This window comes from Candidatus Protochlamydia naegleriophila (assembly GCF_001499655.1).
In the GTDB taxonomy this organism is placed as follows: Bacteria; Chlamydiota; Chlamydiia; order Chlamydiales; family Parachlamydiaceae; genus Protochlamydia; species Protochlamydia naegleriophila.
Genome location: NZ_LN879502.1, coordinates 749,728 through 807,398, shown reverse-complemented (window position 1 = coordinate 807,398; position 57,671 = coordinate 749,728). Strand labels below are relative to the sequence as shown.

Here is a 57,671-nt window from a genome sequence, read left to right as displayed (position 1 = left end):
AGCCAATGCGTAGCTGGGTTACTACCCGCCCCTTTAAAAGGGATCGATTGAATGCTTGGCAATTCCAAAAGCTCTGCTCGGCGAGGATCATCGACAGAAAGAATAGAGCCCCCAGCCTGTTCCGTATGGGAGAGCAGAAATCTAAACTCAACATCATTAACTCCAGCATTAGCTAACATTTGCCGAATGGCAGGAATTGTACTACCTTGGAATCCGATGTCTACAAAGAGAGCTTTATCACCTGGATTGATGCCCAATTGCTGCATGTATCTTTGAAAGAGAGCTGTATTTGCCTGACTACTAGCGGCATTTGCTATGACGGCTCTAGAAATATAAGCTAAGGAAATTTTGCCATCTCCAACCAAATTGGGATACTTTTCTTGATAATCAGGTCTTTGCATCAATTCCATGGCAATTTTATATGGAGGAATTCCATCGCGGGCACAAAAAACGAGCTTTTGATTGGCATCATTGGCAGCCTTCAATACATCCTCCGTCCACACCAAAGCAACAGGTCCATAAACCTTGCCACTGCGTGCAGAATGACCAATGATATCGTAAACGAGCTTATCCTTTTCCATAACCCCAATCGGCTGATCAAACCGGCGGCGAATCTCTTGATTGTCAATATAATCTGTAATTTCTTTTCGTAAAGCCGTTCTTTCTTGCGAATTAAAACGGTTTAAATCTTCTGTCAACCCTTCTTTTTGCATTTGACCATACTTGTAGCTACGATAGGGTAAGACTAATAAACTAAAAGCTGCTGTAGCAACGGTGCATATCCCAAAGGCCACGATAATCACAGCTTTATTAGCTACATTAGCAATTGAAGCTACTGTACGAATCCACCGGCTTGATTCGGGCGTTACCTTAATCATCTCATTGCTATAATGCACCCCTAGCTTATTCCAAGCTGAATAAACTGGAGAAAAAGTAAATCTATGATCCATATGCCTTCCTAAAAAAATATAATAACTTTGACTTAATTGTTTTATTAGTTAACTACAATAAGTAAATATATTAAAAAATCATTGTTATTTTTTTCAAATAAAAAAATTTCTAAACATTATGTTTAAAACTTCTTAATTAAAAATAAATAATTAACTAAAAACAAAACAGTAAAACCAACTTTTAAAATATCTTTATACTCAATCAGAAAAAAACGGCTGGGAGTCAAAAAAAGAGGTGGGATAGGTAGAAGGGTATGAGAAATGGTGAAAGTGTATTTTGACTTGAGCATAATTATTTTAAAAAAATGAATACTTGAGTATAGCTATTTTTAAATTTATTAGGAAGATAAACCTACCTACAAAAGTAGGATGAGTCATTTAGGGGCCATTTTCTTGCATTGTTATGGCTCAGATCCATTTCTCGAGAACGACGATTTGAAGTAAAAAAAAGATGGCGTTTCAAAAAAATAAAAACCCCAAGAAGTATTGAGAAGGCTTTTTTCAAAAAAACAACAAAAACCTATTGTTTAAAATTCCCCATTTTCCTAAGATAGACACTTCTTAAATGTTCCGGATTAGCTCAGCGGTAGAGCAGTGGACTGTTAATCCATTGGTCGCTAGTTCGAATCTAGCATCCGGAGATAAAAGGGCAATTACAACTATGTTGTAATTGCCTTTTTTTTATGGACGGGAATGGATAAATAAATTCCGAACTTATGTCCACTTTCATACTGTCCATGAAGTCCATATCGCCCATGCATTGAAATGAAATATTTGCATGAAAGCCGATCATCTTAGGCAAAAGACCCAAGGAGCGTTAAAGCTTCCAACAAGCGAGCGGTGTTTTCGACCTTTCTGAAGATTTAAATTTTCTTACTACACAATTTTGACTGAAACAGCCGAAAAAGCTATCAATAACGGAAAAGAAATCTTGGCGTTAGAACTATAGAACTCAAGTAAATTATAAGATTGTAAAAAGGCTGTACATTCACCTTGCGTGTCCTTAATTTCGAATGTCTGGTATTCATTAGGAAGCTCAGTTTTTCCGTAAACAATCAAGCCTCAAGATTTTGGCCGGTATGGATCTCTTTGATTTGCTTAATCCAGATTCAAAACTTGAAACAGCAAATGATCTAAAGAAATAAATTGCAGTTTCAACGCGTAATTGTTATTTGAAATTTACGTACATTTTAACAATTGGGGAATAATGAAAGCTATCAGATCGGTTTTACTCACTTTTCTTGTTGCAACATTAATGGCTCAGACAACCGAGGCATGTACCCGCGCCCTTTTTGTCGGGTCTGACGGAGTGGTTATCACAGGCCGCTCGATGGATTGGATGGAAGATCTGCAATCCGACCTTTGGGCCTTCCCTCAGGGTATGACACGTAACGGCGCCGCGGGGCCGCAATCTATTACTTGGACCTCCAAATACGGCAGCCTCATCGTCTCAGGCTATAATGCGGGATCAGCTGACGGGATGAATGAAAAAGGGCTCGTTGCCAACATGTTATATCTTGCTGAATCGGATTACGGCAAACCCAGCGAAAACAAGCCACTTATGTCCATATCGCTTTGGGCACAGTATGTGTTAGACAATTTTGCAACTGTTTCTGAGGCCGTCGACACTTTGCAGCAAGAACCTTTCCAAATTATAGCGCCTATATTACCTAATGGGTTTCCAGCTCAGATGCATCTATCCATTTCGGATGCCGATGGTGATTCAGCGATCTTCGAATACATCAACGGCAATCTTGTCATCCATCACGGCAAACAATATATAGTACAGACAAATTCCCCGACTTATAATCAGCAGCTTGCCTTAAATACATATTGGCAAAGCATTGGCGGGTTGATCTTCCTTCCAGGAACTAACCGATCTGCCGATCGGTTTGCGCGCGCTTCTTTTTTGATAGAGGCCATTCCTAAGAAATCTGCTCCAGCATATATTAAAGCTGTTCCAAATGGAACCTTTACCAATCAGGCCATTGCCAGCGTGCTGAGCGTCATTAGAAGCGTCAGCGTACCTTTAGGTATCACAACTCCTGGAGAGCCAAATATTGCTTCGACAATATGGAGGACTATATCAAACCAAAAAGACAAAGTTTATTTCTATGATTCTTCTACAAGTCCAAACACTTTTTGGGTTCCTCTTTCCGATCTTAACTTGAAAAAAGGGGCTTTAGTAAAGAAGCTCTCCTTAACCGGAGGAAAAATCTATTCAGGCAATGCGGTTGGCAACTTCGAAGAAGCAGAACCTTTTGCTTTTCTTCCAGCAATCCCGCTGAAGTGAAGTAAAAGGTTTTATAACTTCAGAAGGAAATCTCAACCCCATTTATAAAAAAATTTCACAATAGTGATTGAGGTCGGTTTTCTATAACTACATGGCTTTAAGATGTTTTTGGATTTAAAAAGTTATGAAACAAACCTATTTGTAACAAAACAATAATCAGGGTTAGGTCTGATTATTGTTTTGTTGCCTCGAAAACTCGTCCTTTAGGTTCATTACCTTCACGTAGCACACCTTTGGAATGTAGAAGTTCCACAGCCTTAGCTGAATCTTTCACTTTAGAAGCACTACGTGCTAACATTTCTTCTTCAAATTCAGTTAGTACAATTTCTCTTACTCCGATTTCTCTCCATTCAAGCGAGGTAGTACATGCTATTGAAATGTTACGAGCCAGTGCCAGTGCATCCAACAAAGCCTGATTTGCACCTTGTCCTTTAAATGGACTCATGGGGTGAGCTGCATCTCCAATCAACGTAACTGCCCCTGCTTTTTCCAATAATTCCGACTCGAGTAATTCTCGGTCGTACACGGGATAACCCGACATTTGTGCCGGCAAGGTTGCTGATAAAATTTGAGGAATGGGCTTATGCCACTGTGTTCTACGACATGCTTCTTCTTTAAGTGCCTGAGATCCTCGTGCACTCAAAGCCTTAGCTTCTTCTTCGGGCATGGGGAAACTAAGTTGCCACATTACCGAATCCAACGAGTAAGGCATCACGTAGATTCGCTCATGGCCATTAACAGTTTGAAACACAGTGGCTGAGTCCAGTAAATGACTCTCAATACACTTAAGAGTGTCTAAAGAACAAATACCCAAAATTACCACATAACCTAGGTAACGCAAGGGAGTAATATCCTCACCAATCAACAAGCTGCGCACAACACTACGAACACCATCGGCACCCACTACCAAATCAGCCTTGGCTTTCTTCATCTCTCCGTTAACTTGAAAACTTAGCTCAATACCTTTATTTTCACATTGTTTAAAATCAACTAAGCGGTGCCCCCACTGCACGCTATTATGCCCGCCCAATTGTTTAAGCAATGCTAAGCGCAAAGCCTGTCTCGGGATATGCACATTTTTACGCCTTGGAGACTTTTTAATGTTTGAATGTGTCCTCATTCCCCATTCACTAATTTTTTTTCCATCTGTAGTATGCACCACATGACGTGTGGAATTGACCGCGTCTTTTAAAAAGAAAAGACCTAACTCCTTAATTGAGTTACTTGCTTGTTGCAAGGTAAGTCCGTAGCCCTGAGCTCGTGCATCAAAGCTGCTATCGCGCTCATAAAGGGTAAATGGAATGCCACGATGCAAACAAGCTACAGCCAGCGCAACGCCTCCTATACCAGCACCAATAATTGCTACATGTGGGTAATTTTCTGAATCTGCTATGGGATGACTCGAAGAAGGAATCAAGCCAGATCCACTGCAATTATCGCATAAATATTGAGTAAGCTTAGGGCGAACCGAAGCCTTTCCTTCACTCTGAGTTTTTTCAAATTCTTTAATTGCTATTTGGTAGCGGACTCTCGCTTTTTTGCCAAGCCTCATGTTTTTTTTGCCACGCCCATAACATTTCGAACAAATAGTCCAGTATGCCTCTTTATTTTCCACTTTTTTCAATCTCTTTCAGCCATAACAGCTTATATTTAACTTAATCTCAAATTTAAACCCATAGCCACGCATAGCAAAACAAGGGTATGCTATTTCGGATTGCCAGTTCCTGGAAGCGTTTTGTAAAGGCTTCACGACCAGCATGAGCTTTTTTTAGCTATGCACCACTCTGTGCTTCAGCAACATTTCAAAGAGCCATTAAGCTGTTGCGACTCTTCATCACCTTTCAAATATTCCTTGCTTTAGCAACGTCCTGTCTTGAATGCATTTGTCGCCATCGCAAAGAAGCACGTAGATTTCAATTGTCATCCATTTAACTTATTGTATCTTGAAATATATTTTAAACCATTAATTTTTAGAGAGTTGAAAATTCTTGAGAGAGACCGAGCCAATTAATCCTTTAAGAGCTAAAAAAAGCTGCCTCGCAAAAAATGCGAATTCAAAGAATAAAGAAAAAAGCCATTCCAGCGTACGACGAATTTAAAGAATTCGAAGGAAAAAAATACACGGGCATGAACCCATTCCTGGCACTATGAGCAAGGAGAGTGGAAAGAAAAAAAAGCAAGCCCCAGATCTATGGACATTTAATTATAACGTTAACAAGCGAAGAGCAGCCAAAGTTAAGCAGTCATGAGCGGTCAAAAAAAAGAACTCCACGTGTTGATTGAAACCTCTGGCTGGTCCTATGAACACTGGAAAGAAAATTTCTATCCTCAGACATTAAAAACAAAAGATTGGCTCTATTACTATTCACAAGTATTGCAGACTGTAGAAATTAATTCGACATTCTACCGTACACCCCGCACCTCTACAATCGAAAGCTGGAATGCCCAAGTCCCGCAAGACTTCTCATTTTACATACATTCGGCTTCATGGTCCTCATCAAAGCTACAAAGAATCATACGGCCCAGCTAAATAGAAGGCTTGGAAAAAGAAAATTGAACAGTGGACTCATAAGACTTGTGTTTATTGCTACTTTGATAACGATGAAAGGGGTATGCCATTCAAGATGCGAAATCACCATTAGCTCTTTTACAACCTTAGGTTATATAAGCAAAAACACTCAATTTAAAAATTAAACTTGACTTTTGCAAATCAGAAACTATGTTAGAGGTTTCTTTTTACAACTCAAATAGCCACCCATCTATCCGAAAAAAGAGGACGTTGAATAATGAAGATGGCACGAAAACAAGTCTTTTCCATGCTGTTCTTTACAGGCCTGCTCCTCCTGACCGTCTTGATCATGCAGCCGCTCGAGATTCTTCACTTTCGCGAATACATCGCCGTCTTATTTCCTAAAGGAATCATTGCCGTTGAGCAACGCAACCTCTTGCTCGTTATCCAAGCCCTCATGCTGCTCATCATCATACCCGTCTACATTTTAACCTTTATATTTTCTTGGAAATACAGCGCTCATAATCCCAAAGGCGAATACGATCCCGATCTCGTCGATAATACCGTTGCCGAATATATTTGGTGGGGTGTCCCTCTTGTCATGACTCTGATCGTTAGCGTTCTGACCTGGATCAAAACCGAGCAGCTAGATCCCTATAAACCTATCGCATCCGAGAATAAGCCCCTGACAATTCAAGTCGTTGCCCTTCAATGGAAATGGCTATTCATTTACCCGGAAGAGGGAATTGCAACTGTCAATTTTATACAAATTCCCAAAGACACGCCCATCCACTTTAAAATTACAGCTGACGCCCCCATGAATTCCTTTTGGATACCAGAACTAGGCGGGCAAATTTATGCCATGCCTAAAATGCAGACCGAGCTCTTTTTAATGGCAGAAGAAACAGGAGATTTTAGAGGCTCTTCTGCAAATCTCAGCGGTGAAGGATTCGCCGGCATGAGTTTCGTCACTCGCGCCTCGACCGAAGAGGAGTATCAAAAATGGGTAGAACAGGCCAAGCAATCGTCTAAGAACCTTGACTTTGGCTCATACGGTCAGCTATCAGCTCCGAGTAAAAACAATCCGGTAGAAATATTTCGCTTAAAGGATGAAAGCCTATTTCATCAGGTCATCGCAAAATATATGCACCCTTAAGAGTAAGTCATGTTTGGTAAATTAACTCTAGAAGCTTTTAAGCACGAGCCCAGTCAGAATGTTGCTGTAATCATGATGTTGATAGCAGGACTCACACTCATAGGGCTCATCTCTTATCTAAAACGCTGGAAGTGGCTCTGGAACGAATGGTTGACGACCGTCGATCCTAAAAAGATTGGCATCATGTACATTGCCGTTGTACTCATCATGTTTTTTAAAGGCTTTACCGATGCCATCATGATCAGACTGCAGCAAGCTCTAGCCGTAGGAGACTCTCAAGGATTCATTTCTGCAAGCCACTTTCAAGAAGTCTTTTCTGCTCATGGAACAACCATGATTTTCTTCGTCGCCATGGGGGCCGTCTTCGGACTCTTAAACCTCATCATCCCTTTGCAAATAGGAGCAAGAGACGTCGCCTATCCTTTTTTGAACGCCCTCAGCTTCTGGCTATTTACAGCAGGCGCACTCTTAACTCTTATCTCCCTAGCAATAGGCAAATTTTCAACCGCCGGCTGGCTAGCTTACCCTCCCCTTTCGGGAATCGAGTACAGTCCGGATGAAGGAGTCGATTACTGGATTTGGATGCTGCAAATTTCAGGTGTTGGAAGCACGCTCTCCGGAGTCAATTTTTTTGTCACGATTTTAAAAATGCGCTGCCCAGGCATGACCTTCATGAAAATGCCAATCTTCGTTTGGAGCAGTCTTTGTGCAATGGTGCTGGTTATTTTTGCCTTTCCCATTCTAACTGCCACGTTGTACATGCTTTCATTAGACCGCTATCTCGGCATGCATTTTTTCACGGCCGGAGGCGGCGGCAATCCCATGATGTACATCAATCTTATTTGGGCATGGGGCCATCCTGAAGTCTATATCCTCATTCTCCCCATTTTTGGCGTTTTTTCAGAAATTGTTCCAACATTCTCTGAAAAACGGTTGTTCGGATATGTTTCCATGGTTTGGGCTCTCATTCTGATTGCCTTTTACTCCTTTATCGTTTGGGTCCACCACTTTTTCACCATGGGGGCAAGCCCGCACGTCAATGCTTTTTTCGGAATCATGACCATGGTCATTGCCATTCCAACAGGAGTCAAAATCTTCAATTGGCTGTTTACAAAGTTCAGAGGAAGGGTCCACTTCACCTCCCCCATGCTTTGGTTTTTTGCCTTCGTCCTCAACTTTACCGTTGCTGGAATGACCGGCGTTTTACTTGCCTCCCCGCCTGTCGATTTTCAGGTTCACAATAGCTTGTTCTTAATTGCTCATTTCCACGGGATGGTCATTGGCGGGGTCCTCTTCGGCTTCTTTGCCGGCTTTACATACTGGTTCCCCAAATTCACTGGATTCTTATTGGATGAAAAGTTGAATAAATGGGCCTTCTGGTGTTGGCTCAGTGGCTTTTTACTCGCTTTCATGCCACTTTACATGCTTGGCTTCATGGGAGCTACGAGGCGTTTAGATCATTATGAGGTATCAACTGGCTGGCATCCTCTTTTCGTCATTGTGGCAATTGGCGTTTTCATTATTTTATGCGGCGCAAGCATTCAGTTCGTTGGGCTTTTTTGGAGCATCAAAAAACGAAAAGAAAACTGGGACCATACAGGCGGAGATCCATGGAATGGCCGAACACTCGAATGGTCGATTCCATCCCCTCCTCCCATCTATAATTTTGCCGTCATTCCAACTGTCGATCAACTAGACCCCTTATGGGCCATTAAACGCGGCCATGCCCCTAAGCCTGAAATGAGCTACGAAGACATTTATTTACCTAAAAACACCCCCATGGGGTTCTACATAGGCGTTTTGAGTTTTATCTTTGGTTTTGCCATGACATGGCATATCTGGTGGCTTGCAGCTTTAGGATTCCTTGGGATCGTTATCTGCTTAATTATTCGCCTCTCTAAAGAAGATGAACATGAGCTGATCACTGCAGAAGAAGTCAAAGCAACCGAAACCACGCATGTAAGGAGATATGGAGCAATATGAATTCTTCGATGATCCACCACCAAGACACGCTCGAGCCTCACGCCGATACACGTCTTCCAGATCCTCATCAAGATACATTCTCCAAAACGACTCTGGGCTTTTGGATGTACCTAATGACCGACTGCCTCTTATTTGCGACCCTTTTTTGCACCTATGCCGTTCTCCACAAAAGCACCTTCGGAGGCCCTTCATCAAAAGAACTCTTCGACCTCCCGAGCGCTTTTACCGAGACAATGATCCTTCTATTGAGCAGCGTCACCTGCGGCTTTGCCATGTTAGCGTCGCTGCGCAATGAAAAAAAACAGGTGCTAATCTGGCTTGCCGTTTCATTTTTACTCGGAGCCTCATTCATCGCCTTAGAACTGAACGAGTTTAAGCATATGGTCAGCGAAGGGCATGATTGGACAAGAAGCGCCTTTCTTTCAGCGTTTTTCACTCTTGTTGGCACACATGGACTGCACGTTGTCATAGGATTGCTATGGATGCTTGTCATGATGGCACAGGTATTCTCGATGGGAATAACAGCCACCACCTTTCGCAGGCTCGCAATTTTTAGCTTATTTTGGCACTTCTTGGATCTCATCTGGATTTCCATTTTCACCTTTGTCTATTTAATGGGAGTGATTTAAATGAGTGATCTCAGCTTAAAAGAAACTCAAAAAGAATGGCATGGAACGCTGAAATCATACCTCATAGGTTTTGCAGCTTCTCTTTTTTTGACCTCGCTCTCCTTTGGGCTCGTGGTAGCCAAGCTTCTTTCAGGATCAACTCTAGTCTATGCTCTCATTAGCCTGGCAGTTGTGCAAACAATCGTCCAGCTCATCTTTTTCCTGCATATAGGACAAGAAGCAAAGCCCCGTTGGGAGACCCTTACTTTTTGCTTTACAGTATTAATTCTTCTCATCATCGTCATCGGATCGTTATGGATCATGAATGATTTAGATGATCGCATGATGGGAAACATGACCCACGAAATGATACATGATTAATTACTATCTATTGACTAAACCGGGAATTATCCTCGGAAACCTCTTCACTGTCGCAGCGGGCTTTTTGCTGGCATCAAAAGGGCAGCTCCATGCCGGGCTATTTTTAGCGACTCTCGCAGGACTGGCCTTTATTATCGCTTCCGCCTGCGTATTTAATAATTACATAGACCGCACGGTAGATCAAAAAATGGAGCGAACTAAAAATCGCCCCTTAGCTGCCGGGCTGGTCTCTGGCAAGCGTGCCATTATCTTCGCCATTATCCTCGCTATCATAGGCAATGTCATCCTGCTGGCTTTTACAAACACACTTGCTTTAGCTGTCGCGGACGCTGGATTTTTTATTTACGTCGTTCTCTATAGCCTATGGAAGTGCCGCACAATCTATGGAACAGCCATAGGCAGCATTGCTGGTGCAGTTCCTCCAGTCGTGGGCTACTGCTCTGTGAGCAATCAATTAGACTTAGGAGCGCTGCTTTTATTTATGATGATGGTGCTTTGGCAAATGCCCCATTTTTTTGCAATTGCCATTTACCGCTTCGATGATTACGCTTCAGCAGGCATCCCGGTCTTACCTGTAAAAAAGGGAATCATAAGAACAAAGATCAGTATGCTGGCTTATATTTGCGCCTTCCTTTTAGCGGCTGCCTGTTTGACGCTATTTGGCTATACGGGATATATTTATCTGACCTTAGCCAGTGTAATTGGGTTTGCATGGCTTGGACTTGGAATCTTTGGATTCAAAAGCAGCAACGACCCGTTTTGGGGGCGTCAAATGTTCCGTCTCTCTCTCGTCATGATCGCTGTAATTTGCCTCGCAATTCCTTTCGATACTATTTGAGAAATCAAAAAAAACACTACGCCGGATATTTTATGAAAAGATCTAGTCGCTCGCTTATCTATATGAGCCTCTTGGTATGCCTATGGTTGCCAAGCATCGTTTTTGGAGAATGGCTAGGTCCAGTAGATCTCTTTACAGGCGAAATTGTCGAAAATCCAGTTGTTGGAATAGATGCAGCAGGCAACGGCGTCATCCTGGCATCGGTCTCGGATGGATCCGATTTTTATGCTAAAACGGCTCAGTTGATCCAAGGAGCCCCCGCGAATATAACAGCTTTTCCGAGTTTTGGCACAAATCAACTCCAAAATGCCATTTCAGTCAATGCAAATGGCTCAGCTACTGCTGTCTGGATAGAATTAAGCAATGCAACTTCCAACTCATTCTTGCGGAGTTCAATCTTAAACCACAATGCATGGAGCACTCCCACTTTTCTTTCAAATCCCATTCTTAACGATGTTCAAAGCTTCTATCCTCCAAACGTCTATCTGGACAGCTCTAACTCAGCCCTGGCTCTTTGGGCCACCCAAGACACAAACTATGCCATCCAAGAAAACCGCTATAACTCCTTTTGGCAAGGAGCTTCGACGCTTTTTAATTCGTCAGAACTGACAACTCGCCCGGCGCTAGCCGGCTCGCCTTCGGGGCAAGCGATTGCCATTTGGTATAACGACTCTCCCTCGACTATCAGAACAGCCTATTTCAACGGCACTGCATGGAATGTCACAGAGACCATTTACACAGATGTTACGCCAAACGGACTCCCCATCACTGCAGCTTCCTTGAATGCCTCTAATCAAGGGATTATCATATGGATTAACGACAGCAATAACGGCCTAAGTTCTGCCTCATTTATTAATGGGGCATTTGGTATCCAGCAACTTGTTTATGCCCCTTTAGCCACAGAAAGCATCGAAGCTGCAAGAGTCATCATAGACAGCGCAGGCAATGCCATTGCCTTATGGATAGTCGAAGATCTTTTAACAGCAACCTTCACCATTCGAGCAAGCCGCCATTCAAACGGTCTTTGGGGAACGCCTACTATTTTAGAGTCCATTATGATGGAATCAACTTGCCTTGGCTGCCCAAATATTGGCGTAGATGGACTTGGTAATGCCTATGCTGTATGGGAGTTAAATGACGCAGAAGGAAAAGGAGCGGTATTTTACAATTACTACGACTCGGCAACTAACAATTGGCTGCCAGCCTCCCTTCGTCTCTCACCAAGCGGTTTTTCGGCACTATCTCCAAGACTTTCTATGAATGCTTTGGGAGGAGCTATACTCACCTGGACGCTTGAAAATTTCACTAATCAAATAGCTCAAGCCGTCTACATTCCCAACCGCCTTCCACCGCCACCTCCTCCTCCTCCCCCACCTCCTGGATCTCCTTTGCCAGCACGCCATTTTCATGGCAAGCAAATCAAAAACCACTTTCTTAGCCAAACAGAGTTCGTCAATATCCTTAAGTGGTCTTCCAGCAAAGATGCTTCCATTATTGCATACAATCTTTCACGCAATGGTGCTCTAATCGCCTCCATTCCCGCAAACTGCTCTTTAACTTATCGCGATCGCGATCGCAAAAAAAATAAGAGAGATTTCTATCAATTAACGGCTGTAAATGCGGAAGGAGAGCAAAGTGTTCCTCTCAATCTCACCTTGCCTTAAGTCATCATGGTAACCTGATTAAGCCAGTAAGATTTAGTTATCGCAAACACGTTTTGACTGAAAGAAACCCACCATGACTCACTATCCGAGCCTCTCGCAATCTGCGTGGCTCATGGATTCTAAATAAAAACTAAGAAGATTAAAGAGTGGATTAGATGGGGGTCCAATTCTCTCTACATGGAATAAAAGTTAAAACTGTTTATCCATACAGAGAGAAAAAAGAATGGCTCAAATGCTCTTTGCAGCAGCCCTAAACTTAGGTAATGCTCGATCAATCGCTCGTACACGCTTCACTTTATTCTTTGCCCTTTCCCGCAGCGAGACTCATGGATGAAGGAATCAAAAAAAAGAGCTCGTACGAGCAATTAAGCATTCCTTTTAGGAATACTTTTTTTGCCATGAAGAACTCTTAAAAATACTGTCTGATCGCCAGTCCAAATTTATGATTAGTCACATGACTTTCGACATCGAAATAGCGGTATTCAACGCTAAAATCAGTATTCTGGCAAATCGGATAAGTCAAACCAACAATAGCTTGCCAAGCAAATCCATTTTTCTTGTGATGAACGCTGCCCAAAAATGAATACTCAGACGTCCATTTCCCCCTTGCGCAAGCATAACCACCTCCGCCGCCGAGATAGACTTTGAAATCGCAAAAAAGAGGACATTCAAACAAGATATTTGCCATCCCTTGCCACGTATTGAGATGTCCCTTGCCGTGATGTCCACCTTTTACATGATCTAACTCTTGCCTTTGATAGACAAGTTCTGCCTCTAGCCTAAATGGATTCGTACACGTATATCCAAACGCTCCTCCAACATAGAAGCCTGGCTTGAATTTCGCACCCGATAAAGATGAGTTGACGAAAGACGTTCCCCCAACAATTCCTGCATAGAACTGCTGCTGATCCCTACAGCAATTATTGGCGTGCCCCTTGCTCCCAACCAACGTACAGACCAAAAGAAGAAAAAAAGCGGTGATATTTTTCATTGTATACCTAATCTTAAAATTCATAAGAAATTCAAAACAAGCTCTTTAGACTTATATCTTAAAATTTGAAATCAAAAAGCTTGCAGGCACAAACCATTAAATATAAATTTAATCAGCTATCCAAGATGGCTGGTTAAGAAAAGCACTTTAACGCCTAACCGAGTTTTGTGGTAACAGATTTTTCAAAATGTAATGACCAATCTGCCCAAAAGCTTCCATTTTCTTCAATCAAAGCACGTTTCAAAAGATGCCCCATTCAACCTATCTTTTTACTCCTTAAGATACTTTCGGATGGTTTCGAACGAAGTCTGCCGATTGATTGACATGAAAATTTAAAAAATATAATTGGCAAAGGAGCGTTTCTTTGCTATACACAACAGTCATAGTGCGTCTCGACAACGTGAAAGTGTATGCCCCTCAATATTGCCGATGTTGCAACCCCACAATAATCATGATACTGCTAGCTCTTAAAATGCTGATAGGGAATCGAACCTCATGTATAGGGGTTATTTTTGGCGTTTTTCTAGCGACCTTGCTCATTTCTCAGCAGTCGGCCATTTTTTTAGGGCTCGTGACACGATCGTATCGGATGTTAACAGACATTCCTGCCCCCACCATTTGGGTCGTGGATCCTGCAACAGAAAGTGATGATCGCTTTAGAGCAATGCCCGAAAGTCATCTTGATCTTGTGCGAAGCACACCAGGGGTTGAATGGGCCGTTCCAATTGGCAGTTCTGATATTTCTTTAATCACGCCAGGCGGGGTCTTCGAAGTTTGCAAACTCTATGGCATTGATGATGCAACTTTGATTGGAGCTCCAGCTGAAATGATTGAAGGGCAAGTCAAAGACTTGCGACGCCAAGGAGGCGTCATCGTCGATGTTTATTCTGCCAACAGCCTCTTGGCCACCAAGAATGCCGATGGCACTAAAACACCTTTGAAACTTGGCGATGAAATCGAAATTAATAACAGGCGAGCCGTTGTTGTCGGCATTTGTCAAATTACGCAAGGATTTTATCCCCTACCCATTCTTTTTTCCACCTATTCAGAATTTAAACTCTTCAATCCTTTTCTCAGTAATCCCGTGGCTTTTATTGCAACTAAAACTGTGCCCGATACCAATGCTGAACAGGTTGCAAAAAAAATTAATACCTATACTGGGCTCAATGCCCTGACAACTGAACAGTTTAAACAAAAAATTGTCAACTCATTCTTAAGAACCGGAATCTTAATCAACTTCGGCCTTTCTGTCGCACTCGGAATTATTATCGGCTTTTCAATCGCCGGCCAAATCTTTTATAGCATGACGCTTGAAAACTTAATGTACTATGCTTTAATTAAAGCGGTAGGCGGAACAAAGGGTATGATATTCAACATGATCATTACCCAAGCTTTGCTCGCAGGGGTGATTGGTTTTTCATTAGGAATAGGAGCTACTCTTCTATGGGGCAAAGCCATCAAAGGGACGACTCTCGCCTTTCTTTTTCCCTGGCAGCTCCTCCTCTTTACAGGTGCAATTGTCCTGCTCATTTGCTTATTTACGGCGACGCTGAGTATTCGCAAAGTTTCGCGAGCAGACCCTAAAGTTTTAATGGGTAATTAAATGAATGACATTGCAGTGAAGTGCGTAGGGATCAAAAAGAGTTATGGTGAAAAAGACAATCGCGTCGAAGCTTTAAAAGGAGTCGATTTAGAAATTCATCAAGGGCAGCTCACCCTTTTGGTCGGGCCGTCAGGTTCTGGTAAAACAACCCTGCTGTCAATTATTTCAACCATTTTATCGTCCGATGAAGGCGAACTGTATCTATTTGATCACGAAATTCACAAAATGACTGAGCTCGAAAAAGCCCGCTTTCGCCGCGATAGCCTTGGAATCGTCTTTCAATCCCTGTTTTTAATTCCAACGCTGACTGTGTTGGAAAACGTTTCTCTACCTTTGCTTGTTGCTGGTTACTCTCAACACCAAGCAAACTTGAAAGCTTTGAACTTCTTAGAACAACTTAAAATGGCTCATCGTTCACAAGTTTCGCCAGCCTTTTTATCGAAAGGTCAGCAGCAGCGAGTGGCCATTGCCAGAGCCATGGTTAATGATTCGAAAATTATTGTCTGCGATGAGCCAACTAGCGCTTTGGATCAGGCTGCAGGATTTGAAGCCATGACTCTTTTACATGATTTGGCCTCTAAACACTCTAAAGCCGTTTTAGTTGTCACACACGACCACCGCATTTTCCCATTTGCCAATCGCATTGTAGAAATGAGCGATGGTCAAATCATAAAAGGTGATAAACATGAATAGAACCTACTTTTTTATCATTGCCTGCATCGCCATCGCATCGGCTCTATTAATTTCTTATTCTATTTGGCAAGAATCTCAAGTCCTCCCTCCGCCCGACCCCGTGGTTTCACATCCTACAGCGCCTTTTAAGTCGTATATTTCGGCAGTTGGAATAGTCGAAGCAAGCAGTGAAAATATCTTCATCGGAACCCCCCTAAACCGCATCGTCGCTAAGATCTTTGTCTCAGTAGGCGCCAAGGTTCAAAAAGGGGAACCTCTGATCGAATTTGAAAATCGAGATCTCGAAGCCGCTCTTCAATCCCAGCAAATGGCTTATGAAATTGCCCTGGCCCAGTTAAACAAATTAGAAGCACTGCCGCGCAAAGAGGATATTTCATCAGCTGAGGCTGAGCTTAAAAATGCAGAGGTTGCTTTGAGCCAATCCCAAAGTCAGTATGAAATGACGCAAGGGCTAAAAGATAAGCGCGCCTTAAGCCAAGAAGAAATCAACCGTCGCTACTTCAATTATCAACAAGCCGAAGCCAAGTTACTTCAAGCAAAAGCCATGCTAGATAAAGTGAAGGCCGGTACATGGAAACCGGATCTCAAAATTGCACACTTAGAAGCCTTACAAGCCAAAGCCAATGTCGATCGTGTCAAGGCCGATATTGACCAGACAGTCATTCGCTCTCCAATTGATGGTAAAATTTTGCAAATTAAAATTCACGAGGGAGAAATTCCTTCAGCAAACGGCGCTAGAACGCCAATGATGGTTCTTGGCAATACGGACGAAAAACACCTGGAAGTCAGCATCAACCAGTTCAATGCCCCCTACTTTCGCCAAAATGCACCGGCTGTTGCCTTTCTCCAAGGAAATCCACATATCAAGTTCGATCTTGAATTCATTAAACTTGAGCCCTATTTGGCCAATAAGCAAAACCTTACTAATAACCTCACAGAAAAAGTCGACACCCGTGTTCTTCTGGTCACCTATCGCTTCAAAGAAGACGACAAAAAAATCTTTGTTGGGCAGGTCATGGATGTCTACATAGAAGCCGATTATGCACCATGAGAGGCTAAGCATGTATCCCTCTACAATTTGGAAAACTTTTTTTCTAAGTGCTCTGCTCACAGGATGCTCTGTTAGGCCTCCATATGTTGCACCGCAAATGGATATTCCATGTGAATGGCATAGCCAACCAATAGAAGGAATGAGCCCCGACTCCATCGAATGCTTTTTATGGTGGGAATCTCTCAATGATCCCCTTTTAAATAGCCTGATGAAACGGGCTGCCTTTCAGAACCTGGATTTATATATTGCAGGGGCACGGATTTTAGAAGCACGAGCTGAAAGAAAGGCCCACGACACCCAGCTTTATCCCCATGTTGACGCCACCATAAATTATGGTCATCTGGAATGCCATAGAGAAGCTCTTTTAAATAAAATTGCAAGTTGCCATCATCGCAAACATGGCAAACTTAATCTCAATTTTTTTGAAGTTGGATTCGATGCCGACTGGGAGATTGACCTTTTTGGCGCACGCTCTTATGAAATCAATGCCTTAGAAGCACAGGCTGAAGCTGCCGAAGAGGCCTTTAAAGAGGCATGGGTGACCTTATCAGCAGAAATTGCAAGAAATTATATTGAATTGCGGAGCCTGCAAAATCAGACCACACTCGTCGATCATCGCATTGCATCGCAAACAGATACTCTGCAATTAACTCAAGAGCTTCTCGATAATGGAATGGCAAGCTTGATTGATATTGCACAAGCCCAACAACAACTTAGCAGCCTTTCTGCGCAAAAACCACTGCTAGAATTAGGTATCAGCAAAAGCATCAACCGCTTGTCCATTCTGCTTGGACAAGTCCCAGGTGATTTATACGCAGAGCTATGCGAACCAGGCAAAATCCCCTCTCTTCCTTGCTATAAGCCGATTGGGATTCCATCCGAACTGCTTAGGCGAAGGCCCGATATCCGCAGAGCTGAAAGAGATTTAGCAGCTGCTACAGAAAGAATTGGCAGTGCAATCGCAGCTCTTTTCCCAAGACTGTCTTTAAGAGGCTTTGTAGGCGATATTACAACCCATTTAGGCTCCTTGCTCAATCCAGCAAAGAGTGGCACTTGGTTTGCAGGGCCTCAACTGCTCATGCCTATTTTTAATAGCCGCTTGCTGAAGCAAGATGTCGACTACCAAAAAATTAAGACTAAGCAAGCCCTATTCGAATACCAAAAAACAGTATTAGAAGCATTAGAAGAGGCCGAGAATGCAATCGCTTCATTCCACTACGAGCTGCAATACAACAAGCAATTAGCGCTTGCTGAAGAATCGGCAGCAAATGCTTATCAAGCAACTTTAGATCTGTATGAAAAAGGATTTAAAAGCTATCTAGAGGTTCAGTTTACTAATAGAGATTGGTTAAATGCACAAAATGCTTTTGCACAAAGCCAAACAAATCTACTCCTTCACTATATTGTTCTTTATAAGGCCCTTGGTGGGGGATGGGATTCAAGCAATTGCACCGAATCGAGCTCCTTTGAATCCAAGTGAAAGCTCTTAAAAAGTGGATTAAAAATTAGATTATTCTTTCAAAATTAAATTGTATAATTCACTGCGACATGCTATGCGTTACCCATTATTAGACGTCTAAAAAGAGGCATAAATGGTATTCCTTGAGCAGAAATCTAACTTTCGACACACCTTTGGTCCATTGCTTCTTCTATTGCTTTGTCCGCCAACCGTTTTTGCATTTTGGTACACAAACGTCTATTTAAACGGATCATTGTTAAAATTTGGCGAGCTACTTTGGCAACAAGGCCTTTTACAGACTTTAGAAGAAATCTGGTTCCCCTATTTCTTTGGCACAACTACAGCCTGGACCATTTTAGCCATTTTTGCTGTTTTTGAACTCGTGCTCATGCGCGCTCTTCCAGGAAAAACATATGAGGGCCCCACTACCCCAGCTGGCCATGTCCCTCTTTACAAAGCCAATGGCGTGCCAGCTTATCTCGTTACGTTAGTCACTTTTTACTTAGCCTCCTTTCACTTTCAATTATTCTCGCCCACAATTATTTATGATCACTTTGCCGGACTTCTAGGGGCTTTGAATATTTTTAGCTTATGGTTTTGCCTTTTTCTCCTGCTCAAAGGCCATTTTGCACCATCGAGCCGCGATGTAGGCGGATCCGGCAATGTGATCTTCGATTACTACTGGGGCATGGAACTATATCCCCGTCTTTGGGGATGGGATATCAAACAGTTTACCAATTGCCGCTTCGGTATGATGGGATGGCCCCTCATCCTCCTTTCATTTGCGGCCAAGCAACAGCAATTATATGACTTGAGCGACTCCATGATTGTCGCCGTGGCCCTGCAATTGATTTACATCACTAAATTTTTTATTTGGGAACCTGGCTATTTGCGATCATTGGACATTATGCATGATCGAGCAGGCTATTATATTTGCTGGGGCTGCCTAGTATGGGTGCCCGGTATCTATACCTCACCAACGCTTTATTTAGTCAATCATCCCAATCACTTGGGCTATCCGTTCGCCACTTTACTATTCGTTTTAGGAACCGCGGGAATCATGATCAACTATTTAGCCGACAGACAACGGCAGCAGGTCCGCGCCAAGCAAGGATCTTGCCTCGTATGGGGTAAACCACCGGCTCTTACTATCGCTCACTATATGACAGAAACTGGCGAATCCAAACACAATCTGCTCCTATCCTCTGGATGGTGGGGACTGTCTCGCCATTTCCACTACCTACCAGAATTGCTAGCGGCCTTCTGCTGGAGCGCTCCGGCCCTTTTCGAACATTTCTTACCCTATTTTTACTTTACCTTTCTAACCATCCTATTAATCGATCGAGCCTTTCGAGATGATCGACGTTGCTTACATAAATATGGCGAAGATTGGCAGCTCTATTGTCAAAAAGTTCCTTACAAGATCATTCCCTATGTCATTTAATCCATGCATTTTCTTGCAAAATTCTTAGATTGTAAGGAGCTCATAGAGTTAAAGCCAGAAACTGATGACAAGCTTTCTTTCGAATGATAGGCCAACTTTCCTGATTTCCATGCTATAAAAAATGAACTAACAAATACTCTTATTGCCTTTTTTATTTAAATCATTTTATCATTCTCGAAATGATTGCCTGTTTTCAAAATGTGATTAATTCTATTTGATAACAAGTTTCGGAAAAGCTCTTAACACTAAAAATGAATGGCTATGTCTACACTCTCTTCCAATCCACCGATGCTAGATGAAAGTAAACTATCCCCCATGATGGTACAATGGTATGCCTGTAAAAAAATGGCGCCTGATGCTGTTTTATTTTTCCGCATGGGAGATTTTTATGAGGCGTTTTATGAAGATGCTCATCTCTTAGCAAAAGAGTTAGATTTAACTCTAACGAAGCGGCAAGATATTCCAATGAGCGGGGTACCTTTTCATACGAGTGAAGGCTACATCGACAAACTCGTTGCTAAAGGTTTTCGCGTTGCCGTTGCAGAACAGATGGAAGATCCCAAACAAACTAAAGGTCTAGTCAAACGGGAAATTGTTCGTGTTGTGACACCCGGAACCGTGATTAATTCGACTTTACTATCCGATAAAACAAACAACTTCTTTGCCGCTCTTACCAAGGCTGGGCAAGTCTACGGACTCGCTTTTTTAGACTTAACTACCGGAGAGTGCTGGGTCAGCGAGTTCACACAAGAACGCGATCTTTTAAATGAGCTTTACCGACTTCACCCAGCCGAATTCTTAACATCCGAAAAATTTAAAGAAAAGCAAGCGTCCTTATTTGAAGATATGCGCCAAACCTATTCATTCTTGGTTAATACTCAAGAAGAATGGCATTTTGAGCACCAATCAGCCTACGATTTTTTAGTCCAACACTTTAGAGTTCACAGCTTAGATGGATTTGGGCTCAATGGCATGGTCGCTGCTATTAATGCAGCCGGTGCCCTCCTGCGATATCTACAGGATGCTCTTTGCCTATCCATTCAACACATCCAAGACATTCGATCCTATTCCACCTCCCATTTTATGGTGTTGGACCGCATGACCCAACGCAACCTCGAATTAACGCATTCTCTTCAAGACGGAAGCCGTCGCAATACACTGCTCGGAGTCATCGATCAGACCGTCACACCCATGGGTGCGCGTCTCATGCATCACTGGGTTAAACAACCCCTTCTGCACTTAACAGAGATTCAGCAAAGGCAATTGGGAATTCAGTCGTTTTTGGATCAGTGCCATGTCTTGGAATACTTTCAAGAGAAGCTCATTCACGTTAAAGATCTTGAGCGCCTGATGATGAAGGTCAGCGCAGGTTATGCAACGCCAAGAGATCTAGTTGCCCTACACCTTTCTTTCCAGCCAATTAATGCTATTAAATCTCTTTTAGCGCCATTGTCAGCAGAATGGGTGCAAAGGCAAGTGGAAAAACTCAATCCGCTCCCAGAGATGAATCACCGCATTGCTCAAGCACTTGTTGACGAACCTCCTCTTAGGCTTGGCGAGGGGAAAACCTTTAGAGATGGATATCATCAAGAGCTCGATGATCTCCGTGAAATCAGCCGCGACAGTAAGGCTTGGATGGCTCGCTATCAAACTCAAATCAGAGAAGATACGGGCATCAAAACATTGAAAGTCGGTTTCAACAAAATGTTTGGCTACTTCATAGAAGTAAGCCGCGGACAGGCAGACAAAATGCCGGATACATTTATCCGTCGTCAAACGCTTGTAAACGCTGAACGCTATATCACACCAGAATTGAAAGACTATGAAAGTAAAGTCTTAACGGCTGAAGAGCGCATCGAAGCCATCGAAAGCGAGCTTTTTCACCAATTGAGATCAGACATTGTTCAATACACCAAAACAGTTCTAGAAGTCGCCCAGGCATTAGCCAGACTGGACTGCTTAAGCGCTTTGGCAGAAACAGCCAGAAAATACCACTATAACTGCCCGACAGTGGACAATAGCTTAACATTGCGAATAGAAGAGGGACGCCATCCCGTTATCGAAACGGCATGTAGGCGGGAAAAATTTATTCCTAATGACACCTATCTAGACGATCAGCAAGACAGACTTTTACTCATCACCGGCCCCAATATGGCCGGAAAATCGACTTATTTACGCCAAGTTGCTCTGATAGTCATTTTAGCTCAAATTGGCTCTTTCGTTCCTGCCAAACAAGCCCATATTGGAATCGTCGACAAGGTCTTCACCCGCATCGGAGCAAGCGATGACCTCTCACGCGGCCAATCCACCTTCATGGTCGAGATGACAGAAACAGCCAATATTTTAAATAACGTCACATCGCGCTCACTCGTCATCTTAGATGAAATTGGCCGCGGAACAAGCACCTACGATGGCATCTCAATCGCTTGGTCGGTAGCTGAATATTTACTGACCACTGAACAGCGCATGGCAAAAACACTTTTTGCTACCCACTATTGGGAATTGACAAAGCTAGAAGAAAAAGTTCCGGGCGCTGTCAATTATAATGTCGCTGTACATGAGGCTGAAGACCACATCACCTTCTTGAGAAAAATTGTTAAAGGGGGAACTGATAAAAGCTATGGCATTCATGTCGGACGGCTCGCAGGCCTTCCTGCATCCGTTTTACAACGGGCCAAGGAAATTTTAGAGCACCTGGAAGAAAACTCTAACCGCAAAAGTGCGTTTGAGCCTGCTAAAATCAAACGTCCCTCTCCACAGAAGCTGAAAGTCCCTCAAACCGATTTTCAACTTTCCCTATTTGAAAATTGAGCCCTTTTCTCAATACTGAAATTTCTTAAAATAACCTCATGAGTAAATGTGGAGCCAAAAAAAATGCTCCCATTTACCCAAAAAGCAATGAAGAAAGCCTTCGCATCGAAAATCTGCCATTCAATCACAAATGCTCCACCCCAAAATTTTATTTTTTTATATTTTACAAAGACTTTGTTAAACACATTTCATTTAATATTAAAGACTTATGCCATTAAAAATGGCATTCTGTTTGACCTCTTTAAAAATAAAAACTTTTTTTATTGACAACGATATCTTTGAAAAGGAATAGATAGAGAAGTGTAAATTAAACACACAATTGTCTCAGTGTTATGGTTTAATGTAGCCAAGTAAGTCTACAACCTGGCATTGCAGCAGTTAAAAAAATTTTAAGGAGGCTTTTATGGACAAAAAACAACCACAGCCACAAAAACAAAATCCAGCTCAAAAACAACAACCTCAGCAGAAACCAAATCAATCTTCTACAAAGAACCCAACTCAAAAGAAAGGCCAATTCTAATTGGTGATTTTATGAGTTGAAATAGTTTGAGCTATTTCGATTTTAACCGCGCGATTTGCTAGAATCGCGCGGTACGCCTCTTTGCACCAGCCTTTCTTTTGAGCCTCTCTTATTCTCATGATTTCTTTGTTACATCTGTTGCGAGAAGCGTGCCAATCGAGCGGGATTGTATTCAGCCACATTTTTTCTATTTAAATTTTCTTCCTCATATGCTATATTGATCGCATTATGAAAGAAGGTAAGGACTGTGTTAAAACAAACCCAAGGACCAAACCAACATTTCAAGGCCTATTATCAAGACAATTCTGTACTCATTCAACTTGTGATTGCAGAGTTCGTTCACACGCACCGATTAATCAGCAACATTAAGAATTTTATTGATAATAACCTGCTAACTGCCCAGCAGTTGGATGGATCTATTTCTCCTCTTTTTCACTCTTTAAATCAGCTGTTAGGAAGCCAATCTAATCATGAACACGCTGCTATTTCAAGATGGATTAAAGGCCCTTTAACAAGGATGAAAGAGTATTGCGAGCAGTTTTCGCATAATGGCGAGTCGGATAAATTCCATTTAAATCTCCACTCAGCTGTTTACCAAACATGGCTAGCAGCCATTCATAATATGGATTTGATCAATACTTTCCGTTTGTGCCGCACTATGACGAAAAACCTTTCATTCTCATCTCATGTTCAGCGCAGCTTAAAGCGTCTGCTTTCACGCCTAAACATCGTCACCAAGCAAATTCCGCGCGTGGCCAATCTCTATTGGAATAACGAAAACGTCGCCTATTTTCTCATGAAAAGAAAAAGAGAATTGATGGACATTTATGGAGAAGAAGAAGTGAATAAATGCTTTAAATCCTTTGCCAAGCAAGCCATCTTGACTCCCCATCTTATTCGACGTTATCAAGAAAGAGGGTTTACAAACCATGAGCTAGAAAAAGCTGCCGGAGTTTGCTAATGAACATGAACGCCTTAACCAAGCAATATGCAGAGCTCGTGTCCTTGACACAGCTTTTTCTTATCAAAGAACATCGGATCAAAGATTTCCGCTTATCTTTCCCTAAGGAGAAAGCTTTTTTTAGTTCACGTAAACTAGCTCCTGTCGGGAAAAAACAGGCCCAGCCTCCAGTAGTAACTGAAAGACTACCACTGCCCCATTCCTCTTTCAAATCGAGCACTCCGCAAACACCCGATCCTCAACCAGGATCATTGCCCCATCCGCCATCTCCGGACCCTCAACCAGAGCGATTACCACCTCAAACTGTGCCTTCTCCAGACCCTCTTCCTCCAACGGAGCTGCCCGAGCAGCCACTTCCGCCAACAAAACCGCAAGTCATTAATGAATTGGGAAAGACTAAGCAAGCTCAGTTGCTAAACTTAGAGCCATTGACTGTCCCATTGGCAGCGGAAGATTATGGATTTAAGGCTATTATACAAAAAATGTTTCCTAATTACCGGCTCAATGAGGCAATTCCCGACGATCGCTTGGCAAAAAAGCTCATGAATGCCTGGTCTTTGGAACAGTCGATACCCCCAGTTATTATTCTATCCTTCGATGAGAGAGAAAAGCATCTCGCGCTGTTAAAAAACATTGCTCGGGCCATCACTTTGCGTTTCGCTCCCGCCCGTGTCATGTCAGGGCTGAAATTGGAAAAAGAAAAGCAGTGGGATTCATTATTCAACACAGCCGGTTTACGCTTGATCATTGCAAGCGATTACGGCCTTTATCTGCAGCCGGCTCTGATGACGCATTACCGAGAAGTCTCTAAGCAGGCCAAGCACTTTTTAAACCAAACACCCCTCCTCCTCCTATCCGACTTAGACCTTTACTTGAAAGAGCCGCAGCTTAAGTCGCTGCTCTGGCGCGCCATTTGCAACGAATTTAGCACTGCGCCTTCATCATTTGCTCGCTAACATGGAATCATTCGCCGCTTTTGCGTCTGTCATTTTAGATGTTTCGGTAGATAAAACACTCGACTATGGAATCACGCCTTCTCAGCTAGAATTTGCCAAAAGAGGCGTGCGCGTCGAAGTTCCTGTCCGCGGCCATCTACGAGCCGGCTATATCGTCGATATTAAAGAAACCCCTTCTTTTAAAAGTGTTAAACCCATTGCCCGCTTATTATCTGAAGCACCTCTTATTTCAGACGAATTATTTGACTTGTCATTATGGGTCGCGCGATACTACTGCGCTCCCCTTCGGGATATTTTCCGCATGATTCTTCCACCGGGAGTCAGAAAAGGGATGGGAGAAAAAGAGCAGCTCTTTGTCATGCGAGGTAAAACGCGCGACGAGCTTATTCAAATCTGCATGCACATACGCGAAAAAAAGCCCGCCCAAGCAGCGATTTTAGAAGCCATGCTCAAGGTAAAAAAAGGTATTTTGCTCTCAAAACTTTTAGAAGAAACAAAAAGTTCACGCAGCTCCGTACAAGCCCTTGCCAAACAAGGTCTTCTTATCGTCGATGTCGTAAAAATTGATCGATCGCCATTGATCAATGAAGAATATTTTATGACTAAACCTAAAGCTCTCAATGGCGATCAAACAGCAGCTCTTAGCAAGATCGAGGCAACCCTCCTTTCTCACGCCTTTCAAGCACATTTAATTCACGGAATCACGGGCAGCGGAAAAACTGAAGTCTATCTACAAGCCATTGACGTCGCTTTAAAGCTCAATAAGAGCACAATCATGCTCGTTCCGGAAATTTCTCTAACGACTCAAACCATCGAACGGTTTCGAAGCCGCTTCCCTGAAAAAATCGCCATCCTTCACCATCGGCTAAGCGAGGGCGAGCGGCGCGATGAATGGCATAAAATCCGAGATGGACAAGCCAAAATAGTGGTGGGCGCTCGGTCTGCCATCTTTAGTCCAGTGGTCAACTTAGGTCTCATTATTGTTGATGAAGAACACGAGCAATCCTACAAGCAAAACGACATTTCTCCTTGCTATCAAGCAAGAGATGTAGCAGTCATGCGAGGCAAGCTGGCACAAGCCGCAGTTGTACTGGGAAGTGCTACACCTAGCTTAGAAAGCTACTACAATGCTCAAAAGGGAAAATATGAACTCAGCGTTCTTCACAAGCGGGCCGATGTAGCGACGCTTCCAGACGTCACTATTGTTGACATGAAGAAAGAATATGATCGGGCAAAGGGACTGACCAATTTTTCTGAACTCCTATTGAATGGCATCGAAAAAAGGCAAAAACAGGGCGAACAAGTCATCCTGTTTCTCAATAGGCGCGGCTATCACACAACCTTGCTTTGTCAGGATTGTTCAAAAGTCGTCAAGTGCGCTCATTGCGAAGTGCCTTTGACCTTTCATTTGGGCGACAATCAACTTGCCTGCCACTTATGCGGCTATCAGATATCCCCGCCACCAAAAGAGTGTCCTTCTTGCCGTGGCAGCAAACCACTAAAATTCCGGGGAGCTGGTACAGAGCAGGTGGAAAGAGCCTTGCATGCCATTTTCCCAGATATACGAACCCTGCGCGTCGACGCAGATACGACAAGGCACAAAGGAAGCCATCAAAAGCTGTTGCGTGATTTTGGAACGGGTAAAGCCGATGTTTTAATTGGCACGCAAATGATTGCAAAGGGGTTGCATTTTCCAGAAGTGACCCTAGTTGGCGTTTTAAACAGCGACTCCGGGCTTAACATTCCCGATTTCCGTGCTTCCGAAACAATTTTTCAACTCATTACACAAGTAGCCGGACGATCAGGAAGGGGGGTAACAAGAGGCGAAGTCATCATTCAAACCTCAATGCCCGACAACCCTACTATCCAACACGCTGCTAAACAAGATTATGTAGGGTTTTATCAAGAAGAGATCGCTGTCAGAGAATTCTTTAGCTATCCGCCTTTTGCGCATTTGGCCAAACTAACTTTCAGCGGCCCACAAGCCGAACAGACATTGCAAGCGGCGCAAGCTTTGCGTGAAAATATGATTAAATACCTACCTGCACACTTTGAATTTCATCCTGTAATCCCTTGCGGTTACGCTAAAATCAAAGATCTCTATCGCTATCAATTTTTGATCCGCGGCCCCAATATGAATCCGCTCAATCAAGCTCTCGAAAAAATTCAGAGCTTGCTGATATTGCCAAGAGCCATCAAAGTATTTGTCGACATCAATCCTTCGTCAACTTTCTTTTGAATAGCTGCTTTAGGAATGAAAAATCCATTCTGCTCAATTAGTGCAATCAGGCAGAATGGATAGAACCTGTGATTAAACCCAGAACGAGGCTCAAACGATTTCGGCTAAAACGGGCAATGGTTCATTTTTTTCATCTTCGATTTTTACAATTTCTACCATTTCTATATCCTGGCTCTCACAAATAAAATCTGTTGCATCAGACTCTGAGAGATGTTCTTCAAAATCAAGGATCTCAAATTCAGCTGTAGCATCCACAGTTGTTCCATTCAAAGAAAGAGTGCCCATCCTTTCTTCTTGAGCCAACTTGAGCTGTTCTAGAATAAACTCTACCTCATTACCCGGAATAGAAGTTCCATCTTTCGTGATAAAGAGCCCATCTTGACAGCAGATCATAAATCCACCTGTCAACTCATCGCTCTTGGCATGCTCTGCAATCTGATTGACTAACAGTTCCAATTTTTGACGACGTGCCACCAAATTATTGCGCGATGGAATGAGTGCTAGATTCTGCAAAAGTTTTTGCTTTTCCTCTTTTTCCAAAAACGTTCCGTCTATATAGACGGCCTGGCCATCACACTGTCTTTCAATCAAATAGCTCTTCAAAAATTCACCAATTTGCTTGGCATCCATCTGATTCAGGCGATCAATCAAAATAGAGCGATTGTTAGGCTGCCCCATCAAAGCGGCTAACTCTTCATTTTGCTGAATAGACTTTTGACATTCGATTTTGTCTAACTCGCGAAAAATCACCTTCATCTCTTTATTTGAAATAACATCACCGCGCTTCTTATCCATGCAATCTTGGCTCATGTAATAACAGCCATCAGCAGCTCTCACAATAAAATTCTTCCACTCGTCTTTGCCATCAAAAACTGCAGGCATTCTTTTAGCGGGAAGAGTCGACTGACTAGTTCCAAGCATACACTGATCAATATCGTTCGGAGTTAAATAATCAAGTGGCAAAATGGAGTGACTGCTCAGGAGCTTCACTAGATTTTGAATCTCCTCAGAACGTTTGCGAGGATTTACCCTCTTCAGAATCTCCACCCCGGCTTTAATGATCTCTTTATCTTGCATGGTTCTCAAGGATCCATCTGGAAAGATTACCATGCCGTCGCTTCGCTTGACTCGATACGTTTTAACAAGCTTCTTAATTAAAGCCTTCGCTTCTGACTCAATCGTTTCTTCAGACTTTTTATCTATCTCTTGGCATAATTGAATGAGTTTGCCGACTAAATCGTACTCTGCTGTGCCAACAAAAATATCTTGCATATCCTCTTTAGTCAATAAACGACCAAAAGCATCTCTTAGGCGATTTGTTTCCGGATCCACTGTAAATAAGGCGTCGAGTGACAAGTTGGCTAATTTTTTAACTTGCTGCGGATCGCCCATCACCTTTTGATACGCCAGCCCAACTAAATTCACCACGAGCGGCAAAGCGATCTGGCCTGTCACTCCGGCAAAACAGGTCATGTAGGGCAATGCCTTAGGCGTAAAAGTTATCTTTAAAGTCTCAGCCAATGTCACCTGAGTTGCACCTGTCACCAGTTGCTTCATTCCCTCTAAGCTCCATCTCGATACCTGCTTGACTTCCTGTTGAAAACATTTCCTCACGACAAAATCAATCGTATTGTTGCTCCAACTTTGCCCATGCGTTTGAACAAGATGCTCGCCCAGTCCCTTACCCGCCGTTTCCCAACTAGGCAAATAAGCACCGACTAAATTCCAAAGATAGCTAGGCTCCTCTTTTGGCTGTACATCGAAATCCTGCGCAATTTTCTCGGCATAACGCCTTAGAATCGCTTGATTGCATGACGTATATGTTTCTGAAACATTCATAATTAACCTCTCGACAACATTATTAAATGAATTTAAACGTTAATTATAAAATAAACAAATAAGGTAACAATAAATTAAATATAAAGATTCAATAAACAAAGATATTTAACGTCAATAGTATTATTAAACAATTGAATATATCATGGATTAGATAGATCTAAAAGTCATCGTTAGAATAAGAAGATAATTTAATAATGAATTCGTCTAAGTCGATTGAAATTAAATAGAGAATAATTTAAACTTTTTTGTCACAAAGGAGTAGAGAGCGAGAAATTTAATTTCTCATGTGTTTTGGAAATAGTCTCAGCATGCATGGCAGATCTGCTCATATTGATTTAATCTGATTGTTAAGGAAGCTTTATGTTACCCATTTTGAAAAATCAAGATTCTCAAGACCGTTCCAATCAAACGGTTCCCAAACGGGATTCGGACGAATCTTCTTCCCCTTATTTTAATCATAACGGCAATAAAATTAATTTTATCAGCTTAGGCTGTCCCCGCAATTTGGTGGATAGCGAGGTCATGCTCGGTATTTTGCTTAAGGCTGGTTATGAAGTGGCTCCTTCTTTAGAAGAAGCGGATTATTTGGTTATCAATACGTGCGGATTTTTAGAAGCGTCGCGCCAAGAATCGATGGATACGGTCCAAGACGTACTAGCCCAGCGCAAGAAAACAGCCAAGCTGATTGTGACAGGCTGCATGGTTCAAACACACAGCGACGTGCTTAAAACCACCTTTCCCGGAATCGATTATTTATTGGGATCTGGAGATGTTGAAGGAATCTTACAAGCCGTCCAGTCAACGCAAAAAGGGGAAATCGTTTCTTCTGCAAGAAGCTATTTAGAAGCCGGTGAAGTTCCTCGTCGCCTTTCGACTCCTAAGCACTTTGCTTACTTGAAAATTGCCGAAGGGTGTCGCAAGCGTTGTGCTTACTGTGTCATTCCAACAATCAAGGGACCTTTGAAGAGTAAGAGCAAAGAGCAAATCCTGAAGGAATTTAATCTGCTGCTGAACCAAGGGGTCAAGGAAGTCATTCTCATTGCGCAAGACTTGGGCGACTACGGTAAAGATCAAGGCGCAAAGAAGCTGACAGCGCTTTTAGACCTTCTCCAATCCATGCTGGAAATAAAGCAAGATTTCTGGTTACGTCTCCTCTATTTATATCCAGATGAAATTACGGATGAATTGATCGCTGTTATGAAGAGTGATAAGCGAATCTGTTCCTATCTCGACATGCCGATTCAACACGTCAACAATCAGCTCTTAAAATCGATGAGGCGCATGACTTCTAAAGAAGATATCGTTGAAATCATTACTAAATTGCGCCGCGAGGTTCCGGACGTTGTCATCCGCACGAGCCTGATTGTCGGCTTTCCTGGTGAAACAGAAGAGCAATTTGAAGAACTTGTTCAATTCGTTCAAGATCACCCTCTTGATAACGTCGGTATCTTTAAATTTTCAAGAGAGCCTGGATCGCATGCTTACGACCTGCCGAATCAAATTTCAGACGAGGTAAAAGAGGCCCGTTACCACCGTCTGATGCAAGTTCAAAAGAAAGTCGTGAAAAAGTATCTCAAAAAGATGATTGGTAAAAAAATTCCAGTCGTCGTCGAAGGCTACCATCCAGAGACGAATCTTTTAATGATTGGAAGGCACATGGGCCAATGTCCAGACATTGATGGCCAGGTCCTCATTAACGATGGACGCAAGGTGAAAGGCTTCGGGCAAGTCTATACAGTTGAAATAACAGATGTAGCAGACTATGATTTAGTCGGGCACGTTCTGTAAAATTTCTTTCTCCTCACAGACTAAGCTCAACGCCTGTACAGACAGGCTTTGAGCGAAATCAGCAAATGCTGTATAAGCGATTTGAAAAGTGAGGAGGAGCCCATGAAGTTTAGCCAAGCAATCAAACTCTTTAGAAACTCAAATCGTCAGACAAAGTTTTTTATTTTTATGTTCGCGCTTTATACAGCGGCTTTGGTTTGGACAACAGTACAGGCCTATGCAAGATTAGAATACAGCCGCAGCGACGAACAAAAACCCATCAAGGTTCGAATACAAAACCCTGATCTTACCCCTTAAGTATAGTTGACATCTATGACAAAAAAGCCTGATTATCATCAACATGAAGAATTTCAAAACCGTTTACGCAAACTGGCAGAAATCCGCCAAGCCAACGTAGACCCATACCCAGCTAAGTACACCCCGACTCACACAACCCATCAGTTGCACCAAGAATTTGACCAAGCCCCTGTTGGCCACAGCGAAGATGCTGCAGCGGGTTCGACAATACCTGTTTGCTTGGCTGGACGTTTAGTGCTATTCCGCTCCATGGGTAAAAACGCCTTTGCTCATCTGCAAGATGAATCAGGCCGCATTCAAATCATGTTCAACCGCGACCAAACAGTTGTTGACGGTTACACACCCGATTCAGAAGATGCCGATCTATCCCCTTACAAATTTATCGAAAAGAAAATTGACCTTGGCGACATCATCGGAATCGAAGGATATCTTTTCCATACAAATAAAGGTGAATTGACTGTTTTTGTAAAAAAAGTCACCATGCTTTGCAAGACCCTTTTACCGCTTGCTGACAAGCATGGTGGATTGGCTGATAAAGAATTGCGCTACCGCAAGCGCTGGCTTGATTTGATTTCTCATTTAGACGTAGCCAAACTCTTTCGCACGCGCAGCCATATCCTAAAAGAGATCCGCTCTTACTTTGACAATCAACAATTCTTAGAAGTCGAAACCCCCATTCTGCAAAGCATTTACGGTGGAGCAGAGGCTCGTCCTTTCATCACAAAGCTGAATGCACTCGACCAAGAAATGTTCTTGCGCATTTCACTTGAGATTCCCCTAAAAAAGCTCATCGTGGGTGGCATGAACCGCGTTTACGAAATGGGACGCGTATTCCGCAATGAAGGGATTGATCGCAATCACAATCCAGAGTTCACTTTACTAGAAGCCTATGCGTCTTACTGGGACTATCATGATATGATGGGATTTGTCGAAAAGCTTTTTGAAAAATTAGCCATCGACCTTTATGGCACAACCCAAGTTCCTTATACCCCCCATGAAGGTGCTGAAACAATCCATGTCGACATGAAGGCACCCTGGATTCGCCTTACAATGAAAGACAGTATTAAGCACTATGGCAAGCTCGATGTCGACACCCTATCGGATGAAGAGATGCGCCGTATGTTAGAAGAGAGCGGGCATTGCGATCTCAAAAAGCTCAAAGGTTTGAGCCGTGGATTACTCATAGCTGCCCTGTTTGAAGTGCTAGTCGAGCCACACCTCATTCAACCGCACCACATCTACGATCATCCTATCGAAACGACACCGCTTTGCAAACCTCATCGTGACCCAAAGGTGCGTCAAGAGGGAATCGTCGAAAGATTTGAAAGCTTTATCCTCACTCAAGAGGTGTGCAATTCTTATAGCGAGCTTAACGATCCAGAAATTCAACGCGACCTACTCGAAAAGCAATCCGATCGCCGCGATGCAGGCGATGAAGAGGCCAGCCCATTGGATGAAGAATTCATTGAAGCCATCTGTCAAGGGATGCCGCCAACAGGAGGTATTGGCATTGGAATCGACCGCTTAGTCATGATCTTGACTAACTCCCACTCCATCCGCGATGTCCTCTACTTCCCTTGGATGAAAAACGTCTAACGTTTTTAGCTCCATCTAAAGGGTAAGGCTCATACACGAGCTTTACCCTTTTTGAACACTCAATCATCAAATCGAATGCTCAACTTTTATTGACTTATAGCAGGCGACCCGCTATGTATAAGCTGTGATTTAGACGTTAAACTCTGAAGGAGAGACTATGAATTTCTGGGATGTACACGGCGTTTTCTTTTTAATCTTTATCACTCTCTTTCCAAGATTAACGATGCTTTTTGCCGTTTCAGTATCCTTTGGCCCCTTTGCCTGGCTTGGATGGCTGATTGCCCCTCATCTGACCGTCGCCATTCTAGCAACGCAATATTACTGGCACACAAATCCCGTTCTTTGCACAATTGCCTGGTTTGTCGCCTTAGCAGGAACAGGCGGAGAGGCCAAAGTCGTCACAATGAATACCCGGCCTCGTTGGTGGTAAGAAAGGGCTGGCTTCTACTTGATTGACTGGTACTCCTTGATTAATTGAACGCAGTTATTCAAAAAAGCGACTTTAGAATGCGATTGATTGGCCAGTTGAGCAAAATCAATCTGATCATAGATCACCTGTGCTTTTTTAATCTGTTCAATGGCTTCATCGTACTGTTCCTCGCTTGCCAAATGCTTCGCATAAGAGATACGAGTCCCAGCTAAAAGAAGAAGACAAGGGTCTGATTTTTTTTGTAAAACTATGGCTTCATTCTGCTTTCCTAATAATAGCTCCATACACTTGATGCTCTCAAGAAAGTACGCGCTTTTCTCAGCGGACTTGGCTGTTTTATAGATTTCTAAAGGAATACAATCGAGAAACGAAGGGCAATGCTAAAATTCATAAAAACTCCTAGTTATTCGCTAATCAATAAAAAACGAGCCAGCAGTTTCTCCGAGTTAAGCTATTTAGTCAATAACACTCTCAACTAATATAGAAATAGATTTAATCTAAGAGTAGAACAAGTTTGACAAAAGATAAAATAAAATTTTTGCTAACCTTGAACATTGTAATTTAGAAATGCTTGATATCTTTTTAGACAACATTAAGGCCGAGGAGCATAGAGAGGAGGCGCTAAGGATAATCGGATCAGGATTAAGCGAGGATGATACTGTGTTTGAATATGAAGAAGTGATCGTACTCCTTAAAGACTCATATCTGGCTTGTGTTAAATGCCTCATTACAGACATGAACCATAAACTGGCTGATAGCAATGGCCGCATTCCTCTCAATCTGATCAAAGATGAGAAGTCACCTATCTATAAGTATTTAATCGAGCAACAACAACAGCCTAAAAAGAGGTGAAGGATTGTATTATAGTAAGATAGGGAACATAAACTATCTTTCTTTGCTTTGAGAGCGGCCTAAAGAGGCCTCTCTCAAAGAGGCTGACCAAGAGTTATCAAAAAGCGTCCACAAGCTTTGACAAATAACAATTTTCGATAGCCAAAAAAGACCCTGCTGAGATTCTTAAGAGGGGACTATCTCCCCTCTTTGATACTCTCAGCCAATTTTGCACCATGAGGAGTGATAGAAATATCGACTGGACCATGTTTTTTGATAAAGTTGGCTTGAGCTAATAGATTGCAAATGGTATCTACAGCTGTTTTTTGCAAACCAGCCAAGTGGCCAATTGCATAGCGATCCAATGGATCATCTTGCTCTTCTTGCTTGCAGGCCTCTTCATAAAGCCGCAAAACAAACGTTTCGTCTTTCGTTCTTCCTCGTTCTGTCATAGATTCTTCCTTTTCATGTATTGACGCACGGTCTTGCAAACTGAATGTATCAATAAAAAGCCTTTACTTATTTGGCCTAAACCAACACTCAAGTCCTCTTGTTCATTTGTAGATACCAAGATCATGCTTTTTTTAGTCTTGCCCCATGCGGGGTATCTTCAATTAAATAGCCTCGTTGATGAATGAAATCTCTGAGCTCATCTGCCAATTTCCAGTTTTTATCCTGACGGGCCTGCAAACGCTTAGCAAAAGCATCTTCTAAATCCTCTGGAATGACTTCTTCTCTTTTTTCAAAAGTCATTACACCAAGCACATCATCGAATTTTTTCATCAACTCAATAGCCGTCTGGGCCTCTTCACGGCTCAGTTGCTCCGCATCGCATAGGCAATTAACCTCGCGAACAAAATCAAAAATCGAGGCTAAAGCTGCCGAAATATTAAGGTCGTCCGCCAATGCTTCTGCAAAGCCTTTTAGAGCATTTTGCTCCAAAGCTTCAATTCGCCCTCCAGCCTTTGCTGTCTCCACTTCATAGAGGCGCTGAACAAAGTCATTTAAGCGCTGCAATGTGCTTTTAACAGCATCCAATCCCTGAAAAGTAAAGTTTAGTTGCGTCTTATAATGCGTTTGAAGCAACAAATAGCGTACCTGCGTTCCTGTGAAACCCTTGTTTAATAAGTCGCGGAGAGTATAGAAGTTGCCCAAACTTTTAGACATCTTCTTTTGGTCGACGATCAGGTGTTCGGCATGCAACCAATGCTTGACAAAGGCCTTATCAGAGCACGCTTCAGACTGGGCTATTTCATTTTCATGGTGAGGAAACATATTATCAATGCCTCCCACGTGAATGTCGATGGTTTCCCCAAGCAGCTTCATTGCCATTGCAGAGCACTCAAGGTGCCATCCCGGACGTCCCTTCCCAAAAGGGCTTTCCCAATAGATTTGTCCGTCACGCTCCGGATCATAGCTTTTCCACAAAACGAAATCCGCCACATGCTCTTTTTCGTACTCATCCGCTGCAACGCGCTCTGAAGCACCGGCTTGCAAATCTTCCAAATGTAGATGAGACAGGCAGCCGTAGCGGGGGAATTTATTAATCGCATAATAGATGCTTCCATCGCCGCCTCGATAAGCAATTCCCTTATGGAGCAAAACCTCAATCATTGCTATCATGTCGGCAATATAGTCAGTAGCTGCTGGGTAGTACTCTGCAGGTTCGATATTCAATGCCTTGAGGTCTTCAAAAAAGGCATCTTTGTAGGGCTGTGTATATTCATCCAGGGTCACTCCATTTGCAATAGCCCCTCGAATCGTTTTATCATCTACGTCCGTTAAATTCATGACCTGCGTAATTGAAAATCCGAAAAATTTAATCGCTCTTCTCAGCAAATCTTCAAAGACATAGGTTCTAAAATTTCCAATATGGGCAAAGTTGTAAACGGTTGGACCGCACGTATACATTTGTATATGACGGTCAACGAGTGGAACCAGAGTTTCTTTTTGGCGCGAAGCTGTATTGTAAAGCTTAAGAGGAATCTGTTCTAATTGGGCTTCAAAATTCATAGCATGATTCGTTTGTAAAAAGGTTTCGTCAAATAAAGAGAATGTCTTGCATCCTCTAAAAGAGATTCTTAAAATATAACCTTCAAGGATCCCTTTAAAGTTTCTTACTAACTCACTGAACTTTCGGATAGAGTCTTTAATTGAGTTTCTAATGCACGGTAATTGATCTTACCCGTTCCCATAATAGGAATCTCTAATAATTGTTGAACCTTAAAAACTTTAACTAAATTGCTAAAACCCGCTTCTCTCAATGAACGATTGACATCTTCAATCGAAGCATCAAAACGGGTGAAAACAAAAATCTTGGTCTTTTCGCCAGCCTCTTCCGTTGCACACACTGCAAGGGCCGGCCCTTCCTCTTCTTTCAAGACTTTTTGTGCAATGGTATGATTTAACGCATCCTCAATGGCAGCCAAACTAATCATTTCTCCACCAATTTTAATGAAGCGCTTCAAACGACCCGACAAGATCAGATTCCCCTCTTGGTCAAGATAGCCTAAATCACCAGTTGAATACCAAGGTTGATTATTCACTGTGATAAAAGGCGACGATAGTCCCTTGTTGAGATAGCCTGAAAAAATATTGGGGCCTCTTGCTAAAACCAGGCCTTGCTGACCTTGTGGAAGAGGTGCATGGGTATCGAGGCTGACAATACAGATCTCCACTTGGGGCATGGGCTTGCCAACCCCATAAATGGGATTACCGGTCATATTGGCAGTCAAAATAGGAGAGCATTCCGTAATTCCATACCCTTCAATCAGACGGCAATGATCTAGCTGCTTGATCATTTGGAACAACTCTTTGGGTGCTTTTTCAGCCCCCGTAATGCACAATCTAAGTGATTTAAGATGCTCAGCAGCCGCATTTTTGAAAATCCCCTTAAGGAACGTAGGTGCACCGCAAATGATAGTAGCGCCCCATTTTTCAATCGCTTTTGCAAGCCCCTTTCCATCGGTTGGATCGGCATAATAAGCGACTCTTAAACCGCCAAGCAAAGGTAATAAACCACTCGCCGTAAAGCCATAGGCATGAAACGGCGGCAGCATACCCAGTAACACGTCGTCGTGGAAAATTTCGACCGATTCAACAGCATCTCTTTGATTATTTAAAATATTCTCATGAGTCAAAGGAACGCCTTTAGGCATATTTTCTGTTCCGCTTGTGAACAGAAGTACAGCATTCGCTTTTTCGCTGAGATTTTGAATATTGAACGCCGATAGGATCGATTTCGTGCTCATTTTAGAACGAACAAAGGCTTTGAGCTTTTGCCCTAAAGTAAATTCCCGCCTAGCATCTTCGAGCGTCACAATGAGATCTTCAATTCCAGTTAAGTCCACATTGTCCAATCGATCCAAAAAGGCCCATGATGACAACACAACTTTGATATTGGACAAGGAACGAACCGATTCTAAGTGGCGCGGTCCGACCGTCCAGTTGATTAATAAAGGAACTTTACCAGCCAGCTGGCAAGCCAGAATCGTGAAATAGGCAGCGACGCTTGAAGGAAGCAGAATTCCAATATACTCACCCGGTAAGTGGCGAATATATTCTGCCAGCATCAACACGCGCAATTTGGCTTGTGCGTAAGTTAAAACTCCGGCTCTCATATCTGCGCAAGCAACTGTATGCCCCATGCGTTGGCAGTTATTTAAAAAAACTTCAGGAATCGTTTTTCCTTCAGGGAAAACAGCTCGGTGATGAGGAAAAGAAGCGCTGAACCATTTAGAGGTATCTGCTTGCTCCTCATCAACCTGCTCACCAAAAGCAATCTGGTTAGATGCAAGAGCCATCACTTTGCCAACCGTTGTTAATTCATTGACCGGAACACCTGCCACGTCGAAATCGTTGTCCAAAAAGGCAATGATTTCAGCATTGTCTAAAGAATCGAGCCCTAAATCACCGCTCAAATTCATTTCTGGGGTAATTTGATCGACAGGCATCTGAGTCATCTCAGAAAGCTTTTGCTTTACCTTAGTCTTAACAGCTAATGGCACGTTTTCCATGTCAATGTCGGCATTGACTTTATCGAATACCTTCACAGTGGGAAGCTCTTCTTTCCACATGCTGTAGGAAACCAAGTAGAGGCTTTCTCCCGGCTCCTCACCTGTTTGCTGAGTTAAACCATCCGCTTTATTATACCAGTGCTCTAAATAACGGTTTAATTCAAGGCGCGAGGATTGATAGGGAAAATCGGCTCCTGCCGGAACAAATTCAATCGTTACTTCCCGGCGAGGAGTAAAGAAAATCAAATTTTTCAGAGCCATCCAGATTCCTTCAAAAATCGTTTGGAACATGGGAGGAGTCTTGCCTGTTAAGGCACGGGAAAAGCTGCTTCCCCATAGCCCGGATGTCTTCACTAAGACAATATTGGCTTCAGGAACTGCCTGGATGATGCGATGAACACCAGATGCACCAATGATTTCACGTGCCTGATGCTTCACTTTTCCAGCTGGATAGATTAAAAAATTCTCTTTTTTCTTCAAATCAGCAATGACCGTTTCCATCACCTGATCAACTTTTTTCTTTTTCAAGCTATTGCTCGATGTGACAAAGTTTGGAATGGGAATCGCATTCATAAATTTCATGAACCAGTGAATCACGGGAGTATAATACATATACTCAACAATCATTGGACGGATTGGATATTTTTTCCAAATCGCCAATGTCACTAAGGTCGGATCCACAAAAACAGTCGGATGATTAGGTAAAAAAAGCACCCCACCAGGCTTGTTTAAAACGTTGGAATTGAGATTTTCCTCTCCTTTAATAGTTACTTTATAGCGAAACCATAAAGTAAAGCGCATAAAATAAAGTAAAGCGAGAGCTAGTAAATTTCTCACATTATTCTCCTACTAAAAATTGTTAGCTCCATTTTCGGGAATCAGTTCAAAATTTACAACCCTAAAATCAGCAGCGCAATTCCTACTCTCATCGACATTTGCGACACCTACACCCATCACACCTGATTGTGGAAGAATTCAAGCTCTTTTCATAGATTATTAACAACTGACATTCAAACGTTAAAACAAAAATAAACCGTTGCTTATTTTCCTCTTTACATTAGCGATTAGTAATTTGACGACACGCCCTACATAAACTTTTTTTATCGACCTTTTCTTTAAACTCTGTTTAGCTTTAATTAATTTGAATCTTCATCTAAGTCTGCAGAAATTCAAACACGCGCATTAAAGGAATTTTTCATGAATACTTTCAGCTTATCTGGTCAAATTGTAGATGTTGTTCAGCGGCGTATCTATCCTGGAACCATAACGGTCGCAGATGGATACATTGCAGCCATCAAACCCGATGATGCCATTAAGGAAACAAACTATATCCTCCCAGGTTTCATTGATGCCCATATCCACATTGAAAGCTCCATGCTGGTACCATCCGAATTTGCACGCTTAGCCACCATCCATGGAACAGTGGCCACAGTTTCAGATCCGCACGAGATAGCCAATGTATTGGGTATCGATGGAGTCCGCTATATGATTGAAAATGGCAAGCAAGTTCCTTTTCACTTCTATTTTGGGGCCCCCTCTTGCGTTCCTGCCACGAACTTTGAAACGTCTGGGGCAACAATTGATGCATCTGGCATTGAAGCCCTTTTTAGAGATTATCAGGTTCACTACCTCAGCGAAATGATGAATTTTCCAGGCGTTCTACAACAAGATCCGCTTGTCATGGACAAAATTGCCATTGCCAAGCGCTATAAAAAGCCAATCGACGGACATGCGCCGGGTCTCAGAGGAAAAGAAGCTGCCAAGTACATTGAAGCCGGTATTTCAACAGATCATGAATGCTTTACTCTAGAAGAAGCCCTGGATAAAATTCGATACGGCATGAAAATTTTAATCCGCGAAGGATCCGCAGCCAAAAACTACGAGGCTCTACATCCTCTTATTGGAACGCATCCTGAACATGTCATGTTTTGCAGCGATGATAAACACCCTCACGAACTTGTCGATGGACACATCAATCTTCTTGTCAGACGCTCTATCGAAAAAGGATATGACGTCATGGATGTCTTACGGGCAGCTTGCTATCATCCTGTTCAGCATTACCACCTTAAGACGGGCCTCTTGCAGCCTGGAAACTCAGCCGATTTTATTGTGGTTGATAATTTACACGACTTCAACGTGCAGTCCACTTTCATCAAAGGACTTTTGGTAGCCCAGGATGGACAGACGAAAATTGAACGGGTACCAGTCTCGATTGTCAACCAATTTAACTGCCATGCCAAGTCTCCCAAAGACTTCGCCATTAAGGCTGAACCTGGCCAGCTGCAAGTCATTCAAGTCATCGAAGGGCAGCTCGTCACCAATAAAGTTCTGATGGACGGTCTGGTTCAAGATGGCTGCTTTATATCCGATCCAAGCCAAGACGTGCTCAAAATTGCCGTCGTCAACCGCTATCAAGACAGGCCGCCAGCCATTGGCTTCATCAATCAATTTGGACTCAAAAAAGGCGCTATCGCTTCATGCATTGCCCATGACTCCCATAATATCATTTGCGTTGGCGTCACAGATGAAGACATTTGCACCGCAGTTAACGCCGTCATTCAACACAAGGGAGGAATTGCAGTTGCAGCCGACGGTCTAGCAGAAGCTCTGCCATTGCCGATTGGAGGCATCATGAGTGGTAATGATGGTTGTGCAGTCGCCAAAGAATACGTTGTCATCGATCAACTCGCAAAAAATCTGGGAACTCCTCTACAAGCTCCATTTATGACGTTGTCTTTCATGGCTTTGCTCGTCATCCCCTCTTTAAAATTGAGTGATAAAGGATTATTCGATGGATCATCGTTTACATTCGCTCCTCTCGTTATAGCCTAAGCACCGAAAAGGCTATTAGGGTGAACGCGAGCTTTTAAATGGAAAATTGCAAACATAGAGCCTGATTGCTACAAACCGCTTAACTGTATTTGCATCAATAGGCTCTATGAATCCTAACAAACTGTTTATTTGCCCCTATCTCGATGAATGCAGGTAAAACAGGTAAAAAGTGATTGCCGGCAGTCTGCATGGGAAGGGTGATGAATAAATGCAGATAAACCATTTTTCTAAGCCTTTCAAAATTACGTGACGCATAGTCGGATCCTTTTCCTGTTTAATCCCTAGCTCTACTTCACTAAGCCCCACCGTCTATACTTAAAGTAATTTTTAAATTCAATTTCGAAACAGAAAGTAGCAATGGCCAGACGAAATCAGGGGTTTTAGGTGCAATCAGGGCCTTAGGCTTGATTTCTGGATATTGATGAAGGGGATTCGATAACAACCTTTAACATGCATTGAGAATCGTCTCTATGCATGCAGCTTGGCTCTTCAATCGAGATTGGACTATGATACAGGGCGCTCATTCCCTTAAGGAGCCCTTTGGCTAGACTACACATGCGGCGTGGCGATCGATAGATGATAGTTACCTCGCTGGATCCTGTTTGAGAAATGTCTAGAAATGGTGTGGTACTAGCAGCTATGGATTTAGCTAAACGTGCATGAATGACTCCTTGAGTATGAAGGAGAAGTTCTAACAACCCCCAATTAGGGTCAATCATATGGCTAGTGATTCGAATTAAAAAAGGAGCTAAAAAAACGCCCAAATCTTCTTCCACCTCATTAATAGCTTGGTTAGTTTCATTAGCTAAAATGCCAATCATCCCCAATAATTCATCATCAGAATACGATTCATTATTTTTATACGTTTTTTGAGAAGAAACGTGAACCTGTTCGGTCACGCGCTCCCACATGGCATAATCATAGCGTTTTAAAATGTATTGTTTGAATTCAAAAAAAATAAATCCTAGCATACCCTTTAATCCACTTTTCGATATGTCAAAAAAATTAATCGCTGGTAGTATGAAAATTTGCCTGCGTCGCAACTTTTCCTACTTAAAGCCTAGTTATAAAACCCAAAATTCAGCTTATAAATCTTTTATGACATCTTGAGAAGTGAAAAACCATTGTACGCAGTCTTTCACTTTTTGGAAGACAAACGAGGAGATCAACTCTCTACGAATTGCAGAACTTGATGAATGAGAGCCCTCCCTTCCTTGAAAGTCATGATCTGCATGGCTTCGGAAAGAGTCGACCAACGGCTGGCTTTAATTTCATCTTCTTGAAGCACAACAGCTCCTTCAACAAGAGCTACAAAGTAGTCAACTACCTTGTTAATTCGCTGCTTATTAAAGGTAAAATAGTAGTGTTCGCTCAAGACTTGATCAGACAAGTAGGCTTGGACCTTTAGGCCGGTTTCCTCAAATAATTCTCGTTCGGCTGCTTGCTGGGGAGATTCTCCAACATGAGCATGCCCTTTGGGAAAAGCCCAGTGACCTGCATAATGTTGGACTAGTAAAACAAACCATGTTTGTTCTTCTCGACGCAAAGGAATAATTCCATATGAATAGTCATTCTTCACAGAAAGACTCCTTTAATCGATTAGTGTTTATAGCGAGCAAGAACAATAGAGGCATTATGCCCGCCAAATCCAAATGAGTTGGAAATGGCATGTTTAACCTCGAACTCTTCAGCTTTAGTAGAAACATCAAAACCTAAATTTGGCTCTGGATTCTCTAAATTGATTGTTGGATGAATGCGATGATCAAGAATCGCTTTGATGGTAGCAATTGCTTCGACTCCGCCAGCTGCACCGAGTAAGTGGCCAATCATCGATTTAGTCGCGTTCATTTTAATCGCTGCAGGATTTTTAAATACTTGCTTAAGTGCATTGACTTCTGCCATATCCCCTGCCGGAGTTGAAGTCGCATGCGCGTTGATATAATTGATGTCTTCTGGCTTGATGCCAGCATCTTGCAAGGCATGGCGAATGCACAAAGCCACTCCTGCCCCATCTGCACGGGGCTCCGTCATATGGTAGGCATCGCATGAGAGCCCGCCACCGAGATACTCGGCCAAGATAGGAGCTCCTCTTGCTAAAGCATGCTCCAGGCTCTCCATGACGAGAACTCCGGCCCCTTCTCCCATTACAAATCCATCTCTACCAAGATCCCAAGGGCGAGATGCTCTGCTTGGCTCATCATTGCGCTGAGACAAGGCTTTGCAAGCACAAAAACCTGCCAGGCCCATCGGTATCACGGCCGCTTCAACACCTCCGCAAAGCATCAAATCAGCCTCCCCATTGCGGATGTGATTGGCAGCCGAAATAATCGCATTGTTTGCTGTTGCACAAGCTGTTGAAATGGAATAATTAGGTCCCATAAAGCCAATATCCATGCCTAAAAGGGCGCCGCTCATATTTGTCAAAATATAAGGGACAAAGAAAGGAGATACTCGCCGCTGTCCTTTTTCAACAAGCGTCTGAACACCATCAGCAAAGACGCTCATTCCGCCCATGCCAGATCCAATTAAGATGCCGCATCGATCTTTCTGCAACCGCTCTAATTGTTCTCCGCTCAACTGAGCTGATTCCAGCGATTTTTTTCCTGCAACCATCGTATAGGCTATTGATTTGTCAACGCGGCGCGCTTGCTTTTTATCCAAATACTCGCCTGTATCAAAATTCTCAATTACACCCGCAATTCTTGTAGGATAGTCTTCACATGGAAAGTCTGTAATGGTTCGAATGCCACTATTGCCTGCTAAAAGATTTTGATAAAAAATGTCCACATCGTTTCCAAAGCACGATACGATTCCCATTCCTGTAATAACAATGCGTTTTTTACTCATCTTTCCTCAATTCATTTACTGACTTGTTTCGCGCTCTATTTGTTCATCGAACAAGCCTTCATCTAATCATTCTTCTTCTGACGCCCTCATTTGAGGTGAGTCAAATGCATTTATTTCGAGAAAATTCCCGTTTAGGCGCCACGCTTGATTTCTGGCCGTGAGATATCAATCTGGACATCTACAATTCGGCCATTCTTCCATAAATCCTCTAAAGCATATTTTTCCCTAAGATCCGGAATAAAGAGGTGAACGACAAAATCGGTATAATCCATTACTACCCAATCCCCGTCCTGCTCCCCTTCAATGTGATAGGGATGTTGTCCATGCTTTGCCAATTGGTCATCAATGGATTGGCTAATCGCTCTCACATGGCGATCCACCGTTCCCTCGGCAATGATAAAATAATCGGTCATGGTGCAAATTTCTCGCACGTCGAGGACTAAAATATTAAAGCCTTTCTTATCATAAATGGCTTGTGCAACTTCTGTTAACACTTTTAAATCGGAATTTTTCATCATATTTTCAACTATTGAGAGTTAGACTTATACAATTAGCCAAATTCATTCAATTTGCTGATTGTATAAGGGATGGGTCTTAGAAAATTAATAATTCTATCATAGCCTGAAAGTTTAATACTATCTATTTATACCGCGCGACTTCAAAACTTGAATACAGACAGCGTATATCCGATTAAGATTGATAGCTCCCTCATAAAGGTTATAACAAAAAATTTAAAGTTTTATGTTACCATCTATTGTCATTCCATAAACTCCGCGCTCTTCTAGCCGGGCAGTCGCTCAGAATAATATAACCTAAATTTTAACGACTTAGAAACTAGACAGCATAGCCTAGATTAGCTAAACTCACATTCCCATCAAAAACTAATAATAGGCCACACATGCAGCCCCTAACTAATTCATCCCCTACAACCACGTCCTATAATAGATACGAAACCGTGGAAGCCGAAACCTCAGATGCACAAGAGATTTGCGACATTGTCAACGAAGCCTTTAAAAAAGATCTCTTCCGTGAAGTCTCTCGCACAAATCTGGAACAGATTTCTTCCTTTTTTGACTCTGACCACACCTGGTATGTCATTAAAGTGAAAGAGAATAACATTACAACCATTGCCGGGACTGTTTTATATTCTAACGATCAGGCTCCTGAAAGTAGCACGCACGGAAATATCCACATGCTGGCGGTTCGAGCCGCCTATCAAGGCAAAGAATTAAGCCTTCATCTATTGAAAGCTGTAGAAAACAAGGCTTTGCTGGATCAAAAAGATCGAATCGCATTGATTGTAGCCGAAATGAATTCTTCCCTATGCACGTTCTATCAAAAGCAAGGCTATGAATTCACAGGTGAGACCTTCATCCTTCCCAATTTCTGCGTCCGGCCTCAATACAAAATGGGGGATGATCACAAAGCAAATTCCTCAATAGCATTCCTCCATATGGAAAAAATACTAAAGGCTTAAGCCTGGCATAGTCCCTGCTTGTCAAAGACAATCAGGGGCGAGGCTGTTAAGCATAGAGCCCGTTTTTCTCGATGTAGCGCAAAACTAAACTCGGCATTAAGTGGCCACAGTAAAGTTTTTTAGATAGCCTTTCACGCAGTTCTGTACTCGAAATATCGATTCGCCTCGTTTGAGTCAATCCTTTACGGATGGCAGCCTGAATAGCTTCACTATGGCTCAATAAAGAAGTCAAGTCGGGATTGAAGCGCGAGCCAATCGCAAGAGGTACAAGCCTGACAATCTCCTCAGCCAAGTGCCAGCGGGAAAAATAGCGGATTCCGTCTTCTCCGAGTAGCAAATAAAATTGATTTGAGAGTCCCTGATTTCGGTCATTCTCAATCAACAGTCGCAGCGTGTCAATCGTATAAGAGGGTGGCAAACGCTTTGACTCCAGATCGTTTAAAAAAAAATGGGGCACGCCTTCAATGGCTAGTCGAGCCATCTCAAAGCGATGCTCGAATGAGACTGGCTGTGTATCGGTCTTATGGGGATTGATTTGAGCCGGTATTAACCACACCTCATCCAAGCTTTTTTTTTCTTTTAACTCGAGAGCCAAGTTGAGGTGACCAAAATGAATGGGGTCAAATGACCCACCAAGTAAACCAATTTTTTTTGCCTTCATCCCTAGACCATAAATAATAATTCGCGATATTTCGGCAATGGCCATAATTGGTCGTCGAGCAAAGTTTCCAAGTGGTCGACAGATTCGCGAAAATGCTCCATTTTTGAAGCCACTTGTTCACCAAAAGCCAAAGATTTTTCTTTAAGAGGCAAAGCAAACGCCTTTACTTTTCCCTTTTCCAATTCTTCACAGCGCTTCATTGCCTCTTCGAGGGCATCGTTAAAGTGTTTCAAATAAGCCGCTTGCTTAGTCGAGTGAAATTGGTGAGGAGCAAGCGCTTCTTTAATCTGCAAATAACTCATTGCCATCTCTTTTTGATAGTTAAAGGCAGCCGGAAGAATTTGCGTTTTAAACATATCGAGCATCAAATTAACTTCTATATTCATATGGTGCACATAATGCTCGAATAAAATATCTTGGCGGCTTGCAAGCTCTTCTGCCGTTAAAATGCGGTCAAAGACGCGGATTGTTTTGGGATCAGACAGGGCCAAAAAAGCCTCCGAAGAGCGTTTAATGATAGGCAACCCCCGCTTCTCAGCTTCTTTAGCCCATGCTTCGCTATAATTATCTCCTGTAAAGCGTATCCCTTTAGACACTCTTAAATAGTGTTGCAGCACAGGTAGGGCGGCTTTTGTAAGCACTTCTGGCGTCACACCCTGTTCAAGTTTAGCCTCTATTTCGTCAAGTATAAGATTAAGGCTTTCGGCTACGATGAGGTTCAGCACTGTCACAGAAAAAGCGGGATTGGCAGATGAGCCGACCGCACGGAACTCAAACTTATTCCCTGTGAAAGCAAATGGCGAGGTGCGGTTGCGGTCCGTATTGTCCTTAGAAAGATCAGGCAAAACAACCACCCCTAAATCATAGCGGCTTTTGGCTTGAACAAAAGAAGAGCTTCCTTTGCTTTCAATTTCCTCTAATAACGCTTCAAGCCCCTGCCCCAAATAAATAGACATGATGGCAGGCGGCGCTTCATGCCCACCCAAGCGATAATCATTAGAAGCCGAGCCAATGGAAGCGCGCAAAAGTGCAGAATGTTGATAAACCCCATGTATAATCGCTGTAAGCAAAATGAGGAAGTGCAAATTGTTATGAGGAGTATCGCTTGGATCGAGCAAATTCACACCTGTATTGGTCGATAAAGACCAGTTACAATGCTTACCAGACCCATTGATTGCAGCAAAGGGCTTCTCATGCAATAAGCAGGCTAAACCCTGCTCTTGAGCTATTTGCCTCATCAACTCCATCAACAAAATGTTGTGATCAATCGCTGCAGCCGACTTTTCAAAGACAGGTGCCACTTCATGCTGCGCAGGAGCCACTTCATTATGGCGCGTTTTTACAGGAATGCCAAGCTCGATCGCCTCATTCTCAAATGCACACATAAATGCTAAAATGCGATCTTTAACGGCGCCAAAATAGTGATCTTGCAGCTCCTGTCCTTTTGGGGATGGAGCTCCAAATACCGTCTTACCAAGTAAAATAAGATCGGGCCTTAAATTGCGCAAAGCGCGATCAATGACAAAATACTCCTGCTCCAGGCCAAGCGTCGAGTAAACATAATCAGCAGCAAGTCCGGTCAAACGCAAAAGCCTTGAGGCCGCCTCATCAATGCGATGTTCTGAGCGCAAAAGAGGGATTTTGGAGTCGAGCACATTGCCAGTCCAGGAAAAGAAGACAGAAGGAATACAAAGCGTAATACCATCGCCTGCCCTCCATAAAAAGATTGGGGAAGCAGGATCCCACCCTGTATATCCTCTTGCTTCATAAGTACTCCTCAACCCACCAGACGGAAAAGAAGACGCATCGGGTTCTCCCTGAATGAGTTGCTTGCCGTTAAACTGTTCGATGACGCTATCTTGTGAATGCCAATCAATGAAAGCATCATGCTTTTCCGCGCTGGCTCCAGTCAGGGGTTGAAACCAGTGGCTATAGTGAGTTGCTCCATGGCTGATCGCCCACTCTTTAATCGCCATGGCAACCGTATCAGCGTACTCAGCTTTAATTTTTTCACGGCCATCCATTGCATTCGAGACATTTTGATAAATTTCTCGAGGGAGCATCTTGTGCATCACAGTGCGGGAAAAGACGTATTTGCCAAAATTTTCAGAGCTGATGCACCGCCCCTCCAATTTACCCTGAAAACGAAATTCCCTGCCCATCTCTTTTAGGATCTGCCTTCTCATATTCTCTTTCCTTCCGTTCTGGTAGCCAATCGCCAGCAAGCCTGCATCGATCCAATTTCAAAAAAGCTTCACAAACAAGCGAAAACTAAAACTCTTCTAAAATGGAATTCAGCATGCATCACCTCATGAAATATCGAGGAACATCTAGGGAGTATCGTCAAATTGCTAATCGCCTGATCAGCTTCTTAGCATGTAGGTTGAATGCAGGCATTTATGAATTTGACTACGCGTTCTAAATAATTTCCCATCCTTTCTCATGGCAAATGCGCTTTAAATAAAAATCTGGAACCACACCTATAGCTCTTCCAGCCATTTTTAATATAGGTAAATCTAAATAGCTGTCAGAATAGACGGTAATAGAAGATGAACTGACACCCATTTCCTGGGCCAATTTAACCAAATAATTAGCTTTGTCTTGCCCGTCTAAAATGGATTCAAGGAGGGACATGCGGCCACAATCAACCGCATAGATAGTTGCCTGCCATGCATCGACTCCAAGCCATTCAGCTATTGGCTTGACCAAAAAGTCGGGTGAACTCGATAAAATTAAAGTATAGTCCCCGTTTTTTTGTGCCTCACGAAGGCGCTGCAACGCTGGCTGATAAAACTTCCCCATCAGATGCTGCTCAAAGAAAATCGAGGCATAGGTTTGAAGTTCTTCTGCAGACACTCCTTTAAAAAGCAGCTGAAAAGTTTTTTGGTGAAGCTTTTGAATCGACAAGCCAAAAAGCTTATGACGTGCATAGTAAAACAGACTAGCTAATAGAGAAGGGAACGCAAAGAAATTCTGGCGGTAAAGGTAGGCACCAAAATGATAGCTACTATTGACTGTTAGGAGGGTATGATCAAGGTCGAAAACAGATAGTCGCAATGGACAGTCTCCTCAGCGCAATCTTAGGGTATTTTTAGAATCTTGCTTAACGTAATTAAGCAAGATTCTAGTAAAACGAGCGGACTCTCTTAAGAGCGACCGCCTTTCATTTTTGATTGCAAGTCAGTGATCTTTCTTTCAATCTCGATGATGCCTTGGTTGGCTTTTTCCAAGCGTTCTTTCTCTTCATTGATTTGCGCAGTGAAACTCATTGCCTTTTCAAAGTCTAAACTTGAAGAACCTGCCGCTTTACGGTAGATTTCAAGCTGCTTTTTGATTTCTTGGCGTCTTTCTTTTCTCTGGCTAAGAATGTCCTGCAACTGCTGAAGCGCATGGCGATCATCTTCAGAAAGAGCCAATAAGGCTTTTTCACTCTTATCAGTGATGATGTCTTTTAATGGCTTTAATAAACGCTCAATCTCAAGCTTCTCATTTTTAGTCAAAGTCGACTCTTGCAATTGCGAAAGAACCTGATCGCGCTCCGCCATAAGTTGTTCGACGTCATAGGAGTCAGCCTGGCGCACAAGGTTTTCAGCCATTTCTCTGAAAGAGTTGTATTTTTCTTTCTTCTGACGATTACGCTCTTGTTCTTGCTGATGGCGCGCGTCCTCTTCTGCTTTGACTCGATCTTGAATGATCTTTCTAACACCGCTGAGCTCGTCTCTTAAAAATTTCAGTTCATCACGTCCAAGCTCTGTACGGCGCATGAGCGTCACAATTTCTTCCAATTTCTTTTGCGACTCGCTAAGCGAACTGTCTTCTTTTTCTACAAATTCCTTAGCAGTCTGAATCTGCTCTCGAACGACGTCAGCATTCTGCTTAAAAACAACCTTTTGCTGAGCGCGCTCTTTTTTGCGCTCTTTTTCTTCAATTTTAATTTTATCCCAGCACTCGCTCAAACGTGTTCGCGTCTGCGTAAAAGAATTTGTATTAAGCGTTAACACTTTCGCAAGCCCTTGCAAAGCCTTAATCTCTTCTCTTAAAACGAAAAGAGACTCTTGCGAATCGCCTTGTCCGAAATGAGTCTTGATAAATTGGTTGACATCCTCAACAAACTGCTGGCTGATTTGCTTGATGAGATCTTTCCGCTTGGGAAAAACAGAATCGCCTGCTGCAGAAAGTCTCTGGAAAAATTTATTCTTTTGTCTCACGCGCATTTCTGTCTTCAAAAGCTCTTTGCGCAAGGCGTTGATGCGTGAAGCTTGAACGTTTAAGACGTTCAATTGCTTTTGGAGATCTTGATAAAATTGGCGATGCTCTCTTAAAACCTGAGGGAAAACTAAATCATCTGACAAAGCAGCTTTTTCTACTTGCTCATCAAATTGTTGAATATCATTTTCCAGTGCCTGAATAGCAATCTCAATCTGTTCAACAGCAAAGGCACTTTGCTCATCCAAAATCTCTTTTAGACGGCGAGCTTCCTTAGAGAGTTCACTATAGCGATTCCACAACTGGCTGCGCAAAGCAGCAGAAATGTTTTCTTTAAATAACGGCAGACAAAGGCGCCTAGCTTCCCAGAAACTGCGAAAATGGGGAGTTCCACCTTGAGCCAAAGCGTCTTCCATAAAATCGATTGCTAACTGAAGCTTCAAATCTGGGTCGGTTTGCTCCTGAAATGACTTTAGAAATGCTTCAAATTGCGCTGTATGGGCTTCTTTAGGCTCTCTTTTCTTTTGCGATGCTTCTTCATCGCCTTCTACCGACTCATCGCTCATATTCTTATCCATCTCCTCTTCTGACAGCTGCAGCGCCGAATTGTCATGATCGGATTCTAAATCTTCCTGATTGAAAGATGAATCATGATGGCTAGCTGGGAACTGGTTTTCTTGAGATTCTTCTTTTAAACTCATGTTTTCAGACTCATTCATGACGGTTACTTGGTAAGAATTTTTGAGATATTGACTACACATAATTTTAGGCCGAATTTAATAGGCCGATGCTCACCACTTAAGGGTTGCCTAGGGTACTAGAATGGAATTTATTATACATTAAAGTATTCGGAAAAGCGGCTTTTCTTCTCTTTACCGCAAAAAGCCAATTTTTCAAATACTTGGGTATAGGGTGCTATTTTACACTGAGATGATAGTTTATTGCTATTTTTTAAGTAAATCAAATTATGCTGCGCCAACACTTTATCCACTCTATAAGAAAAACCATTTTTAAGACAAAAAATAATTTTAAACAAATTCGAAGTAGCCTTTTTTATGAGTTCAACTAGCAGGCCCATCGACTAATCTCTAAAAAGAGCATTCCAAACTGGAGGATCTCAGCTCAAAAAAAACGTAAGTGATTCAGTATAAAACATAGAATAGCCCCAAAAAAGGACAGAGAAGCCTGTCCCTGCAGCCCTTATTGCGGCTTTATCAATTGAAGCACTTAATGGTTCGCTTTGCGTTGCAATTTTTCTGCTATTTCAACAAGATAGTGAGTCATTTTTGAAAGGCGTTCTTCGAGTTCTTTATCAATCAGTTGTCCATTTACATCAAAACTGCTAGCTGCATGAGGAATAATGAGTTGATCGGGCAGGACCCAGCAATGGAGCTGCCTGCAAATCAAGCGCAAAGTATTCAGTGCACTTGTACTATGCACACCTCCAACTACCGCAATAAGCCCAACAGCTTTGCCTCCCAGCTGTTCAATATCTAACAAGTCCAATGCATTTTTTAAAACGCCGCTAAGGCTTCCATGGTATTCGGGCGTTGCCAGTAAAACGCCGGAAGCCGACTTGACTTTTTGCCTAAAAATTTCAACGTCTGGAAAAGCTGTATACAGGCTGCTTCCATCACAAAAAGGGAGTTGAAGTGTGCGTAAATCGATTAATTCGGTTTGAATGGCTGGATTGTGAATACTACTTAAGGCTACCTGTAAAGCCTGATAAGTATAAGAATGGGGGCGCAAGCTTCCCCCTATTGCAACAATCTTCATGTTTAAAGCAATTCGTAATCTTTCATGATCATGTCAAATACAACTTCTGGATCGTGCATATCGACATCAAGCCAACGAAAGAGAGGTTCCTTGCGAAACCAAGTAAATTGCCGCTTTGCATAGTGGCGTGTAGCTTGCTTGAATGATTTAACAAATTGATCATAGTGCGCAGCCGACTGCTCTGTTAACAGATAATCAAGGGCCTGTCTATAACCAATTGCTTGCGAAGCTGATGAATTCTGGCGAATCCCCTCAAGGTCTAGCCGTCGCACTTCCTCTAAAAAGCCTTCATCAAGCATTTTATCGCAACGCCGATCGATTCTTTCATACAATTTTTCTTTTGGGCGATGTAAAAACCAGCACCGGAAGTCATAATTTTGCGGTTTGCGGCGTCCTTTCCACGACAATTTACTAACTTTTTTATTGGTCAGCATGATAATTTCTAAGGCTCGCACAATCTTTTGCTTGTCGTTTTTGGTGATTGTCTTCGCATATTGCGGATCTAATTGGCATAGTCGTTCGTATAAAACGTCAGATCCTACGCATTCGATTTCTTCTTCTAAAGATTTACGCAGCTCTGGAACCGAAGGTGGGCCGCTTGGAGGACCATAGAGCAAGGCATGCAAATAAAAGCCCGATCCGCCAGCCACAATCGGAACATTGCCCTCATCGAGAATTCTTTGGATCGCCTGTCTGGCCTCGTAATAAAAATCAACAACGTTAAAGCTGTCTTGAATGTCGCGTATATCGATTAAATGATGAGGGACAAGCAACCTTTCTTCTTTGGTTGCCTTGGCAGTTCCTATATCCATTCGGCGATAGACCTGCATGGAATCGGCCGAAATAATTTCGCCATCCATGGCTTGCGCCAAATTCATAGCAAGGGCCGACTTTCCGCAGCAAGTGGGCCCAGAAATCACAATCACGCGTTTTTTTCTTTTTTGGAAATTCGAAGGAATCTGCTTTTGAACTTCCAAAGCGAAATTTAGAATGATGCGTTTGACTTCTTCAGTTTCGACAGAGGTTTCGCCAATCACAACACCCACCCAATCATCGGCTTAATGACACTTATTAACATGAATAAAAAAGAATTCTTTAGTCAGGTGAAAAGAAATACGACTGAATCATTTATTAAAACTTGCGTAACGCGTCGTCTTCCGTTTTGGCCAGTTCTAGAACGTGATCAAAGCCTGACATCTTCAATACGTCCATTACATTGTTTGTCACAGCAAAGAGCACTAACTTACCAGACAATGTCTTAAGTTTTTTCGTAACTGATAGTAGCATGCGCATACCAGCACTACTCAAATAATCTATCCCAGAAAAATCTAATAGAAGATTATGCTGCCCATTATTGATATAGTCAAAGACTTTTCGCTCGGCAGGTGGAGAAGAAACAGCATCTAAACGACCATTCATTCTCAAAATCAAAACATCGCCTTTCAGCTCTTCTTTGACGCTTACGAGTCCTTCAATGTTGCTCATAAACTCCTCATTCCATTTCTTTTTTGGGATCGGATATGCCAATCTTCAGGTTAACCTGTTTCAACTTGAAATTGCAACAAAATAAGTCCATAAGACAAAGTTATAATCATCCTCATTTTGTCTCTATTGTATAATCTGATTACTAAGAGCGCCCACTTATGCCAGTGTTTTCCACTCAAGCCTTTATCCGCCTTCAAGGATGCCGTCAACACAATCTAAAGAACATCTCTGTCACCATTCCCAAACTTGCCATCACAGTCATGACAGGAGTAAGCGGATCCGGCAAGTCGTCTTTGGCTTTCGACACGTTGTTCGCTGAAGGACAAAGACGCTACTTGGAATATCTCTCGTCAGATGCGCGCGCGCTAATCAAGCAAATGCCCAAAGCCGAAGTGGACCACATCGAGGGGCTTTCCCCAGCTCTAGCCATCGGGCAGCAAAGACAGGCCCTTTATGCCCATGGCACTGTTGCCACCTATACCGATCTGTACGACTTCCTCTCCCTCCTCTACGCCAAAATCGGCGAACAACACAGTCCTATCACGGGCAAACTTCTCACTCGTTATAGCCGCCAAGAAATCATCGACTACATCTTAAAAGATTATCCAGTAGGCACACGTTTACAGTTGCTAGCTCCTGTCAAGTTACGCAATGAAACAATTCAAGAGGCAATGACACGCCTGCAGCAGATGGGTTTTATTCGCATGAGAATCAATGGACAAGAATGGATGAGCGAAGAGTCTCCCCCTGAATTCGCTTCCTCCGCAGAGCTTGAAGTCGTTGTCGATCGTTTAGAAATTAAGGAAGGAGTGCGAGATCGCCTTGCACCATCAGTTGAAACGGCTTTAGACCTAAGCCAAGGCATCTTGAAAATCCAAGAAGGACGAGAGGGTGTTATCCGCTACTTCACCGAAATCTACGTATGCCCTGAAAACTCTTATTCCTTCTCTCCTCTTGAAGCAGTCGATTTTAACTTCAACTCTCCACGCGGCGCTTGCCCCCATTGTCAAGGCGTCGGAGGTCAAGAAAGGGTCAATGAATCTCTCATTTTTTGGGATCCGCAAGAGCCCGTCATCGACCAGGTACGCCTCATTCTAGACCACCTCCCCAAAAAAGCTAGCTCCTTACTCTACCCCCTGTTCCAATCCTTTTGGGAAACATTGGGAGTCCCTGAAGAGAGTACATCAACCGATCTGTCGCCCAAAGCCTTCAAAAAAATCCTTCACGGCTCTTCAGACCTTTTCCGCCTCTCGAGCCTCATCGACGAACATCCTCAAGAGATCAAGGCTCAGTGGAAAGGGCTCATTCCCTTTCTCGACCAAGCCCTGCAGACAAAAAAAACGAAGGGATCATTAAGCGACCTTCCGTTTATCGCCTGGCAGACTTGCCCAGTTTGCAAGGGCGCGCGCCTCAAACCCGAGAGCCTGTCTTGCCTAATCCGAGGCAAAACGATTCAGGATTTATGCGCGCTGACCGTTTCTGACTGTTTGATTGAGCTAGAATCATGGCACTTTACAGGCAAGCATGCGATTATTGCTAAAGATATCTTACCCCACCTGCTTTCGCGGCTTCAGCTTCTCAATCAAGTAGGACTTGGCTATCTCTCTTTGAGTAGGCAAGGAAAAACGCTGAGCGATGGAGAAGCTCAAAGGATCCAGCTAGCCTCTCAGATTGGTGCCAAGTTATCCGGCTTGATTTATATCTTGGATGAACCCTCACTCGGCTTGCATCGCCAAGATATCCAACACCTGCAACGTGTCATTCAAGACCTCAAAAGCCTTGGCAATACGATTGTCCTCGTGGAGCATGAAAAAAGCTTAATTAAACAAGCAGACTTTGTCTTGGAGCTAGGCCCCAGCGCCGGCCAAAGTGGAGGAGAGATTATCTTCCAAGGAACCGTTCCAGAACTTCTGCAAGACTCCTCTAGCTTAACAGGAAAATGGCTGAGCGGACAATTAACCCTCCCTACCCCGCCAGGCCGCAAACCAAAACATGGCTGGTTGGCTATTAAAAATGCCAATCTTCACAATTTAAACAACCTTTCTCTTCGCATTCCTTTAGGCTGTTTAGTCGGCTTCTGCGGGGTCTCAGGATCGGGTAAATCAACTCTTGTGATCGACATCATTGGAGAGCAAATCCAAAATGTTCTCTTACGCGCTATCCCTCCTCTTTCTTTGCAAGGATACGAATCAATCAGACGCTTGGTCAGCCATGAAAAACAAGTCGAGCGCTTTTCCGCCCGCTCCATGCCTGCCACTTATGTTGGCCTCATGACGCCACTTAGACAGCTTTTCGCTGAAACCCGCCTCGCCAAAGCTCGGGGCTATACGGCAGCTCGATTCAGCTTAAATAAACGAGGAGGCAGATGTGAGGCATGTGAGGGATTGGGGCGCATTCGAGTCAACATGCAGCTCATGAGCGACCTATTCATTCCATGCGAAGTATGTCAAGGTCTTCGCTATAACTATGAAACACTGCAAATCACATGGGAAAATAAAAATTTTGCCGATGTCCTCTCTCTATCAGTTATCGAAGCCTTGCAAATGTTCCAGCATATCCCATCCCTTGCATCTTCTTTAGAACTCATGGCCGAATTAGGATTGGACTACTTAACGCTTGGACAGCCTTTTAACACGCTATCTGGAGGAGAAATTCAACGTTTGAAACTCGTATCGGACTTGGCCATTAAATCGCTCGAGCCGACACTCTATATTTTAGATGAACCCTCATCGGGCCTGCACTTGCAAGACATTGGAAAACTACTTAAAATTCTTCACCGTCTAGCTGAAAGAGGTCATTCTGTTTTTGTCATCGAACATCATTTAGACATTCTACGCCAGGCAGACTGGCTCATTGAATTGGGACCAGGCGGCGGGCCGCAAGGAGGAAAATTGATTTTTGAAGGAACTCCGAGCAAGATGACCGGGGCCGACACCCCTACAGGACGCGTGTTCGATCACTAGCTTTCTTTCTAAATGTCATTTAGCTAGATGTAAGATAAGCCTCTTTAAACAGTTTTTCCAATAAATCATCATTGGAAGGCTGTGCAGCTTGCTTTTGTAGATCCCTTTCAAGCTTGTCGATGCGGCTCTTTAAAAGATCATTCTCTTCTTTCAGAGTTAAGCATAGATGGGAAAGCTGCTGATGGCGCGCATTGAGTGAACGCTTCTGCTTGTCCAGCTGCAAACAAACGTCCTGAAGTTCTTTGCGCAAAAGCGACAGCTCGCTTTCTTCTGTAAAAAGATCTAATTGAATTTTTGTTGGCATATCCGTAAAACCTAAAAAGAGTTAACAACTTAAACCAAAGATAGATATGAAATCAATAGATTAGTGAGAGAGCGCTTCAACAAATGTGCTGGCCTGCAGCCAGTCCATATAACTCTTATTCCCGCCATCGATTTTAACCCACGTGATTTCAGGCACTTCGTATTTGCAGTTTTGCTCGATCGCGGTCTTAATCTTGTCGTAGTTTTCAGCGCGCGTCTTGAAAATAATCTTACTTTCCTGAGCCGTTTCCAACTTATTATCCCACATATAAATCGATTCGACCCACGGAATGATTTGAGCGCACGCCACATAGCGCTCTTGCACAAGATAGCGAGAAATGCGCCGCGCTTCATCCAAACTACCGCTTGTCCAATGAATTTCAATCATTTCCCCTGACATAATCAAAGCGTCCTTTGTGATCTGTTTAAGAGTCTAAGAAGCTGCCTTCAAGGCACGTCAAACATATGAAAAAACCTACTTTAAGATTCTTCCTTGATAAAAGCAAGATGCGGAATTCGCAAATCGACAATGACATACTTATCTGCCGAACACACCGCTTTGGTAACCGGCAGTTTTGCCTTTTTTCGTTCATTTAAGGCCGTTTGCAAAGAGAAAAAATTGGCTATATTCTGCTTGTAATGTTCAGTATTCAAACGCAACAGAAAGGCCTTGACAACGTCATTAGAGAGCTTATCCGCACTCTCCTCAAGCATAATAACCACCTGCCTGCGCCCATAGCTGTCTGCATAAGCTTCGGCTACATCAACCTGCTTGATCTGTAGATCGCTCGCATTACTCTCTTTAAAAAACTTAAGGAGATCAAAGGCTAATTCGAGACGTTCCTGGGCCGCTAAGCAAGATCCCCACTTACCATCGGCATCCGCCAAGCCCAAATAGACGATAGGAAGTTTTTTGGGAGTGAAAAAAGGACGAAAAGGAAAGAGATATCCTTCTACATCCACAGCTGTATTGGAAAAATCTCCTACATAGGCAACGGGGGTTCTCATTTCATAGCGAATATATAAAGTGCCCGGAAGAATTTTCTGTATAAAGGCACTCTTGATCAAAGGACAGGCTAAAAGTTTTTTTTCAGCAGCTCTAAGATCGAATAGATAAAGGTTAATAGGCTGATCCAAAGACAACTCAAGGAGTTCTGCCAGATAGCCTGTCTTCAAACCCTCTTGCTGAGGACAGCTCTGCACAATCGCCACAA

48 protein-coding genes and 1 tRNA gene (2 of these 49 only partly in view) are annotated in these 57,671 nt (G+C 42.9%); 26 read left to right on the top strand and 23 right to left on the bottom strand.

Going from position 1 to position 57,671, the window contains the following annotated elements:
* A protein-coding gene (locus PNK_RS03345; protein ID WP_059060298.1) for a hypothetical protein crosses the window boundary here: on the bottom strand, positions 1-950 show its 5' portion. 280 nt of this gene lie to the left of the window's left edge; 950 of the gene's 1,230 nt are visible here — the first part of the coding sequence; its start codon is at positions 948-950; its stop codon lies beyond the left edge, outside the window.
* 569 nt (positions 951-1,519) lie between these two features.
* Here PNK_RS03345 and PNK_RS03340 point away from each other — a divergent pair.
* Together PNK_RS03340 and PNK_RS03335 are read left to right on the top strand one after the other, a co-directional pair.
* Positions 1,520-1,591: transfer RNA gene (locus tag PNK_RS03340), tRNA-Asn, on the top strand.
* 566 nt (positions 1,592-2,157) lie between these two features.
* Positions 2,158-3,243 carry a linear amide C-N hydrolase gene (locus PNK_RS03335; protein ID WP_059060296.1) on the top strand — a complete coding sequence of 362 codons (1,086 nt, stop codon included), beginning with the start codon at positions 2,158-2,160 and terminating at the stop codon, positions 3,241-3,243.
* A gap of 172 nt (positions 3,244-3,415) precedes the next feature.
* Here PNK_RS03335 and PNK_RS03330 read toward each other — a convergent pair whose 3' ends face one another.
* Complete coding sequence (locus PNK_RS03330; protein WP_059060294.1) at positions 3,416-4,867, bottom strand: FAD-dependent oxidoreductase; 1,452 nt, start codon at positions 4,865-4,867, stop codon at positions 3,416-3,418.
* Positions 4,868-5,488: 621 nt separating this feature from the next.
* Between PNK_RS03330 and PNK_RS03325 the strand changes: the two genes are divergently transcribed.
* From PNK_RS03325 to PNK_RS13735, 7 genes are all read left to right on the top strand, one after another.
* The gene (locus PNK_RS03325; protein ID WP_059060292.1) at positions 5,489-5,773 is read left to right on the top strand and encodes a DUF72 domain-containing protein; all 285 of its coding nucleotides are present in this window, start codon (positions 5,489-5,491) and stop codon (positions 5,771-5,773) included.
* Between the two features lie 256 nt (positions 5,774-6,029).
* Positions 6,030-6,908, top strand: coding sequence for a ubiquinol oxidase subunit II (gene cyoA, locus PNK_RS03320; protein ID WP_032125220.1), 879 nt, complete (start codon positions 6,030-6,032; stop codon positions 6,906-6,908).
* A gap of 9 nt (positions 6,909-6,917) precedes the next feature.
* Entirely contained in the window at positions 6,918-8,891 is a 1,974-nt protein-coding gene (gene cyoB, locus PNK_RS03315; RefSeq protein WP_059060290.1) for a cytochrome o ubiquinol oxidase subunit I, read from the top strand.
* Positions 8,888-9,520, top strand: coding sequence for a cytochrome o ubiquinol oxidase subunit III (gene cyoC / locus PNK_RS03310; protein ID WP_032125218.1), 633 nt, complete (start codon positions 8,888-8,890; stop codon positions 9,518-9,520). The genes cyoB and cyoC overlap by 4 nt, the downstream gene beginning before the upstream one ends.
* A complete protein-coding gene (gene cyoD / locus PNK_RS03305) occupies positions 9,521-9,880 on the top strand; it encodes a cytochrome o ubiquinol oxidase subunit IV (RefSeq protein ID WP_032125217.1) in 360 nt (119 codons plus the stop codon). It begins immediately after the preceding gene.
* Positions 9,873-10,718 carry a heme o synthase gene (cyoE, locus tag PNK_RS03300; RefSeq protein ID WP_059060288.1) on the top strand — a complete coding sequence of 282 codons (846 nt, stop codon included), beginning with the start codon at positions 9,873-9,875 and terminating at the stop codon, positions 10,716-10,718. The genes cyoD and cyoE overlap by 8 nt, the downstream gene beginning before the upstream one ends.
* A gap of 32 nt (positions 10,719-10,750) precedes the next feature.
* A complete protein-coding gene (locus PNK_RS13735; protein ID WP_231909282.1) occupies positions 10,751-12,382 on the top strand; it encodes a hypothetical protein in 1,632 nt (543 codons plus the stop codon).
* Positions 12,383-12,791: 409 nt separating this feature from the next.
* Here the strand turns inward: PNK_RS13735 and PNK_RS03290 are convergent, their stop codons facing one another.
* Complete coding sequence (locus PNK_RS03290; protein WP_059060284.1) at positions 12,792-13,373, bottom strand: outer membrane protein; 582 nt, start codon at positions 13,371-13,373, stop codon at positions 12,792-12,794.
* A gap of 364 nt (positions 13,374-13,737) precedes the next feature.
* On the opposite strand from PNK_RS03290, the gene PNK_RS03285 reads away from it, so the two are divergent.
* The 9 genes from PNK_RS03285 (at position 13,738) to priA (ending at position 27,110) form a co-directional block, all read left to right on the top strand.
* Positions 13,738-14,976 carry an ABC transporter permease gene (locus PNK_RS03285; protein ID WP_231909281.1) on the top strand — a complete coding sequence of 413 codons (1,239 nt, stop codon included), beginning with the start codon at positions 13,738-13,740 and terminating at the stop codon, positions 14,974-14,976.
* The gene (locus PNK_RS03280; protein WP_032125212.1) at positions 14,977-15,669 is read left to right on the top strand and encodes an ABC transporter ATP-binding protein; all 693 of its coding nucleotides are present in this window, start codon (positions 14,977-14,979) and stop codon (positions 15,667-15,669) included.
* Positions 15,662-16,720 carry an HlyD family secretion protein gene (locus tag PNK_RS03275; RefSeq protein ID WP_059060282.1) on the top strand — a complete coding sequence of 353 codons (1,059 nt, stop codon included), beginning with the start codon at positions 15,662-15,664 and terminating at the stop codon, positions 16,718-16,720. The genes PNK_RS03280 and PNK_RS03275 overlap by 8 nt, the downstream gene beginning before the upstream one ends.
* A 10-nt stretch (positions 16,721-16,730) precedes the next feature.
* On the top strand, positions 16,731-18,200 hold the full coding sequence (locus PNK_RS03270; RefSeq protein ID WP_059060280.1) for an efflux transporter outer membrane subunit: 1,470 nt from the start codon (positions 16,731-16,733) through the stop codon (positions 18,198-18,200).
* A 112-nt stretch (positions 18,201-18,312) separates the two neighbouring features.
* Positions 18,313-19,623, top strand: a complete 1,311-nt coding sequence (locus PNK_RS03265; protein ID WP_059060278.1) for a phosphatidylethanolamine N-methyltransferase family domain-containing protein — start codon at positions 18,313-18,315, stop codon at positions 19,621-19,623.
* 261 nt (positions 19,624-19,884) lie between these two features.
* On the top strand, positions 19,885-22,434 hold the full coding sequence (mutS, locus tag PNK_RS03260; protein WP_059060276.1) for a DNA mismatch repair protein MutS: 2,550 nt from the start codon (positions 19,885-19,887) through the stop codon (positions 22,432-22,434).
* 767 nt (positions 22,435-23,201) lie between these two features.
* Complete coding sequence (locus tag PNK_RS03245) at positions 23,202-23,915, top strand: hypothetical protein (protein ID WP_059060273.1); 714 nt, start codon at positions 23,202-23,204, stop codon at positions 23,913-23,915.
* Entirely contained in the window at positions 23,915-24,871 is a 957-nt protein-coding gene (locus PNK_RS12990; protein WP_079992789.1) for a hypothetical protein, read from the top strand. Before PNK_RS03245 ends, PNK_RS12990 begins: the two co-directional genes overlap by 1 nt.
* A gap of 1 nt (position 24,872) precedes the next feature.
* Positions 24,873-27,110: a primosomal protein N' gene (gene priA, locus PNK_RS03235; RefSeq protein WP_059060271.1), complete on the top strand. Its 2,238-nt coding sequence runs from the start codon at positions 24,873-24,875 to the stop codon at positions 27,108-27,110.
* Positions 27,111-27,200: 90 nt separating this feature from the next.
* Here priA and PNK_RS03230 read toward each other — a convergent pair whose 3' ends face one another.
* Positions 27,201-28,949: a hypothetical protein gene (locus tag PNK_RS03230; protein ID WP_059060270.1), complete on the bottom strand. Its 1,749-nt coding sequence runs from the start codon at positions 28,947-28,949 to the stop codon at positions 27,201-27,203.
* 360 nt (positions 28,950-29,309) lie between these two features.
* Between PNK_RS03230 and rimO the strand changes: the two genes are divergently transcribed.
* The 4 genes from rimO to PNK_RS03210 all read left to right on the top strand — a co-directional run bounded on the left by rimO (position 29,310) and on the right by PNK_RS03210 (position 33,060).
* Entirely contained in the window at positions 29,310-30,737 is a 1,428-nt protein-coding gene (rimO, locus tag PNK_RS03225) for a 30S ribosomal protein S12 methylthiotransferase RimO (RefSeq protein ID WP_079992788.1), read from the top strand.
* 102 nt (positions 30,738-30,839) lie between these two features.
* On the top strand, positions 30,840-31,034 hold the full coding sequence (locus PNK_RS03220; RefSeq protein ID WP_032125201.1) for a hypothetical protein: 195 nt from the start codon (positions 30,840-30,842) through the stop codon (positions 31,032-31,034).
* Positions 31,035-31,049: 15 nt separating this feature from the next.
* Positions 31,050-32,630, top strand: a complete 1,581-nt coding sequence (lysS, locus tag PNK_RS03215; protein WP_032125200.1) for a lysine--tRNA ligase — start codon at positions 31,050-31,052, stop codon at positions 32,628-32,630.
* 157 nt (positions 32,631-32,787) lie between these two features.
* Complete coding sequence (locus tag PNK_RS03210; protein WP_059060268.1) at positions 32,788-33,060, top strand: hypothetical protein; 273 nt, start codon at positions 32,788-32,790, stop codon at positions 33,058-33,060.
* A gap of 14 nt (positions 33,061-33,074) precedes the next feature.
* Here PNK_RS03210 and PNK_RS03205 read toward each other — a convergent pair whose 3' ends face one another.
* Positions 33,075-33,344 carry a hypothetical protein gene (locus PNK_RS03205; protein WP_059060267.1) on the bottom strand — a complete coding sequence of 90 codons (270 nt, stop codon included), beginning with the start codon at positions 33,342-33,344 and terminating at the stop codon, positions 33,075-33,077.
* Between the two features lie 376 nt (positions 33,345-33,720).
* On the opposite strand from PNK_RS03205, the gene PNK_RS03200 reads away from it, so the two are divergent.
* On the top strand, positions 33,721-33,912 hold the full coding sequence (locus PNK_RS03200) for a hypothetical protein (protein WP_158021676.1): 192 nt from the start codon (positions 33,721-33,723) through the stop codon (positions 33,910-33,912).
* Positions 33,913-34,088: 176 nt separating this feature from the next.
* Here the strand turns inward: PNK_RS03200 and PNK_RS03195 are convergent, their stop codons facing one another.
* The 3 genes from PNK_RS03195 to PNK_RS03185 form a co-directional block, all read right to left on the bottom strand.
* Positions 34,089-34,343, bottom strand: a complete 255-nt coding sequence (locus tag PNK_RS03195; RefSeq protein ID WP_051981892.1) for a hypothetical protein — start codon at positions 34,341-34,343, stop codon at positions 34,089-34,091.
* A gap of 121 nt (positions 34,344-34,464) precedes the next feature.
* Positions 34,465-35,904 carry a cysteine--tRNA ligase gene (cysS, locus tag PNK_RS03190; RefSeq protein WP_059060264.1) on the bottom strand — a complete coding sequence of 480 codons (1,440 nt, stop codon included), beginning with the start codon at positions 35,902-35,904 and terminating at the stop codon, positions 34,465-34,467.
* Between the two features lie 107 nt (positions 35,905-36,011).
* Positions 36,012-38,744 (bottom strand): AMP-binding protein, encoded by a 2,733-nt coding sequence (locus PNK_RS03185; protein ID WP_059060262.1) that lies wholly within the window; start codon positions 38,742-38,744, stop codon positions 36,012-36,014.
* A 360-nt stretch (positions 38,745-39,104) separates the two neighbouring features.
* Here PNK_RS03185 and ade point away from each other — a divergent pair, with 360 nt between their 5' ends.
* Positions 39,105-40,739: an adenine deaminase gene (gene ade, locus PNK_RS03180; RefSeq protein WP_059060260.1), complete on the top strand. Its 1,635-nt coding sequence runs from the start codon at positions 39,105-39,107 to the stop codon at positions 40,737-40,739.
* 94 nt (positions 40,740-40,833) lie between these two features.
* Here the strand turns inward: ade and PNK_RS13855 are convergent, their stop codons facing one another.
* The 5 genes from PNK_RS13855 to rsfS all read right to left on the bottom strand — a co-directional run bounded on the left by PNK_RS13855 (position 40,834) and on the right by rsfS (position 44,104).
* Complete coding sequence (locus PNK_RS13855; protein ID WP_269446523.1) at positions 40,834-40,962, bottom strand: hypothetical protein; 129 nt, start codon at positions 40,960-40,962, stop codon at positions 40,834-40,836.
* A 175-nt stretch (positions 40,963-41,137) separates the two neighbouring features.
* A complete protein-coding gene (locus tag PNK_RS03175; protein WP_059060259.1) occupies positions 41,138-41,710 on the bottom strand; it encodes a heme NO-binding domain-containing protein in 573 nt (190 codons plus the stop codon).
* A 194-nt stretch (positions 41,711-41,904) separates the two neighbouring features.
* Positions 41,905-42,318, bottom strand: coding sequence for a bis(5'-nucleosyl)-tetraphosphatase (locus tag PNK_RS03170; RefSeq protein ID WP_059060257.1), 414 nt, complete (start codon positions 42,316-42,318; stop codon positions 41,905-41,907).
* A 20-nt stretch (positions 42,319-42,338) separates the two neighbouring features.
* Complete coding sequence (gene fabF / locus PNK_RS03165; protein WP_059060254.1) at positions 42,339-43,586, bottom strand: beta-ketoacyl-ACP synthase II; 1,248 nt, start codon at positions 43,584-43,586, stop codon at positions 42,339-42,341.
* 131 nt (positions 43,587-43,717) lie between these two features.
* Positions 43,718-44,104 (bottom strand): ribosome silencing factor, encoded by a 387-nt coding sequence (rsfS, locus tag PNK_RS03160; protein ID WP_231909280.1) that lies wholly within the window; start codon positions 44,102-44,104, stop codon positions 43,718-43,720.
* A 380-nt stretch (positions 44,105-44,484) separates the two neighbouring features.
* On the opposite strand from rsfS, the gene PNK_RS03155 reads away from it, so the two are divergent.
* Entirely contained in the window at positions 44,485-45,063 is a 579-nt protein-coding gene (locus tag PNK_RS03155) for a GNAT family N-acetyltransferase (RefSeq protein WP_079992787.1), read from the top strand.
* Between the two features lie 46 nt (positions 45,064-45,109).
* On the opposite strand, the gene nadD is transcribed toward PNK_RS03155, so the two are convergent.
* From nadD to PNK_RS03115, 7 genes are all read right to left on the bottom strand, one after another.
* Complete coding sequence (nadD, locus tag PNK_RS03150; RefSeq protein WP_059060251.1) at positions 45,110-45,724, bottom strand: nicotinate (nicotinamide) nucleotide adenylyltransferase; 615 nt, start codon at positions 45,722-45,724, stop codon at positions 45,110-45,112.
* A gap of 2 nt (positions 45,725-45,726) precedes the next feature.
* A complete protein-coding gene (locus tag PNK_RS03145) occupies positions 45,727-47,910 on the bottom strand; it encodes a glutamine synthetase III family protein (RefSeq protein ID WP_059060249.1) in 2,184 nt (727 codons plus the stop codon).
* A 232-nt stretch (positions 47,911-48,142) separates the two neighbouring features.
* On the bottom strand, positions 48,143-48,781 hold the full coding sequence (locus PNK_RS03140; protein WP_059060247.1) for an HAD family hydrolase: 639 nt from the start codon (positions 48,779-48,781) through the stop codon (positions 48,143-48,145).
* 89 nt (positions 48,782-48,870) lie between these two features.
* Entirely contained in the window at positions 48,871-50,649 is a 1,779-nt protein-coding gene (locus tag PNK_RS03135) for a hypothetical protein (RefSeq protein WP_059060245.1), read from the bottom strand.
* A gap of 508 nt (positions 50,650-51,157) precedes the next feature.
* Positions 51,158-51,706 (bottom strand): NADPH-dependent FMN reductase, encoded by a 549-nt coding sequence (locus PNK_RS03125; protein WP_059060241.1) that lies wholly within the window; start codon positions 51,704-51,706, stop codon positions 51,158-51,160.
* 2 nt (positions 51,707-51,708) lie between these two features.
* Positions 51,709-52,743, bottom strand: a complete 1,035-nt coding sequence (miaA, locus tag PNK_RS03120; protein WP_032125950.1) for a tRNA (adenosine(37)-N6)-dimethylallyltransferase MiaA — start codon at positions 52,741-52,743, stop codon at positions 51,709-51,711.
* A gap of 94 nt (positions 52,744-52,837) precedes the next feature.
* The gene (locus PNK_RS03115; RefSeq protein WP_032125185.1) at positions 52,838-53,191 is read right to left on the bottom strand and encodes an STAS domain-containing protein; all 354 of its coding nucleotides are present in this window, start codon (positions 53,189-53,191) and stop codon (positions 52,838-52,840) included.
* A gap of 158 nt (positions 53,192-53,349) precedes the next feature.
* Here PNK_RS03115 and uvrA point away from each other — a divergent pair, with 158 nt between their 5' ends.
* Positions 53,350-56,154 carry an excinuclease ABC subunit UvrA gene (gene uvrA / locus PNK_RS03110; protein ID WP_059060239.1) on the top strand — a complete coding sequence of 935 codons (2,805 nt, stop codon included), beginning with the start codon at positions 53,350-53,352 and terminating at the stop codon, positions 56,152-56,154.
* A 19-nt stretch (positions 56,155-56,173) separates the two neighbouring features.
* Here uvrA and PNK_RS03105 read toward each other — a convergent pair whose 3' ends face one another.
* From PNK_RS03105 to PNK_RS03095, 3 genes are all read right to left on the bottom strand, one after another.
* On the bottom strand, positions 56,174-56,458 hold the full coding sequence (locus PNK_RS03105) for a hypothetical protein (protein ID WP_032125183.1): 285 nt from the start codon (positions 56,456-56,458) through the stop codon (positions 56,174-56,176).
* A 60-nt stretch (positions 56,459-56,518) separates the two neighbouring features.
* Positions 56,519-56,857 carry a divalent-cation tolerance protein CutA gene (gene cutA, locus PNK_RS03100; RefSeq protein WP_231909279.1) on the bottom strand — a complete coding sequence of 113 codons (339 nt, stop codon included), beginning with the start codon at positions 56,855-56,857 and terminating at the stop codon, positions 56,519-56,521.
* An 80-nt stretch (positions 56,858-56,937) separates the two neighbouring features.
* Positions 56,938-57,671, bottom strand: the 3' portion of a protein-coding gene (locus PNK_RS03095; protein ID WP_059060237.1) for a cell division protein FtsQ/DivIB. Its footprint extends 154 nt past the window's final position; 734 of the gene's 888 nt are visible here — the last part of the coding sequence; its start codon lies beyond the right edge, outside the window; the stop codon is at positions 56,938-56,940.

Bases quoted from the DNA above. Each gene is read 5' to 3' on its own strand.
- PNK_RS03335 (WP_059060296.1), top strand. From the start codon at position 2,158: ATGAAAGCTATCAGATCGGTTTTACTCACTTTTCTTGTTGCAACATTA.
- PNK_RS03325 (WP_059060292.1), top strand. From the start codon at position 5,489: ATGAGCGGTCAAAAAAAAGAACTCCACGTGTTGATTGAAACCTCTGGC.
- cyoA (WP_032125220.1), top strand. From the start codon at position 6,030: ATGAAGATGGCACGAAAACAAGTCTTTTCCATGCTGTTCTTTACAGGC.
- cyoB (WP_059060290.1), top strand. From the start codon at position 6,918: ATGTTTGGTAAATTAACTCTAGAAGCTTTTAAGCACGAGCCCAGTCAG.
- cyoC (WP_032125218.1), top strand. From the start codon at position 8,888: ATGAATTCTTCGATGATCCACCACCAAGACACGCTCGAGCCTCACGCC.
- cyoD (WP_032125217.1), top strand. From the start codon at position 9,521: ATGAGTGATCTCAGCTTAAAAGAAACTCAAAAAGAATGGCATGGAACG.
- cyoE (WP_059060288.1), top strand. From the start codon at position 9,873: ATGATTAATTACTATCTATTGACTAAACCGGGAATTATCCTCGGAAAC.
- PNK_RS13735 (WP_231909282.1), top strand. From the start codon at position 10,751: ATGAAAAGATCTAGTCGCTCGCTTATCTATATGAGCCTCTTGGTATGC.
- PNK_RS03290 (WP_059060284.1), bottom strand. From the start codon at position 13,373: ATGAAAAATATCACCGCTTTTTTTCTTCTTTTGGTCTGTACGTTGGTT.
- PNK_RS03280 (WP_032125212.1), top strand. From the start codon at position 14,977: ATGAATGACATTGCAGTGAAGTGCGTAGGGATCAAAAAGAGTTATGGT.
- PNK_RS03275 (WP_059060282.1), top strand. From the start codon at position 15,662: ATGAATAGAACCTACTTTTTTATCATTGCCTGCATCGCCATCGCATCG.
- PNK_RS03270 (WP_059060280.1), top strand. From the start codon at position 16,731: ATGTATCCCTCTACAATTTGGAAAACTTTTTTTCTAAGTGCTCTGCTC.
- PNK_RS03265 (WP_059060278.1), top strand. From the start codon at position 18,313: ATGGTATTCCTTGAGCAGAAATCTAACTTTCGACACACCTTTGGTCCA.
- mutS (WP_059060276.1), top strand. From the start codon at position 19,885: ATGTCTACACTCTCTTCCAATCCACCGATGCTAGATGAAAGTAAACTA.
- PNK_RS12990 (WP_079992789.1), top strand. From the start codon at position 23,915: ATGAACATGAACGCCTTAACCAAGCAATATGCAGAGCTCGTGTCCTTG.
- priA (WP_059060271.1), top strand. From the start codon at position 24,873: ATGGAATCATTCGCCGCTTTTGCGTCTGTCATTTTAGATGTTTCGGTA.
- PNK_RS03230 (WP_059060270.1), bottom strand. From the start codon at position 28,949: ATGAATGTTTCAGAAACATATACGTCATGCAATCAAGCGATTCTAAGG.
- rimO (WP_079992788.1), top strand. From the start codon at position 29,310: ATGTTACCCATTTTGAAAAATCAAGATTCTCAAGACCGTTCCAATCAA.
- PNK_RS03220 (WP_032125201.1), top strand. From the start codon at position 30,840: ATGAAGTTTAGCCAAGCAATCAAACTCTTTAGAAACTCAAATCGTCAG.
- lysS (WP_032125200.1), top strand. From the start codon at position 31,050: ATGACAAAAAAGCCTGATTATCATCAACATGAAGAATTTCAAAACCGT.
- PNK_RS03210 (WP_059060268.1), top strand. From the start codon at position 32,788: ATGAATTTCTGGGATGTACACGGCGTTTTCTTTTTAATCTTTATCACT.
- PNK_RS03205 (WP_059060267.1), bottom strand. From the start codon at position 33,344: ATGGAGCTATTATTAGGAAAGCAGAATGAAGCCATAGTTTTACAAAAA.
- PNK_RS03195 (WP_051981892.1), bottom strand. From the start codon at position 34,343: ATGACAGAACGAGGAAGAACGAAAGACGAAACGTTTGTTTTGCGGCTT.
- cysS (WP_059060264.1), bottom strand. From the start codon at position 35,904: ATGAATTTTGAAGCCCAATTAGAACAGATTCCTCTTAAGCTTTACAAT.
- ade (WP_059060260.1), top strand. From the start codon at position 39,105: ATGAATACTTTCAGCTTATCTGGTCAAATTGTAGATGTTGTTCAGCGG.
- PNK_RS13855 (WP_269446523.1), bottom strand. From the start codon at position 40,962: ATGGTTTATCTGCATTTATTCATCACCCTTCCCATGCAGACTGCCGGC.
- PNK_RS03175 (WP_059060259.1), bottom strand. From the start codon at position 41,710: ATGCTAGGATTTATTTTTTTTGAATTCAAACAATACATTTTAAAACGC.
- fabF (WP_059060254.1), bottom strand. From the start codon at position 43,586: ATGAGTAAAAAACGCATTGTTATTACAGGAATGGGAATCGTATCGTGC.
- rsfS (WP_231909280.1), bottom strand. From the start codon at position 44,104: ATGATGAAAAATTCCGATTTAAAAGTGTTAACAGAAGTTGCACAAGCC.
- PNK_RS03155 (WP_079992787.1), top strand. From the start codon at position 44,485: ATGCAGCCCCTAACTAATTCATCCCCTACAACCACGTCCTATAATAGA.
- nadD (WP_059060251.1), bottom strand. From the start codon at position 45,724: ATGAAGGCAAAAAAAATTGGTTTACTTGGTGGGTCATTTGACCCCATT.
- PNK_RS03145 (WP_059060249.1), bottom strand. From the start codon at position 47,910: ATGAGAAGGCAGATCCTAAAAGAGATGGGCAGGGAATTTCGTTTTCAG.
- PNK_RS03135 (WP_059060245.1), bottom strand. From the start codon at position 50,649: ATGAATGAGTCTGAAAACATGAGTTTAAAAGAAGAATCTCAAGAAAAC.
- PNK_RS03125 (WP_059060241.1), bottom strand. From the start codon at position 51,706: ATGAAGATTGTTGCAATAGGGGGAAGCTTGCGCCCCCATTCTTATACT.
- PNK_RS03115 (WP_032125185.1), bottom strand. From the start codon at position 53,191: ATGAGCAACATTGAAGGACTCGTAAGCGTCAAAGAAGAGCTGAAAGGC.
- uvrA (WP_059060239.1), top strand. From the start codon at position 53,350: ATGCCAGTGTTTTCCACTCAAGCCTTTATCCGCCTTCAAGGATGCCGT.
- PNK_RS03105 (WP_032125183.1), bottom strand. From the start codon at position 56,458: ATGCCAACAAAAATTCAATTAGATCTTTTTACAGAAGAAAGCGAGCTG.
- cutA (WP_231909279.1), bottom strand. From the start codon at position 56,857: ATGTCAGGGGAAATGATTGAAATTCATTGGACAAGCGGTAGTTTGGAT.